Source organism: Paenarthrobacter sp. E2MeOHC11 (assembly GCF_058744955.1).
In genome coordinates this window covers 2,285,069-2,341,838 of record NZ_CP196673.1, presented here as the reverse complement: position 1 = coordinate 2,341,838, position 56,770 = coordinate 2,285,069, and the positions used below count along the sequence as shown (strand labels likewise).

56 protein-coding genes (2 of these 56 cut by a window edge) are annotated in these 56,770 nt (G+C 63.2%); 30 read left to right on the top strand and 26 right to left on the bottom strand.

The window, feature by feature from the left end; translation table 11 throughout:
- A protein-coding gene (locus ACSSVG_RS10935; RefSeq protein ID WP_231342838.1) for an alanine racemase crosses the window boundary here: on the bottom strand, positions 1–151 show its start. The gene continues 1,169 nt to the left of window position 1, outside the view; only the first 151 of its 1,320 coding nucleotides appear in the window; it begins with the start codon at positions 149–151; its stop codon lies beyond the left edge, outside the window.
- Between the two features lie 247 nt (positions 152–398).
- Here ACSSVG_RS10935 and ACSSVG_RS10930 point away from each other — a divergent pair, with 247 nt between their 5' ends.
- Genes ACSSVG_RS10930 through ACSSVG_RS10920 form a run of 3 tightly spaced genes read left to right on the top strand, consistent with a single transcriptional unit; the run spans position 399 to position 2,588 of the window.
- A complete protein-coding gene (locus ACSSVG_RS10930) occupies positions 399–1,421 on the top strand; it encodes a sugar kinase (RefSeq protein ID WP_492418877.1) in 1,023 nt (340 codons plus the stop codon).
- Between the two features lie 4 nt (positions 1,422–1,425).
- Positions 1,426–2,187 (top strand): IclR family transcriptional regulator, encoded by a 762-nt coding sequence (locus ACSSVG_RS10925; RefSeq protein WP_231342841.1) that lies wholly within the window; start codon positions 1,426–1,428, stop codon positions 2,185–2,187.
- Entirely contained in the window at positions 2,184–2,588 is a 405-nt protein-coding gene (locus ACSSVG_RS10920) for a RidA family protein (RefSeq protein ID WP_231342843.1), read from the top strand. Before ACSSVG_RS10925 ends, ACSSVG_RS10920 begins: the two co-directional genes overlap by 4 nt.
- A 277-nt stretch (positions 2,589–2,865) precedes the next feature.
- Here the strand turns inward: ACSSVG_RS10920 and ACSSVG_RS10915 are convergent, their stop codons facing one another.
- From ACSSVG_RS10915 to ACSSVG_RS10900, 4 genes are all read right to left on the bottom strand, one after another.
- Entirely contained in the window at positions 2,866–3,789 is a 924-nt protein-coding gene (locus tag ACSSVG_RS10915) for an AEC family transporter (protein WP_492418875.1), read from the bottom strand.
- 105 nt (positions 3,790–3,894) lie between these two features.
- Entirely contained in the window at positions 3,895–5,265 is a 1,371-nt protein-coding gene (locus ACSSVG_RS10910) for an L-serine ammonia-lyase (protein ID WP_492418873.1), read from the bottom strand.
- Positions 5,266–5,395: 130 nt separating this feature from the next.
- Positions 5,396–6,289, bottom strand: coding sequence for a LysR family transcriptional regulator (locus ACSSVG_RS10905; protein ID WP_492418872.1), 894 nt, complete (start codon positions 6,287–6,289; stop codon positions 5,396–5,398).
- Between the two features lie 22 nt (positions 6,290–6,311).
- On the bottom strand, positions 6,312–7,358 hold the full coding sequence (locus ACSSVG_RS10900) for an Lrp/AsnC family transcriptional regulator (protein ID WP_492418870.1): 1,047 nt from the start codon (positions 7,356–7,358) through the stop codon (positions 6,312–6,314).
- 99 nt (positions 7,359–7,457) lie between these two features.
- Here ACSSVG_RS10900 and ACSSVG_RS10895 point away from each other — a divergent pair, with 99 nt between their 5' ends.
- Both ACSSVG_RS10895 and ACSSVG_RS10890 read left to right on the top strand, forming a co-directional pair.
- Positions 7,458–8,918: an MFS transporter gene (locus ACSSVG_RS10895; protein WP_231342905.1), complete on the top strand. Its 1,461-nt coding sequence runs from the start codon at positions 7,458–7,460 to the stop codon at positions 8,916–8,918.
- A gap of 29 nt (positions 8,919–8,947) precedes the next feature.
- Positions 8,948–10,177, top strand: coding sequence for an amidohydrolase (locus ACSSVG_RS10890; RefSeq protein ID WP_492418869.1), 1,230 nt, complete (start codon positions 8,948–8,950; stop codon positions 10,175–10,177).
- A 111-nt stretch (positions 10,178–10,288) separates the two neighbouring features.
- Here ACSSVG_RS10890 and ACSSVG_RS10885 read toward each other — a convergent pair whose 3' ends face one another.
- Positions 10,289–11,602: an LssY C-terminal domain-containing protein gene (locus tag ACSSVG_RS10885; protein WP_231342909.1), complete on the bottom strand. Its 1,314-nt coding sequence runs from the start codon at positions 11,600–11,602 to the stop codon at positions 10,289–10,291.
- A 148-nt stretch (positions 11,603–11,750) separates the two neighbouring features.
- Between ACSSVG_RS10885 and ACSSVG_RS10880 the strand changes: the two genes are divergently transcribed.
- Entirely contained in the window at positions 11,751–13,148 is a 1,398-nt protein-coding gene (locus ACSSVG_RS10880) for a CotH kinase family protein (RefSeq protein ID WP_492418868.1), read from the top strand.
- A 37-nt stretch (positions 13,149–13,185) separates the two neighbouring features.
- Here the strand turns inward: ACSSVG_RS10880 and ACSSVG_RS10875 are convergent, their stop codons facing one another.
- On the bottom strand, positions 13,186–14,169 hold the full coding sequence (locus ACSSVG_RS10875) for an NAD-dependent epimerase/dehydratase family protein (RefSeq protein WP_492418866.1): 984 nt from the start codon (positions 14,167–14,169) through the stop codon (positions 13,186–13,188).
- A gap of 112 nt (positions 14,170–14,281) precedes the next feature.
- Between ACSSVG_RS10875 and ACSSVG_RS10870 the strand changes: the two genes are divergently transcribed.
- Both ACSSVG_RS10870 and treS read left to right on the top strand, forming a co-directional pair.
- The gene (locus ACSSVG_RS10870; protein WP_492418864.1) at positions 14,282–14,527 is read left to right on the top strand and encodes a hypothetical protein; all 246 of its coding nucleotides are present in this window, start codon (positions 14,282–14,284) and stop codon (positions 14,525–14,527) included.
- Positions 14,528–14,788: 261 nt separating this feature from the next.
- Positions 14,789–17,080: a maltose alpha-D-glucosyltransferase gene (treS, locus tag ACSSVG_RS10865; RefSeq protein ID WP_492418862.1), complete on the top strand. Its 2,292-nt coding sequence runs from the start codon at positions 14,789–14,791 to the stop codon at positions 17,078–17,080.
- 66 nt (positions 17,081–17,146) lie between these two features.
- On the opposite strand, the gene ppk2 is transcribed toward treS, so the two are convergent.
- Entirely contained in the window at positions 17,147–18,082 is a 936-nt protein-coding gene (gene ppk2 / locus ACSSVG_RS10860; protein ID WP_231342919.1) for a polyphosphate kinase 2, read from the bottom strand.
- A gap of 36 nt (positions 18,083–18,118) precedes the next feature.
- Positions 18,119–18,673 (bottom strand): GNAT family N-acetyltransferase, encoded by a 555-nt coding sequence (locus tag ACSSVG_RS10855; RefSeq protein WP_492418860.1) that lies wholly within the window; start codon positions 18,671–18,673, stop codon positions 18,119–18,121.
- A gap of 266 nt (positions 18,674–18,939) precedes the next feature.
- Here ACSSVG_RS10855 and ACSSVG_RS10850 point away from each other — a divergent pair, with 266 nt between their 5' ends.
- From ACSSVG_RS10850 to ACSSVG_RS10835, 4 genes are read left to right on the top strand one after another with little or no spacing between them, the layout of a single operon-like run.
- Positions 18,940–19,977, top strand: coding sequence for a TOMM precursor leader peptide-binding protein (locus ACSSVG_RS10850; RefSeq protein WP_492418858.1), 1,038 nt, complete (start codon positions 18,940–18,942; stop codon positions 19,975–19,977).
- 22 nt (positions 19,978–19,999) lie between these two features.
- On the top strand, positions 20,000–20,443 hold the full coding sequence (locus ACSSVG_RS10845) for a hypothetical protein (protein WP_492418856.1): 444 nt from the start codon (positions 20,000–20,002) through the stop codon (positions 20,441–20,443).
- Positions 20,444–20,477: 34 nt separating this feature from the next.
- A complete protein-coding gene (locus ACSSVG_RS10840) occupies positions 20,478–21,254 on the top strand; it encodes a hypothetical protein (RefSeq protein ID WP_492418854.1) in 777 nt (258 codons plus the stop codon).
- A gap of 1 nt (position 21,255) precedes the next feature.
- On the top strand, positions 21,256–22,479 hold the full coding sequence (locus tag ACSSVG_RS10835) for an MFS transporter (RefSeq protein WP_492418852.1): 1,224 nt from the start codon (positions 21,256–21,258) through the stop codon (positions 22,477–22,479).
- Positions 22,480–22,501: 22 nt separating this feature from the next.
- On the opposite strand, the gene ACSSVG_RS10830 is transcribed toward ACSSVG_RS10835, so the two are convergent.
- Positions 22,502–23,410 carry a MurR/RpiR family transcriptional regulator gene (locus ACSSVG_RS10830; protein ID WP_492418850.1) on the bottom strand — a complete coding sequence of 303 codons (909 nt, stop codon included), beginning with the start codon at positions 23,408–23,410 and terminating at the stop codon, positions 22,502–22,504.
- A 178-nt stretch (positions 23,411–23,588) separates the two neighbouring features.
- On the opposite strand from ACSSVG_RS10830, the gene ACSSVG_RS10825 reads away from it, so the two are divergent.
- Positions 23,589–24,881 carry an exo-beta-N-acetylmuramidase NamZ family protein gene (locus ACSSVG_RS10825; RefSeq protein ID WP_492418848.1) on the top strand — a complete coding sequence of 431 codons (1,293 nt, stop codon included), beginning with the start codon at positions 23,589–23,591 and terminating at the stop codon, positions 24,879–24,881.
- Between the two features lie 61 nt (positions 24,882–24,942).
- Positions 24,943–26,961 (top strand): glycoside hydrolase family 3 protein, encoded by a 2,019-nt coding sequence (locus tag ACSSVG_RS10820; RefSeq protein ID WP_492418846.1) that lies wholly within the window; start codon positions 24,943–24,945, stop codon positions 26,959–26,961.
- A 21-nt stretch (positions 26,962–26,982) separates the two neighbouring features.
- On the opposite strand, the gene ACSSVG_RS10815 is transcribed toward ACSSVG_RS10820, so the two are convergent.
- From ACSSVG_RS10815 to ACSSVG_RS10775, 9 genes are all read right to left on the bottom strand, one after another.
- Positions 26,983–27,993: a YdcF family protein gene (locus ACSSVG_RS10815; protein ID WP_492418844.1), complete on the bottom strand. Its 1,011-nt coding sequence runs from the start codon at positions 27,991–27,993 to the stop codon at positions 26,983–26,985.
- 135 nt (positions 27,994–28,128) lie between these two features.
- The gene (locus tag ACSSVG_RS10810) at positions 28,129–28,488 is read right to left on the bottom strand and encodes an iron chaperone (protein WP_231342200.1); all 360 of its coding nucleotides are present in this window, start codon (positions 28,486–28,488) and stop codon (positions 28,129–28,131) included.
- 44 nt (positions 28,489–28,532) lie between these two features.
- The gene (locus tag ACSSVG_RS10805; RefSeq protein ID WP_492418842.1) at positions 28,533–29,198 is read right to left on the bottom strand and encodes an alpha/beta fold hydrolase; all 666 of its coding nucleotides are present in this window, start codon (positions 29,196–29,198) and stop codon (positions 28,533–28,535) included.
- Positions 29,199–29,211: 13 nt separating this feature from the next.
- Positions 29,212–29,616: a rhodanese-like domain-containing protein gene (locus ACSSVG_RS10800; protein WP_492418840.1), complete on the bottom strand. Its 405-nt coding sequence runs from the start codon at positions 29,614–29,616 to the stop codon at positions 29,212–29,214.
- The gene (locus ACSSVG_RS10795) at positions 29,613–30,428 is read right to left on the bottom strand and encodes an IclR family transcriptional regulator (protein WP_492418838.1); all 816 of its coding nucleotides are present in this window, start codon (positions 30,426–30,428) and stop codon (positions 29,613–29,615) included. Before ACSSVG_RS10795 ends, ACSSVG_RS10800 begins: the two co-directional genes overlap by 4 nt.
- A complete protein-coding gene (locus tag ACSSVG_RS10790) occupies positions 30,429–32,039 on the bottom strand; it encodes a beta-N-acetylhexosaminidase (RefSeq protein WP_492418836.1) in 1,611 nt (536 codons plus the stop codon).
- A complete protein-coding gene (locus ACSSVG_RS10785) occupies positions 32,036–32,947 on the bottom strand; it encodes a carbohydrate ABC transporter permease (RefSeq protein WP_231342208.1) in 912 nt (303 codons plus the stop codon). Before ACSSVG_RS10785 ends, ACSSVG_RS10790 begins: the two co-directional genes overlap by 4 nt.
- The gene (locus ACSSVG_RS10780; protein WP_492418834.1) at positions 32,944–33,936 is read right to left on the bottom strand and encodes a carbohydrate ABC transporter permease; all 993 of its coding nucleotides are present in this window, start codon (positions 33,934–33,936) and stop codon (positions 32,944–32,946) included. Before ACSSVG_RS10780 ends, ACSSVG_RS10785 begins: the two co-directional genes overlap by 4 nt.
- Before the next feature lie 52 nt (positions 33,937–33,988).
- Positions 33,989–35,281 (bottom strand): extracellular solute-binding protein, encoded by a 1,293-nt coding sequence (locus tag ACSSVG_RS10775; RefSeq protein WP_492418832.1) that lies wholly within the window; start codon positions 35,279–35,281, stop codon positions 33,989–33,991.
- Positions 35,282–35,574: 293 nt separating this feature from the next.
- Here ACSSVG_RS10775 and ACSSVG_RS10770 point away from each other — a divergent pair, with 293 nt between their 5' ends.
- From ACSSVG_RS10770 to ACSSVG_RS10755, 4 genes are all read left to right on the top strand, one after another.
- Positions 35,575–37,485: an FG-GAP-like repeat-containing protein gene (locus ACSSVG_RS10770; protein ID WP_492418830.1), complete on the top strand. Its 1,911-nt coding sequence runs from the start codon at positions 35,575–35,577 to the stop codon at positions 37,483–37,485.
- Positions 37,486–37,553: 68 nt separating this feature from the next.
- Positions 37,554–37,919, top strand: coding sequence for a metal-sensitive transcriptional regulator (locus ACSSVG_RS10765; protein ID WP_231342224.1), 366 nt, complete (start codon positions 37,554–37,556; stop codon positions 37,917–37,919).
- Between the two features lie 49 nt (positions 37,920–37,968).
- Entirely contained in the window at positions 37,969–38,202 is a 234-nt protein-coding gene (locus ACSSVG_RS10760) for a heavy-metal-associated domain-containing protein (protein ID WP_231342226.1), read from the top strand.
- A gap of 8 nt (positions 38,203–38,210) precedes the next feature.
- Positions 38,211–40,529, top strand: coding sequence for a heavy metal translocating P-type ATPase (locus ACSSVG_RS10755; protein WP_492418828.1), 2,319 nt, complete (start codon positions 38,211–38,213; stop codon positions 40,527–40,529).
- Positions 40,530–40,555: 26 nt separating this feature from the next.
- Here ACSSVG_RS10755 and ACSSVG_RS10750 read toward each other — a convergent pair whose 3' ends face one another.
- Complete coding sequence (locus ACSSVG_RS10750) at positions 40,556–40,828, bottom strand: DUF2277 domain-containing protein (protein ID WP_231342225.1); 273 nt, start codon at positions 40,826–40,828, stop codon at positions 40,556–40,558.
- Positions 40,829–40,986: 158 nt separating this feature from the next.
- Here ACSSVG_RS10750 and ACSSVG_RS10745 point away from each other — a divergent pair, with 158 nt between their 5' ends.
- A complete protein-coding gene (locus tag ACSSVG_RS10745; RefSeq protein ID WP_011776688.1) occupies positions 40,987–41,250 on the top strand; it encodes a WXG100 family type VII secretion target in 264 nt (87 codons plus the stop codon).
- A 60-nt stretch (positions 41,251–41,310) separates the two neighbouring features.
- On the opposite strand, the gene ACSSVG_RS10740 is transcribed toward ACSSVG_RS10745, so the two are convergent.
- A complete protein-coding gene (locus ACSSVG_RS10740; protein ID WP_492418825.1) occupies positions 41,311–42,330 on the bottom strand; it encodes an EamA family transporter in 1,020 nt (339 codons plus the stop codon).
- Between the two features lie 71 nt (positions 42,331–42,401).
- Between ACSSVG_RS10740 and ACSSVG_RS10735 the strand changes: the two genes are divergently transcribed.
- The 5 genes from ACSSVG_RS10735 to ACSSVG_RS10715 all read left to right on the top strand — a co-directional run bounded on the left by ACSSVG_RS10735 (position 42,402) and on the right by ACSSVG_RS10715 (position 48,978).
- Positions 42,402–42,950, top strand: a complete 549-nt coding sequence (locus ACSSVG_RS10735) for a CGNR zinc finger domain-containing protein (protein WP_492418824.1) — start codon at positions 42,402–42,404, stop codon at positions 42,948–42,950.
- 20 nt (positions 42,951–42,970) lie between these two features.
- Complete coding sequence (locus ACSSVG_RS10730; protein WP_492418822.1) at positions 42,971–43,432, top strand: hypothetical protein; 462 nt, start codon at positions 42,971–42,973, stop codon at positions 43,430–43,432.
- A 171-nt stretch (positions 43,433–43,603) separates the two neighbouring features.
- Positions 43,604–46,339 (top strand): DUF7933 domain-containing protein, encoded by a 2,736-nt coding sequence (locus ACSSVG_RS10725; RefSeq protein WP_492418821.1) that lies wholly within the window; start codon positions 43,604–43,606, stop codon positions 46,337–46,339.
- A gap of 93 nt (positions 46,340–46,432) precedes the next feature.
- Positions 46,433–47,917, top strand: coding sequence for a SpaH/EbpB family LPXTG-anchored major pilin (locus ACSSVG_RS10720; RefSeq protein ID WP_231342563.1), 1,485 nt, complete (start codon positions 46,433–46,435; stop codon positions 47,915–47,917).
- 107 nt (positions 47,918–48,024) lie between these two features.
- Positions 48,025–48,978, top strand: a complete 954-nt coding sequence (locus ACSSVG_RS10715) for a class C sortase (protein ID WP_492418819.1) — start codon at positions 48,025–48,027, stop codon at positions 48,976–48,978.
- Between the two features lie 100 nt (positions 48,979–49,078).
- Here ACSSVG_RS10715 and ACSSVG_RS10710 read toward each other — a convergent pair whose 3' ends face one another.
- The 3 genes from ACSSVG_RS10710 to ACSSVG_RS10700 form a co-directional block, all read right to left on the bottom strand.
- A complete protein-coding gene (locus ACSSVG_RS10710; RefSeq protein WP_231342567.1) occupies positions 49,079–49,429 on the bottom strand; it encodes a hypothetical protein in 351 nt (116 codons plus the stop codon).
- A gap of 68 nt (positions 49,430–49,497) precedes the next feature.
- Complete coding sequence (locus ACSSVG_RS10705; protein WP_492418818.1) at positions 49,498–50,082, bottom strand: DUF308 domain-containing protein; 585 nt, start codon at positions 50,080–50,082, stop codon at positions 49,498–49,500.
- Positions 50,083–50,091: 9 nt separating this feature from the next.
- Positions 50,092–51,432 carry an MATE family efflux transporter gene (locus ACSSVG_RS10700; protein ID WP_492418816.1) on the bottom strand — a complete coding sequence of 447 codons (1,341 nt, stop codon included), beginning with the start codon at positions 51,430–51,432 and terminating at the stop codon, positions 50,092–50,094.
- Between the two features lie 41 nt (positions 51,433–51,473).
- Between ACSSVG_RS10700 and ACSSVG_RS10695 the strand changes: the two genes are divergently transcribed.
- The 3 genes from ACSSVG_RS10695 to ACSSVG_RS10685 all read left to right on the top strand — a co-directional run bounded on the left by ACSSVG_RS10695 (position 51,474) and on the right by ACSSVG_RS10685 (position 52,978).
- Entirely contained in the window at positions 51,474–52,070 is a 597-nt protein-coding gene (locus ACSSVG_RS10695) for a putative antibiotic biosynthesis monooxygenase (RefSeq protein ID WP_231342573.1), read from the top strand.
- 113 nt (positions 52,071–52,183) lie between these two features.
- Positions 52,184–52,477, top strand: a complete 294-nt coding sequence (locus tag ACSSVG_RS10690) for a GNAT family N-acetyltransferase (protein ID WP_492418814.1) — start codon at positions 52,184–52,186, stop codon at positions 52,475–52,477.
- A 66-nt stretch (positions 52,478–52,543) separates the two neighbouring features.
- Entirely contained in the window at positions 52,544–52,978 is a 435-nt protein-coding gene (locus ACSSVG_RS10685) for a DoxX family protein (RefSeq protein ID WP_231342578.1), read from the top strand.
- Between the two features lie 149 nt (positions 52,979–53,127).
- Here ACSSVG_RS10685 and aztD read toward each other — a convergent pair whose 3' ends face one another.
- On the bottom strand, positions 53,128–54,441 hold the full coding sequence (aztD, locus tag ACSSVG_RS10680; protein ID WP_492418813.1) for a zinc metallochaperone AztD: 1,314 nt from the start codon (positions 54,439–54,441) through the stop codon (positions 53,128–53,130).
- Between the two features lie 118 nt (positions 54,442–54,559).
- On the opposite strand from aztD, the gene ACSSVG_RS10675 reads away from it, so the two are divergent.
- From ACSSVG_RS10675 to ACSSVG_RS10665, 3 genes are all read left to right on the top strand, one after another.
- Positions 54,560–54,892 (top strand): PEP-utilizing enzyme, encoded by a 333-nt coding sequence (locus ACSSVG_RS10675; protein ID WP_492418812.1) that lies wholly within the window; start codon positions 54,560–54,562, stop codon positions 54,890–54,892.
- On the top strand, positions 54,889–55,452 hold the full coding sequence (locus ACSSVG_RS10670) for a hypothetical protein (RefSeq protein ID WP_231342587.1): 564 nt from the start codon (positions 54,889–54,891) through the stop codon (positions 55,450–55,452). The genes ACSSVG_RS10675 and ACSSVG_RS10670 overlap by 4 nt, the downstream gene beginning before the upstream one ends.
- A gap of 74 nt (positions 55,453–55,526) precedes the next feature.
- Positions 55,527–56,501, top strand: coding sequence for an acyl-CoA thioesterase (locus ACSSVG_RS10665; RefSeq protein WP_231342589.1), 975 nt, complete (start codon positions 55,527–55,529; stop codon positions 56,499–56,501).
- On the opposite strand, the gene ACSSVG_RS10660 is transcribed toward ACSSVG_RS10665, so the two are convergent.
- A protein-coding gene (locus ACSSVG_RS10660; protein ID WP_492418811.1) for an endonuclease/exonuclease/phosphatase family protein crosses the window boundary here: on the bottom strand, positions 56,498–56,770 show its 3' portion. The gene runs 756 nt beyond the window's last position; 273 of the gene's 1,029 nt are visible here — the last part of the coding sequence; its start codon lies off the right edge, out of view; it ends in the stop codon at positions 56,498–56,500. The two genes, ACSSVG_RS10665 and ACSSVG_RS10660, sit on opposite strands and share 4 nt — an antisense overlap.

The following is a 56,770-nucleotide window of genomic DNA, read 5'->3' as shown; positions in this document are numbered from 1 at the left end:
TCTGGAGGTCGGCCAACGTGTGCTTGGCGGCGAGGAAGTCCGCGTGGGTTGTCCCGTTGTCGGTTGCCGGCACGGCCTTGTGCCGCCAGTCGAGCCTGCGGTCTGCGAGGCCGGCCACGGCGGTCCCCGAAATGGCTTCGGAAGTGTTCACGCGTTCATTCCCTTCGCGGTGCTGCGTTTTTGGAGCTGCGTTGTGGGGTTGTTTGGGGAGGTTTTCCCTTAGCGTTGCGTATTTTGCAACGCTGGTTGCAAACCTGCTGGTGATATGTCTAACATGGTGGCGGATTGAGAGTCAAGGCCGCGGCATACCCGCAGAGCCTCCCAATCTGCCGCGAATCGCCCAGAATTCGTGGCCCACCAAAGGCGCTGGGAAGCGCAACGATGAGTGCGGGAGAACGATGCTTTCAGCTGTATGCGTTGGCGAAACCATGGCCATGCTTACCCCTGTCCATGCCGTTCCCCTGCACCTTGCCACCGAGCTCCACTTCGGAATCGGCGGCGCAGAATCGAACGTCGCCATGGGCCTGGCGGCCATGGGGCTGGACACCCACTGGGTCAGCCGGGTGGGCCGCGATGGCTTCGGCACGCGCATCCTCCACGACCTCCGGGACCACGGCGTCGGCGTGTCCGGCGTCGAGGTTGACGACTCCCTGCCCACGGGCCTTTACGTGAAGGTCCCCGCCCAGGAAGCCGACCCCGACGGCGGCAGTTCAGTTCTGTACTACCGGCAAGGCTCAGCGGCGTCGGCCATGGGACGGGCCACGCTCGCCAATCCGGCCGTTTCCTCTTTGCTGGAGAATGCTGCGCTGATTCATCTGAGCGGGATCACCGCTGCCCTCTCCCCCGAGTGCCTGTCATTGCTGGAGGCCATCCTGACCGCACCGCGGAACGGCCGGACCATCAGCTTCGACGTCAACTGGCGCGAAGCCTTATGGGCAGGCCAGGACCGTTCCGTCCTGCAGCGCCTGGCGAACCTGGCCGACGTCGTGCTCGTTGGAAAAGACGAAGCCGAGCACGCCTTCGGCACCACCGACGAAGCCGAACTCCGCCGGATGATGCCGGATCCCGAGGTCCTGGTCATCAAGAACGAGGCCATCAGCGCCATTGCGCTGACGCGCGGCACGGCTGACTCAAGTGGCACCCGGGAAGAGGTGTCCGCCCTGTCCGTCGCCGTCGTCGAGCCTGTTGGCGCGGGTGACTCGTTCGCCGCCGGTTACCTCAGCGGCATACTGTTCGGCCTCGGCCAGAAAGAAAGCCTCCGCCGCGGACATGTGGCAGCCGCGTGCACCCTCACTGTTCACGGCGACCGCGGCCCGCTGCCCGATGCCGCCGAGCTTGCAGCCATCCTGGATTCTTCGGATGACGCCTGGGCTGCTATTCATGTTGAAGACGGACAATTCAACACCAGAACCGGAGCGTGACACTGTGAGCCAGAGCCTCATGCGGGCCATCGACCTGCTCGGCGAACTCGCCGCCAAACCCGCAACGCTGGACGAGCTCGCGTCCAAGGCCGCGGTGCACAAGACCACCGTGATGCGGCTTCTGCACGCCATGGAGGAGAAGCGTTTTGTGGTGCGCGACGAGGACCAGCGGTTCATGCTCGGCTCAAAGCTGTTCGAACTGTCCTCGCTGGCGCTGGAACAACGGGACATCCGCAAGGTGGCCCACCCGCATTTGGCCGACTTGAACGGCCGCACCGGGCACACTGTGCACCTCGCCGCCTTCGAAGGGAGCGAGGTGGTGTACATCGACAAGTTCGAGTCGCACCACCCCGTCCGCATGTACTCGCGCATCGGCCTGACTGCATCGCTGCACTCGGCCGCTGTGTCCAAGGTCCTCCTCGCCGATATGCCGCGCAGCCGGCAGGAAAAGATCGCGGCGGGGTTGGACTACATCAAAGTTACCGAGAACACCCTGACCTCGCCGGAGGCCCTCCTGGCCGAACTCGAGCAGGTCAAGGAACAGGGCTGGGCCCACGACAACGCCGAGCACGAAGCCTTCGTGCACTGCATCGCGACCCCCATCCGCGACGCCAGCGGCACCGTTGTAGCAGCAGCCTCTTGCTCGGTACCGGTAGTGATGCTCAGCTATGAAGGCTTGCTTGAGCTGCTGCCCGACCTCAAAGCCAGCACCGAGTCCATCTCCAACGACCTCGGCTGGATCAGCCACGAAAGGAACTCAGCATGAGTGAAAAGACCGTAGTACTGACCGAAAACGCCCCCGCCCCGGCGCACGTATTCTCGCAGGGCATCAAGAAGGGTGGCATGTTCCAGGTTTCCGGCCAGGGACCCATGGACCCCGCCACCAACCAGTACATCGGCGACGGCGACGTCCGCGTCCAGACCCGTCGCACGCTGGAAAACGTGAAGGCCATCCTGGAAGCCGGCGGCTCCTCCGTTGAAGACGTCCTCATGTTCCGCGTCTACCTCACCACCCGCGACGACTTCGCCGCCATGAACGAGGTCTACGGCGAGTTCATCCGCGAGAACGTGCCCAGCGGCCAGCTGCCGAGCCGCACCACCGTCTTCGTGGACCTGCCCCACGAGGTCATGCTGGTGGAGATCGACGCCCTGGCAGTCACCGCGTAACCCCCTCCCACCTAACTACAGCTTCCACCGGACGCCCTCTCACCGCCTGAACGGTTTCGGGGAAGGCTCTCTCACCGCCCGCACGGGAGAGCTCGACGGCGGCACTCACCCGAGTGCCGCCGTCGAGCCTTAAGCGGTGGCTGGCTTCCCACTGCGTGCCGCCACCACCCACTTTGGATCTGAAACCACCCCGACACGCCGCGACTGACGGCATGTCGAGCTCCGTCGGGTTTCAAAGTTGGTGGTGGAGGCCCAGCCAGATGGACAGCTGTTGGGCCTAGCCGAACAGCCAGGCCGCACCCAGCAGCAGCGGTATGGCCAAGATGCTGGTGAACACCGCCGTTGACTGGGCAATCCCTTGGCCCACGCCGTAGCGGACAGCATAGAGGACCACGTTCTGGCCGGTGGGAAGAATGGCACACGCCGTGACCACGAATGTGCTGAAGGGGTCCAGGTGGAAGACGAAGGCGGCCAGGATCCATGCGAGCACGGGCTGGACTGCCGACTTAAGAATGACGGCAATAGTGGTGGGGACGAGGTCTCCGATGCCGGGGCGCACTGACAATCCGTGAAGGGACATGCCGAAGATGATCAGCATCAGGGGGACAGCCAACTGGGCAACCAGCGCCAACGGATCCAGAACCAGGCGGGGCAGTTCAATCCCCAAGGCACTCACCACGATCCCAAGAATCGCGGCAACTGTGACCGGGTTGCGGAAGGGGATGGACAGCACGCGCCAGATGGAGACGTGTTTGCCCGCCGGATCCGTGAGGTCCAGGATGGTCAGGGCAATGGGCGTGACGATGGCCAATTGGAACAACATGATGGGCGTGACGTAGGTGGCGCTGCCGAGGATGTAAAGGGACAGAGGAACGCCCAGATTGGTGGAGTTCACGATTCCCACGGACAGCGCGCCAATGGTGGTCCGCCGGACACCCCAGCGGCCAATGAGGCCCGCCACGGTAAACACGAGCATGACCGCCACCGCCGTGACTACGGAAATCAGGCCGGTGGCGCTGAGGACGTCTGAAATGTGGCGCGAGGCAATCGCCGAAAACATCAGGCAGGGCAGCCCCACCATGAACGTCAGCGTGGAGAGGACTTTGCTGCCCTCGGGACCCAACGTCTTGGTTCTGCCAAGGATGTAGCCAATGAGCAGCACAACACCGACCACAAAGAAACCCTGAAGGACTCCCTCCACACCGTTTTCCTCAATCCGTAACTCTGGAATGCCGGCTGGTGACGCAGGCTGACTGGGAACGGATTAACCCTATCGGTCAGGAAACGACCGCCGGGCCAGGTGACGTCAGCACGCTATGACATTGACGGCCAGGCCTCCCCGCGAGGTCTCCTTGTACTTGCTCTTCATGTCCGCGCCGGTCTCGCGCATGGTTTTGATGGCGGCATCCAGCGAGACGTGATGGATACCGTCGCCGCGAAGGCTGATCCGGGCCGCATTGATGGCTTTGTTGCTGGCCATGGCGTTGCGCTCTATGCACGGTATTTGCACCAGGCCACCCACGGGGTCGCATGTCAGCCCGAGGTTGTGTTCGATCCCGATTTCCGCAGCGTTCTCAACCTGCTGGGGCGTGCCGCCGAGGATCTCGCACAACGCCCCGGCCGCCATGGAGCACGCCGATCCCACCTCTCCCTGGCACCCGACTTCGGCACCCGAGATGGAGGCGTTCTCCTTGAAGAGAACACCGATGGCGGCCGCCGTGAGCAGGAACCGCACCACCGAATCCTCCGTCGCCCCGGGCGTGAACATCATGTAGTAGTGCAGGACGGCAGGGATGATGCCCGCAGCTCCGTTGGTGGGCGCCGTGACCACCCTTCCGCCCGTTGCGTTCTCTTCATTGACCGCCAACGCGAAAAGGTTGATCCAGTCCACGGCGCGAAGGGGATCGCTGGTGTCGTCTTTCGCCTGCAGGTCAGCCAACAAACGGGGCGCACGACGGCGGACCTTGAGGCTGCCGGGCAGGTGCTCTTCCGTGCGGCGACAGCCGCGTTCCACGCATTCCTTCATGGTGTCCCAGATGTGGAGCAACTCAGTGCGGGTTTCCTCATCGCTGCGCCAGGCACGCTCGTTGGCCAGCATAATGTCACTGATGGACAGGCCTTCGCGGTCGCAATGGGACAACAACTCCTCGGCGCTGGTGAACGGGAACCGGAGCTGGACGTCGTTCTGCGGCTTGGCCCCCACCGAGCCTTCGTCCACCACGAAACCGCCGCCCACCGAGTAGCACGTCTGCTCGGCGAGCACGTTTCCGTCATGGTCGAAGGCCTGGAACCTCATGCCGTTGGGATGGGCCGGCAGGGATTGGCGCAGGTGGAGCGTGACGTCCTTGCCCCGGCTGAAGGGGATCATCCGGCGTTGACCGATGAGGAGCTTCCTGGATTCTGTGGCCTCCTCGACCCTCTGGTCCGCCGTCACGGTATCCACCGTTTCGGGCGACTCTCCCATGAACCCCAGGATGACAGCTTTGTCCGAGCCGTGGCCTCTTCCAGTAGCCCCCAGTGACCCGAACAGTCCGGCGTGAAGGCGATCAACGGCGTCGAGCATGCCTTCAGCGGCCAGGGTTTCAACGAAGGTGCGGGCAGCCCGCATCGGGCCGACCGTGTGGGACGACGACGGGCCGATTCCGATCGAAAACAGATCAAGGGCGCTCAAGGCCATGGCGTTCCTCCGCGGGGTAAAGGGTTGGGGTCTCTTCCCAGCTTGAGGGCGGATCGGGTCAGCGTCTATCGGGAACTTCTGAACTCGACGTGAAGCGCAGCTTAACGATCCTGTACCGTAGTGCGCTGCATCAGGCAGTGGGGCGTGCTTCCACGGCGATCCTGAGTTCTTCAAGGACGGCAGCCACGGCTGGTGATTCCTTGCTGGCGGTCCGGTTCAAGACGATGATGTTGCGGCCGCAGCTGGGCTCCACCCGGCGGACTACCAAATCCTCCGTTTCCCGCCCGAGGTTCAACTCACTCATCAACGCGACCCCGAGACCGCCACGGACCAACCCCAGTGTGGCCATGAGGTTTCGGCAGTTCGCAACAACGTTCGGCTCGAAGCCCGAGTCGCGGCACGTTTGGCGCACGAACTGCTCGAACACGCTGCCCTGCTGGTCAAGGATCCACCGATCAGCCGCGAAGTCGGACAGGGTCACCGCCTCGGCCGCCAGCCGGCCCCCGGGAAGACAGAGGATGATTTCGTCACGTGCCAGAACGGTCTTCACGAGCCCTTCGTCCTGTATTTCGTGCAGGTCGTCCACTACTGCGACATCAATATGCCCGGCGCGCAATTGGGCCACACTTTCGAACGGCTCAAGGTCGGAGACGGTCAGTTCCAGCCGCGGATAGTTCGCCTGTAAGGACATCACGGCAGCGGGCAGCACCGTGCTGCAGAAGCTGGGGAAGGCGCTGATGGCCAGCCGGCCGCGGACATCAGTGTGGAACTTCTTCAGGTTGGCTTCGGCGGATTCCACCTCGGACGCGATGCGGCCGTAGTGTCCAACCAGCATGATGCCGGCTTCGGTGAGCCGGACCTTCCGCCCGGCGCGGACAAGGAGGGGCAGCCCGGCTTCCCGTTCAAGCACCGCCAGCTGCTGGCTCACGGCCGAGGTAGTCATGTGCAGCTTGGCAGCGGCCGCTGTCATGGTGCCTTCAAGCTCAAGGGTCTTGAGGATGTGCAGCCGACGGATATCAAGCACAGGAACCTCCTACGGTTTAGCTCTACTTAACCCCAGAAGCAGGCCGCGAGCCACGTTCGGGTGACCCATCCGGCGTCGTCCAGGGGTGAATGAAGCCGAGAGTCGCCGCTCCGTCGTCATCAATCAGGCGCCCGAGATGCTTGCTCATCCTGAACACCACGCTTCGATCCACAATCCGCGCACTGGGAACGGCGGCTTCCAGAGCTGCCTCGAAGCGCATCACATCTGTCAGCTCCCTTAGCCATACGGCGACCACCAGGTTGTACTGGCTGGCCACTGCGAGCGCGGTGCGGGCTTCCGGGATCCGGGCCATCAGCCCGCGTATCTGCTGGATGTGCTTGGCGGCTGTGCGCATGAAGTACCAGGCGTAGACGGGCCAACCTGTGACGCTCCGGGCAACATCGGTACGAATGCGGAGCAGCCCGTCGGCCCGCATGCGGGCAAGCCCATCTGCGACCCGCTGCTCGCTTAGGCCGTGTTCTGCGGCGATGTGGCTAACGGGCCGCCTTCCGTCCTCGGTGAGGCAGTGTCGTAGGGCCGCTTCGACGTCGGGGTGGACCGTCCGCGGGGCTCTTGTCCGTGGCGGGCGCGGTTTGGGCACTTTGGCCGCTTCGTGCGGAGTCAGAGCGCGCAATCGCCAGTCGGACGCCTCCATCACCATTTCTGTGACCAGGTGGGTCTGGGTGTTCCGGACGCCCTCGAGCGCACCGATCTGATGCGTGACCGCATCCCAGATGGCCAAGGGGTTGTCGGCGAGCATGGTCGCCAGAAGGTCCCGCCCGCCGGAGGTGTGGTCGAGGGTCAGCACGGAGGGAATCTGCGTAATTTGCCTGGCTACATCACCGATTTGTTGCGGGACGCAGGTGATGTCGATGAGCGCCGAGGCCCCACTGGGGAAGATGCCGGTGACCCAGGCGAGTCCACGTTCCCGCAGCGAGTCCCATCGCCTTGCCAGCGTTACTGGGTCCACGCCGATCACCGGGGCCAGTTCGCTCCACGGGGCGCGGCCTTCAATCTGAAGAGCATGGATGATGCGTTCCTCAAGGGGATCGAGCATGTATTCCTGCATAGGGATAAGGATATTCATGAATAGCTGCGATTTCATCCAACGGAAACACGGCACTTTCATGATGTTGTGATCCCGTTCACTTCACACATCGGAGCGCACATGCGTACAACTGCGCAGACTTCCACCAAGGCCGCAGGAGCCGTCGGCTTCCTGGTGGTCATGGAGCTCGGCAGCGGCATTCTTCAGGGCTGGCTGAATCCTTTGTTCTCGTCCATCGGTGAACACCATGGAGTTTCGGCTGCCTCGCTGAACTGGATCAGCGCCGCGTACTTGCTGGCTACCGTCTTGGTAGTCCCGCTGCTGTCCAAGCTCGGCGACATCCACGGCCACAAGCGAATCCTCATGATCTCCACGGCAATTGTCGCCGCGGCCTCAGTGCTTGTGGCGTTTGCCCCCAACTACGAGTTGTTCCTGCTGGGCCGGGCCATCCAGGCGCCACTGGCAGTGTTCCTCCCCCTGGAATTCGCCATCGTCCACCAGCGCGATTCGGAACGCTCGGGTCGGAGCATCGGCCGGCTGGTCGCCGCGCTGACCCTCGGCGCCACGATCGGCGGATTCCTCGGAGGCCTCGTCCTCGACGCCACGGGGAGCCTGTCCATCACCTTGCTCATGCCCGCAATCTTCATGGCCCTGTGCATCCCGGGCATCGCCATGTTCGTCAAGGAGACCCCGCTGCGGAGCAAAGGGCGGGTGGACTACCTGGGGGCCGCGCTTCTTGGAGCCGGGCTGGTTGCCCTGCTTGGAGGAGCCTCGAACCTGGCGACCTGGCCGCCAACGACGACTGCCCTTGCGATGGCGGCCGGTGTTGCGCTCCTGGCTGCCTGGGTGGTTTCCGCCCGCCGGATCGAACACCCTCTGGTAGACCTCACCATGCTCTTGCGCGGTGGAATTGGGCTGCCGATCGTGGTCGCGTTCCTGTTTGGGGCGCAGCTGTTCGGAGCACAGGCACCCATCTCCGTGTATCTGCGCTCTGATCCCGCCACCTTGGGCTTTGGCTTCGGTGCCGCAGCTTCTGCTGCCGGAACCATGCTCAGCATTATGGCCTTGGCCGCCTTCCTTGGGGCTTCCCTCGGCGACCGCGTTTCCCGCGCCTTGGGCGGCACCCGCACCGTTGCCCTCGGCGGAGCGCTCGGCGCCGTGGCCTATGCCCTCATGATCCTGACGCCGGGCAGCCTGGTGACCTTCTCCACGTGGCTGGTGATTGCCGGCTTCGGTACAGGACTGGTCAGTGGCACCCTGCCAACCTTGGTGGTCCAGCGCGCGGCGGCGGATTCTGTGGGGATCGCGTCCGGCCTGTATAACACCGCCCGTACCGCTGCCGGCGGTGTTGCCGGAGCGCTGTTCGCGCTGCTGATGTCCGCTCTCACAACCCCGACGGCTACGGGAACACGCGCCGCAACCGAGTTCTCCTTCCACGCCGTGTGGTGGATCTGTGCAGGCCTTTGCGTGCTCTTCGCCATCGCCGTCCTGTTCATCCGTCAGGCTGCACCACCAAAGGAAATGGCCGCACCAGCCGTGGCCGCACCCCGGGCAGGCGACGCCCTCGAACCCGTCAACTGACACGACTACAACTACCAGCGAGGAAAACAATGACAATTTCAATCGACATCACCTCACGGCAGACACTGCGCGACACCGTACGGGAGTCCGTGGCCGCCGTCGGGCCTTCCATCCTTGACCTCAGCCACAAGGTCCACGCGCTGGCCGAGGTCTCCTGGGAAGAACACGAATCGGCGGCGGCCGCGGCCGAAGTCCTGCGCGACGGCGGTTTCGACGTCATCGAAGGCGCCTATGGCGTGCCGACGGCGCTTGAGGCCGTCTACGGGAGCGGCGAACTGACCGTCGTGATCTGCGCAGAGTACGACGCCCTCCCGGAAGTGGGCCACGCATGCGGGCACAACATCATCGCCGCAGCAGGCGTCGGCGCAGCGCTGGCCCTCAAGCCCGTAGCGGACGCCGCCGGGCTGCGCATCAAATTGCTCGGCACTCCGGCTGAAGAGCATGGCGGCGGCAAGGTGTCCCTCTTGCAGGCAGGCGCCTGGGAGGACGCCGCGTTCTCGCTCATGGTTCACGGGATGACCGGGACGGAACGGAGCGCATCAGCGTTCAGCATGGCGGCCGTGGAACGCTTCGAGGTCCAGTTCAAGGGCAGCGAAGCCCACGCCGCAGGAGCGCCGGACAAAGCCATCAACGCGGGAGCAGCAGCGAGCCTGGCGCTGATGAACATGGCCGTCCTGCGGCAGCACCTGCCGGAGGACTCCAACACCAACGCCTTCATCTCGCACGGCGGCGGCGCCACCAATGTCATCGCTGGTGACGCCACGGTGCAGGTGGAGGTCCGGGCCGGAGACCTCGACGATTGGCGCGAGCTCAAGCGGCGCGTTCTCGCCTGCTTCGAGGGAGCGGCCATCGCTACCGGCTGCACGTGGACGCACTGCCAGACCGAGCACCCCTACGCCCCCTTGGACACGCACGCCGGACTGGGTAAGGCATGGGACGCCAACATGGAAGCAGTAGGCCGGCCCGTGGATCACACCCCTGTCTTCGGTGGCGGCTCCTCGGACATGGGCAACGTCTCCCAAGTGATCCCGTCTGTCCACGGCATGGTGGTTGTCCGCAACAGCAGCGCGGTGCCCCACCACCCGGACTTCACGGCAGCCGCCATCACGCCCGAAGCCGACGACGCAATCATCGACGGCGCCACCGTCCTGGCGCTCACCATCCTGGATGCCGCTTTGGATCCCCAACTGCGGTCCGGGCTGATGGAGCTTCAGGCCTCGCGACAGCCCGGTGCCACCAGGGTGACGCTGGAGGCATAGGTTACGGCCCACACGGTCGACGGCGGCACTCGATTGGGTGCCGTCGTCGCTCCTTTACCGGGGACGGCTACTGGGGGACGGCGTGTCCCGGTCCCGCAAAGTCAAAGAAGGTCAGGACGGCACACGCCGGTTGACCAGCTCCGGAGGAAGAGCCGGAACGCGTTGGCGCTTCGCGTAGACCCTGGCCCGTTGGCTGGAGAGCGCCAGCAACACGAGGATGTCCGAGGCCAGACCGGAGAGTCCAGCCTCGAAGGTGAGGTTCGCGGTCCCCGTGGAGTAGTCGATTGCCTGAACCAGGATCGAGATGGAACTGAGGGCCATGGCGATCACCCGGGCGCCGTTGCTGCCCAGGAAAATCCGCCATGCCAGGAAGACTTCGCCGAGACCGAAGAGCAGCACAATGACCGCTACGGTGACCAGGGCCGCCGTCGTGGTTTCAGGGTCCGAGGAAGCGTCATCGAAGGTGATGCCATCCAGCTCTCCGCCGGACGTCAGGAGCGTGATCGATAGGACCAACGCCGCGACCGCCCTGGCAACCACCAGTGCCGCGCCCATCATCGTGGGGGCCGGCCGCCTATCGCGGCTGTCAGTCCTGTTGGCCGGTTGCCCGGAGGGGACCGGCACGCGGCGTGCGTCAACAATGGGCAGGTCGCCGTCGGTGGAAATCGAGTCACCGCCGCCGTTGCGTGTGTGATAGCCGGTGGAGAAGTCCTCGATGACCTGCACGGTGACAGCGGGCTCTACGGCAGAAACCGTGGAAACGATGTGGTCGCGTTCCACATCGGTGTTCTGCTCGATCTTGTGCGTGATCTGGAGGGTGAACAGCGAGAAACCGACGCTGCGGTCATAGGTTCCGGCAGCCAGCCAATCCACTTTGTGGCCACCGGGCAGGAGCCATCCCTCCGGGCAACGCCAGAAGCGGACGTGGTGGCGTTTGCCCGGGGTGTTGTCCACTTCCTGTTGGTAGGCAAAGTCCTGTTGCCGGTCGAAGAGGTACAAAGGGCTGACCGGTGCTTCGGTGTAGCTCCGGCGGAAAATGGTGGAGCTGACAATACGGCGGCTGCTGGCAAACGTTACGTCGTCGGCCATCGTCCACCCGGCGGACTGCATGATCGCGTGGATCTGGGGCTCAGCGCCGAGAAGGGCAACATTCACTGGATCTCCGAGAAGGCCATCGCTGGTTCGTGCGCGGCCAATGAAATAGCCGGGAACGTAAATGGTGGTCAGAATCCGGTGCAGCCGTGGCAGCAGCAAATAGGCCAGGAATGCCCAGAACACCACGGAGAACCAGATCTGGCCCCATCCCAGATGGAAGCTTTCCCCCACCAACAGGAACGCCAGCCACACGGCAGCTGCTCCGCCCAGGATGAAGAATCCATGGTCCAAGCGGCTGTCTGTGACTTCTTTCTTCGGCACCTTGTACATTTAGCTCCCCCTTGTGGCCCCTTAAGCTTCGGACTTCGGGTGGCTGTTGTACAGACGCCAATACATACAGCCCGCACTGGTACGGCACAGCAGAGTCACAGGCATCATAGGGAACCTAGGAAGGACCCCTAGCCGAAAGCCAACGTCCATGCATCGCACACCACGCACCGTTATCGCCGTATCCGTCCTTGCCGTGACACTCGCCGTCGCCGGGTGCGGCGCGGGCGCCGGGACCCAAGCGGCCGGCACCAGCGTCTCCACCGGCACCGCAACAAGCACGACGGCGGCCACCACCCTTTTCGACGCCGGCTCCCCACATACGGTCAGCATCCAGTGGGACGAGGCCGCGTACGCGAAAATGATCGCAGCTTATGAGGCCGATGGTTCCAAAGAATGGATCAAAGCCGATATCACCATCGACGGAACAATGATCTCCGCCGTCGGCGTGCGGCTTAAAGGGAACTCCACGCTTCGTAGCCTCAGTGGAAATGGAAGCGGCCCCGGCGGAAATGCTACGTCCTCAGGCATCTCCTCAGATGTCCCGGAGTCGCTGCCGCTGCTGATCGATTTCGGGAAATACGTGGATAACCAGACGTACCAGGGGCTGACCCAACTCTCGCTTCGCCCGGGTTCGCCTGTCCTGAACGAGGCCCTGGCCCTGGCTATGACCCAAGCCAGCGGGCAGGCCACACAACGCTATGCCTACACCACGTATTCCGTAAACGGCGGCCCAACCCAAACCAGGCTGTTGGTGGAAAACCCTGGCGAGACATACGCCGATGCCCTCTTCGACACCCCGGGTGTCCTGTTCAAGGCAGATGCCGAATCCAGCTTCACCTATCAAGGCGATGACCTGGCCACTTACGAGGAACAATTCAAACAGCTGAACGCCAAAGAGACCGCTGACTTCCAGCCGGTGGTGGCGTTCCTCAAGTGGCTCTCCGAGGCCAGCGACGAAGAGTTCGATGCGGGGCTGGCAGAGCGGGTGGACGTGGAGTCGTTCGCGCGTTATGCCGCCACCATGAACCTGCTGGTCAACGGGGACGACATGGCCGGGCCCGGACAAAACTACTACCTCTGGTACAACGTCGACACCAAGAAGATCTCCATCATTTCCTGGGACTTGAACCTGGCCCTGGCAGGGGACGCCACAGCCACCCCGGACCAGGAGGTGTCCATCGGGGGTGGCGGTGAGGGTGCCGGAGGCGGGATGCAGCCGCCATCCGGATTCACCCCACCATCCGGGGACCCCGCGGGCTCCGACGCGTTCCCTGGGATGGGCGGAGCTGCTGGCGGAGGGCGGGGCGGGAACGAGCTCAAGGAACGGTTCCTGGCGTCGGCCGACTTCAAAACCTTGTACGACGACGCCTACAAGGACCTCTACCAGCAGCTCTACGCCAGTGGAAAGGCCGCGAGCCTCCTCGACCAGATCGCCGCCTCCGTGCCCACCAGCGACAACCTTTCAGCGTCCGACGTGGCCAAGCAAACGGACACGCTAAAGGCCTTCATCACCGAACGCACGGAGGCACTGAAGGACAAGGTTTAGTGTCCTTCGGCACTGAGGCGAGTCCCGGCGTCGAGCGTTACGCCGTGGAATCAAGGGAAGCCTGAACCTGAAGCTTGTTGTTCCCAATAAGCCACTGCAGCGCCTCACGAACGGCCTGTTCCGGCTCGTAGCGGGGGGCGTAGCCCAGGAGGGACCTGGCTTTTTCGATGGTGAGGCAGTGGTTGCGGGAGAGATGGGCCCAGCTGGTGTCGGCATGTTCAGGCGTGGTGGTTTGGCGGAAGTCCTCCCAGCTGATCATCTCCGAGTGCGGTTCCCGCCCAAACCACGACGCCGCGATTTCCACGTAGCCGCGAACCGTTAAAGCTGTGGGTGCAACGATGTTGAAGTCCTCGCCGGCTGCCGCGTCGCGATTCAGGATGGCTCCCTCGAAGGCCTGCGCGAGGTCGTCCGCATGGACGTGGTGCATCATCTCGGTGCCACTGCCCGGAATCTGCAGTGGCTGTCCGGCCGCGATCTTTTGCCACACGGAGGGATCGAAATTTCCGAGCGGCCCCACGGGAAGCCATCCGGGACCGACAATGTGGCCGGGGTGCAGGGACGTGGTGATGAGCCCTCCGGAGGCCGTCTCATCCTTCAGCATCCGGGCAATATCGCGTTTCTGGATGCCGTATTCATCCAGCGGCTCCGCGGTGGAGTCCGCCCCCTCTGAGATGGGCAGCTTCCGGCTGGCACCATAACGCCAGATCGACCCGCAATGCAGCAGGTGCCCCGCCTCGCCGCGCAGCCGGTTCACCAGCGCCGTGGCGGAGTCGAGCGTGAAGCACACCAAGTCAACTACGACGTCGGCTCCCAGGTCGGCGACCCTGTCACCGAAGATGCCCTCCCGGTCCTCGAGGCGGCGGTCCGCGACGACCTGCCGGACCTGCTGCCACTCGGGCGCATCAACGTATGCCGTGCTGGTCCCGCGGCTGATATTGATGACCTCGTGGCCGCTGCGGACGAGCCTGGGAATGAGGAAGGAGCCAATATGGCCGCTTCCGCCGATAACAACAATTTTCATGTGTCCTCCGATCTTCACCAGCCACGGTAATGGCTGTTCGGCGCCGGCCATAGGGCCGGAGGGGCTTTCGCGGACCGTTGACTGCCTCGGGCCGGATGCTTACTCTATCGAAATGACTAACCTGAAGAAGAAGATTGCGTCCATATTCGCGGCAACCTCCATCCTGGCGGGCGGTGGACTTGCTTTGGCTGCCCCGGCCGAGGCGGCCAGCACCTACGTCTATTGGTTTCACACGAAGGCGACGTGCGAGTCGAACCTGGACGCCGCCCGGCCCGGATTCGGTTCCTACGTGCGCCTTGTCGAGGGGTGTGTCCGGAACGGCAACGGCTACGCCTACACGGTGGTGTGGCGGTACTGACAGCCCCACACCCGGCCCGCACGATTCCGAGCCCGACGTCGGCACCCACCTGAGTGCCGACGTCGGGCTTTATCGTGGCCACCGCAGCGCGACCGACGTCAACCCGACACATAATAACGAGACTTACTTGTTCCCTGGTTAGACAAACGGCAGGCTCCCCCGACTAGCATGATTAAGCCGGGCATGCCCGGGTACGTGACCTCTTGAACGACCCCCTCGGACGGTCGGCGTTGACGCGGCGACCACGTAAAGGAGAAAACTGTGCGGGAGCCTGCAGTCAACGAGAGCGTGTCAGAAATCAGCGGAACCCCTGAAGGAAATTCGGAGGAGACGCCCCAGGAAACGCCCGATGAAACAGCAAGCGAACCAGCGGAGATCACGTTCGACGAACAGTTCTATCCGGCCCGGCCGAAGGCCCTCAGGCCGATTGCCCGGCGGCGGCAGTTCTTCGCAGCGCGCCCCTCACTGGAGTTTGACGGCCTGAACAAGACGTACGTGGACTGGCTGCGGAATCAGTCCATGCTGGGCGACGCCAACACCATGGCCCGCCAATTGTCCGGCCAGGCCAGCATGTGGCAGAACTCCTATGCCAGGCCGAATCCCAGGGCGGCCGTGGAGCGGGCACCTGTCTGGTTCACCGCCTACCCCCTTTCCTTCATCACCAAGGATGGCCAGTCGTTCCTTTCGGCCCTTGGTGATCCCGAGCTCTGGGATGCCTTCAGCAAGATTGGCATCCGTGGGCTGCACACCGGGCCGGTCAAGCTGGCGGGCGGCATCCGCGGCTGGTCGCAGACGCCCAGCGTTGATGGCCACTTTGACCGCATCAGCATGGCGATCGACCCCGCTTTCGGCACCGAGGAAGAGTTCCGCCAGATGTGCGAGGTTGCCAACGATCATGGGGGCACCGTCATTGACGACATCGTTCCCGGGCATACCGGCAAGGGCGCGGACTTCCGGCTGGCTGAGATGAACTTCCGCGACTACCCCGGCATCTATCACATGGTGGACATCCCGGAGGAGGACTGGCACCTGTTGCCCGATGTCCCCGAGGGCGAGGACTCCGTGAACATCAGCCCCGATGCGGAGCAGGCCCTGCAGCAGGCGGGCTACATCATCGGCCGGCTGCAGCGGGTCATTTTCTATGAGCCTGGCGTCAAGGAAACCAACTGGAGCGCCACCAAGCCGATCGTCGACACCACCGGCAAGACCCGCCGCTGGGTCTACCTCCATTACTTCAAGTCCGGCCAGCCCTCCATCAACTGGCTCGACCCAACATTCGCCGGGATGCGCCTGGTAGTTGGCGACGCCCTGCATTCCCTGCTGGACCTTGGCACTGGCGCACTGAGGCTGGATGCCAACGGCTTCCTCGGCGTCGAAAAGAGCGCGGAGGAAGAGCCCGGCTGGTCCGAGGGCCACCCACTGTCCGAGGCAGCCAACCAACTGATCGGTTCCATGATCCGCAAGGTGGGCGGGTTCTCCTTCCAGGAACTCAACCTCACCATCGATGACATCAAGATCCAGTCCGAGTCCGGCCCGGACCTCTCCTACGACTTCATCACCAGGCCCGCTTACCACTACGCCCTGGTCATCGGGGATACCGAGTTCCTGCGGCTGACGCTCAGGCTTTCCATGGAAATTGGCGTGGACCAGGCTTCCTTGGTCCACGCCCTCCAGAACCACGATGAACTGACCTATGAACTGCTCCACTTTGCTGCAGGGCACAGGGACGACGTCTTCGAACTTGGCGGTGAGGAACTGACCGGCGCCGAGGTTGCCGAGAAGGTCCAGAACACCATGCGGGAACGACTCACCGGCGAGAACGGACCGTACAACGCGGTCTTCACCACCAACGGCATCGCCTGCACCACGGTCAGCTTCATCATGGCGGCCCTGGGCATCAAGGATCCGGACGCCATCACCAAGGAGCAGGAGGTCCAGGTCCTGGACGCCCACGTCCTGCTCTCCATGTACAACGCACTGCAGCCTGGCGTCTTCGCACTCTCCGGCTGGGACCTCACGGGCATCACAGCCATTGACCGCGAGACGGTCCGCGAGCTCACTTCGCAGGGCGACACCCGCTGGATCAACCGCGGAGCCCACGACCTGATGGGCACCAGCCCCGACGCGAAGACCTCCTTGGCCGGCATGCCCCGCGCACGGAGCCTCTATGGTCCGTTGCCCGAACAGCTCAAGGATTCAACCTCCTACGCGCGGCGTCTGCAGCAGATCCTCACAGTGCGGGAAGAGTCGGGGATCGCCACCAGCACCCTCCTGGACGTGCCGGACGTGTCCAACCGTGGACTGCTGGTCATGGTCAACCAGCTCGCCGACGGGGCTCTCCAGGTGACCGTCCTGAACTTCTCCGACCAGGACATTGCCGGCAGCATCCAGTCACCGCACCTGGTCCCGGGCGCCACCGTGCACGACCTCTTCAGCAGCGAAAATGTCGGCCAAGTGGACGACCTCCACAGCTTCTTCCTCGAACTGCCCGCCTTCCAGGGCACTGCGCTGCTGTTGAAGGACCCGGTCATTGAGGACGAGGTCACCGAATAGGGAGCACGACGTCGGCACTCACGGTGAGTGCCGACGTCGTGGTGTGGCGTTTGGTCGCCTGCAGCGTTAGTCGCCTACAGCGTCCCGGCCGCGGCGGAGGATGAGCGGATCGGCGTCGTAGACAACCGAAGTGTCCTTATCCTCGTAGTCGAATTGGTTCAGGAAATAGCGCATGGCGTTGATGCGGGCGCGCTTCTTGTCATTGGACTTGATGGTGATCCACGGCGCGTGGTCCGAGTCCGTATGCAGGAACGTTTGCTCCTTGGCGTCGGTGTATTCTTCCCAACGGTCCAAGGACGCGAGGTCCATGGGCGAGAGCTTCCAGCGGCGGACGGGGTCGATCTGGCGGATGGCGAAGCGCGTGCGCTGCTCCTGCCGGGTCACGGAGAACCAGAACTTGGTCACATGGATGCCGGCGTCCACCAGCATCTTCTCGAAGACCGGCGCCTGCCCCATGAAGGTGTCGTATTCGTCCTCGGTGCAGAAGCCCATGACGCGTTCGACGTTGGCGCGGTTGTACCAGGACCTGTCGAACATGACGATTTCACCGGCTGTGGGAAGGTGCTGGATGTAGCGCTGGAAGTACCACTGGCCCTGTTCGCGGTCCGAAGGTTTGGCGAGAGCAACTGTCCGGGCGGAGCGTGGGTCCAGGTGCTCCGTGAAGCGCTTGATGGTGCCGCCCTTGCCGGCGGCGTCCCTGCCCTCGAAGACAATCACGTGCTTGAGTCCGCGGTCCTGGCCCCAATACTGGAACTTCAGCAACTCGATTTGCAGGCGGTACTTCTCGATTTCGTATTCGTCGCGGGTCATCCGCTCCTGGTACGGATAATCCTCGTTCCAGGTTTCAACGGCGGATCCACCGGGATCGATCAGGTCCGGGTCCTCGCCTTGCCCGCCGCTGATGGTGTAGCCCAGCTCCACCAAGTGGTCGATGGTCTCACGCAGGTTGTCCCTGACCCACCAATTATCCAGTGATGCGGATAGTGGATTTGCCTCCGTCATGCGGTCCTCCTGGTCAGCCGTGTAGTGCGCGGCAGCCTAACAACCGTTGGTGACGGGAACATGAACAGGCGACAGATCGATCCAGTAGCGCCGAAACAGGCGTCCATCCGCATCCGTCCGGGTGTCCTCGAGCTCCCCACCTCGGCGCTCGATGGTCTTGGCGGAGGCGGCGTTCGTATCGTCGCAGGTCAGCAGAACCCGCTCTGGCCTCCCCTGCGCAGCCAAGCGGGAACACAACTCCCGCAGGGCCCATGACGCCGCCCCCCGGCCGCGATCCGAGGGCCGGACACCATATCCAATGTGCCCGCCGGAGTTCAGGAGTGCGGGGGTGAGGTAGTGCCGGAATGCAATGGCACCCACGTACCGTGAGCCTTCGGTAATCCAGAGGTAGGTGCAGGGAACAATGCCGTCCTTCTCCGCCGCTTGCGCGGCGTCCTCCAGTTGCCGAATCCACGCCGAGAACCCTTCGGGGGTGATGACATCGTCCGCCATGAATACCCCGGCGCCGTCCTGATGGGCCCCGTCCCACTCGCGGTGGGACTCAAGGAAGGACTGGTGGAAAGAGACATCCGGAGCGACGAGCTTAAACATGAAGTCGACCCTATACCTCGCCACGGCAGCGGCGGCGACACGGACGCGACACGCGGATAAATAATCGACAAACTTGTCATACGCACAACAAGCGTCGTATATTCGTTCCGTCCAGCGAGTTTATAAAACAAAGGAGTGAATCAAATGCTTAAGCTGAAGCGACTGGCAAAGCGCCGTTCCAAGCTGAACTTCGTGTTCAACTGAACCAAGCAGAAATAGTGGGGACCACGCAATGCGTGGTCCCCACTCATCATTGGAGGCAAGAATTGGCAGCCACTACCTACTCGCTCAAACAGTCCCTCCCGGTTGTGACAACGGAGACGGCCGTACAAATCGGACTGGCACCGCCCAACGCAATTGAAATTGAGGACGCCCCGCCTGGGCTCGCCGAATTACTCGGCTTTGCATCGCACCCACGGACGCTGGATGACTTGGGCGCCAAGGCACAGGACCTGCTCGGTGGCGACTCCGGGCAGATCGTTGAGGAGCTCATCGAGGCTGACATTCTGGTCCCGTACAGGTTCGACCTCACCGGCCGGTACAGCCGCCACGATCTCTACTTCGAACTTGCCCACGGCACAGGACCGGGCGCCAGCGATCTGCTGCGCGGCCGGAAAGTCGCGCTCATCGGCGTTGGAGGCATCGGCACGAATGTGGCCATGCAGCTCGCAACAGCGGGGGTGGGGGTCATCATGCTGGTCGACGGCGACACAGTGGAAGAAAGCAACCTCACCCGGCAATACCTCTTTACGGCACAAGACGTTGGCGCTTCGAAGATCGAAGCCGCCGCACGGAACCTTCAGCTTCGGGCTCCGGCCACCAACACGGTTGAAGTCGCGGCCATGATCTCCGGCGTTGAAGATCTTCTGCCGATCTTTCAGGACGCAGACTTCGTAGTGGTATCCGCAGACACGCCCCAGGAAGTGCTTGAGTGGTCCAACGAGGCCTCCATCGCCACCGGCACGCCCTTCACCTGTGCCGGATACCAGGACACGCGCGGCGTGGTGGGACCAGTTGTCAGGCCCGGCACAACCCCTTGCCTGCAATGCGCAGCAACTGACAACGACGTACGCACCAACTCCAGGGCGTCGCTCACCACGGCAAACCTCAATACTGCATACCAAGCCCCAAGCTTTGGCCCCCTGAACGCCATCGTGGCCTCCATTGCCGCTATGGAGGTGTTCCGTTACCTGCTCACTGGATCCACCAACCTGGACGGCAGAAGGCTGGTGTTCGACTCCCTGGAGTTGTCGTCCGAGTTCGAAGATTTCGCCAGGAACAAGCGCTGTGCTGCGTGTTCCTGACTGCGATCCAGGGAAGGTGCTGGTGACCCTGACTGGCGCCTACGTGGTTGCATCCCTCGGTGCCACCATCGCCAACAGGAACTTCTGGCCCATCGCATCCAACAACATGTTCAACGCAAAGTTCGGGGACCGGGTGTCACGCTTCGCGATCGAATTTCACCTGTCGGACGGAACCGTTGTCACGTGCGGTCCCGCCAACTGCCTGCCAACCCAGTTCTTCCGGGCCGGGGCAATGTTCGCCAACATTTTCATGGCTGCTGACGAGCAACCAAAGCGCGTCCTTTGCCAGAGAATTGAAAACCGTCTTCGTCGAAACAGGTGGAAACCTTTCGATGAGGTCCGGGCACCCGCCCATCTGCCCAACATTCCACTGGGCAGGATGGACATTCTTGTGGAGACCACCGTTCGGGGAATGCCTGAGGAAAAGGAAGTCGTGTACACCTATGTTCCGTCGATTTCGCGCTAGATCAGTCACGTCCCGGCAGGTTCGTGCTGCTGGAGTGTGGATCGTCGCCGCCTTGGCGGTAACGCTTCGCCCAGGTCCGGCGGCAGCGCAGGACTACAGGGCCGCAGTTGCTTCGACGGACGTGGATGCGGATCCAGTTTCTGATGCCCGCAAGCAGTGGGTTGCCCGACGCGCGGCAACTGCCCTCCTGTTGGCGGCCGCGGCGACGAGCGAGGTGTACAGCGGGCCTGGCGCAAGGCACGCGCCGTGGCTTCGGCGGGCAGCTCTGGGAGTGTTCCTGGGGACTCGCGCCGCGGATGCCCGGTCACTTCCAGGGCGTTGGCCTTACGACACGTTTATCGAGGCCGTACTTCTCACAAGTCAGCTGTCCACGCCGGCGAACAGGCAGCCGGCCAGCCTGCCGCTCTCCGTCTCGCGCGTGGCCCTGTACCTGCCCTACACCCAGGCAGGCTTATCCAAGCTCATCCACGGTTTCGACGCCTGGGTCCATCGTGGCGACGCCAACCATATTTACCACCGGCATTTGAAGGCATCGGCCGGCCACCCATTTGCGCAGGAGCGATTTGACCTGCCTGTTCGGGCAATGACCCGACTCATTCCATTTCTTGAATTTCTCGCACTCCCACTGGCATTGGTCCTCCCCGGCAGGTTCCGGATCCTGGTTCCATGCTGCACCACCATATTCCATATGATTATTGCCCGCACGTGGAATATTAGCTTTTGGCAGGCCCCACTCATGCAATGGTTGATGTTGTCGACGGAAAAGCAGCCCGATCTCGCAATCATTCTACGCGCATCCCGAGGTGATTAAATTGTCGCTGGCAAAGACATGGCAGAGACGTCTCCACCTGACCGGAATGTGGGTGAATTCGCTGGGTGGCGGCGCGTACAACATCGCACTCCCCCTCATAGTCCTCCAAACGAGCGGCAGCCTCGCCCAGATGTCCATCGTGGCCGTGGCATCACAGCTGCCCAAGGCCTTCCCTGGAGTACTCATCGGCGGACTCGCTGACCGCATGTCGCCCCGCACCATGACCCACATTGGCTATTGGGGCCAGGCACTGGTTGCTGCCGCGATGGCGCTGCTTATCGGCCCGTGGCACACACCCTTCTGGGTTCTGGTGCTCGGCGCGTTCCTGCGTGGCAGCCTCGACATGTTCGCCAGGACAGCCACCTTCGTGGCCATTCCGAAAATGTACGGCGACGGCACAGCCAAGTTCAACGCATCAGTGTCCACTGCGTGGACTTCCGCTTCCATTGTGGGACCGGCCATCGGCGGCGCCCTGAGTGCCGTTTGGGGCCCCTGGTGGTTGCTGGCCGTGGACGCGGTGTCCTTTACCGTCATCGCAATGATCATGAATTTTCTGCCGTGGCCGGACCGCCCAACCAGGCAACCTGACCGCCCCGGCTTCTTCAAGGATCTTTCAGCCGGGTACCGAAGACTCTCCCAAGTCAATGGTTGGTGGCGCTTTGCCGGAACCGTTGTCCTCATCGGCTTCCTGTCCGCCCCGCTGTCCACGCTCGCGATCTTCCAGACGTCAGTTGGCCTTGGAGGCTCTACTACGGAAGTGGGAATCGTCGGCGCGGCTGCGGCTGCGGGACTGTTCTGCGGGTCAATATTGTCCGGCCTGGTCTCCGCTTGGCAACCGAACCTGTTGATGCAACGTTCCTCGTGGCTTATGGCAGGAGGAGCTTTGCTCTTCTTCATCCCGTCGTGGATTGCCGTTGCGAGTGCGCTGTTCGTTGTCTGCACGGGCGGCATTGCGTGGACGATTGGGCGAACTTCCCTCATTCACCAACAGATCCCCGCGTCCGATCTTGGCAAGACCATGACCGCCGTCCAATTCTTGGAAACAGTGTCGAGCCCCCTCAGTCTTGCCGTCGCCACCTTCCTCATGGGCGTGTCCTCATTCATGGCCTTTGCCTCGATACTCCTGGCAGCACTTCTTTCAGGGGTACTTGCCATCAAGTCGGGATCGATGCTGAAGCCGGGTGAACTGCAAGCCGAGGACAAGGAAAGCGAGCCCGTCCACTAGCAGTAGCCCGCGGCGTCGGGACCTAATCGGTTGAACTGGCCCGCGGCAGTTTCCGGCCCTGGACAGCGGCGTGCGTTTTTTGAAGTGCCGTGACCGATGATTCGTAGGAGCGCTGGGCAACTCCCACGAAGAGACAGTCCACAACCATCATCTGGGCGATCCGGCTGCCCATCGCACCGGACCTGAAAGGCGTCTCGCGCGCGGCGGTGGCCAGCACAATATCGGCCGCCCGCCCCAAGGTCGAGTTGGCGTGGTTGGTGATGGCAATGGTGGTGGCTCCTGCCGCTTTTGCTGCCAGCAGGAAGTCGACCGTATCCACGGTGGTCCCCGAATGCGAGATGGCGACAGCAACGCCGTCGTCGTCCAGGAGCGCTGCAGAGGCCAAGGCGCCATGGGGGTCTGACCAGCTGAAGGACGTCAGGCCGATTCTGTGCAGCTTCTGCTGCAAGTCCTGGCCAACCAGGCCTCCGGCGCCAACTCCAAAGATGTCGGCCTTCCGCGAGCGGGAGATCGCGTCAACTGCCTCAGCGAGCTTGCCGACGTCCAGCACCTGCGCTGTATCTGCGATGGACATGGTCTCGTTAAAGGCAATCTTGGAAACGATGTCGCGCAGCGAGTCGGACGTGTTGATGTCTTCGTAGACCTCTGCCGACACGTTGTGGGCCAGGCTCTCGCGGGCGGTCTCCCGGGCAAGGTCGAGGCGCAGGTCCGAGTAGCCGCGGTAGCCCACCTTCTTGTAGAAACGGACCACTGACGTGGTGGACGTTCCACCCTGCTCGGCAAGGTCACCAATGGACATCATGGCCGCCCGGGAAGGATCCGCCAGGACCAACTCGGCGACAGCCCGCTCGGAGGGGCGCAGCGCTGGCAAGGCGGAACGGATCCGCACCAGCACAGTCCGTGACAACTGCGCGCTTTCTGCGTGTTCCATGGTGTTTCCTTCCTGGCGTCCCGGGCCGACACGCAGCCGCAGGCAGCGCATGTAAATAAGTTACACAACAGCTCGCACAAAGGTAAACGATTGACGCAATCCCAGTGAGCGAATACGGTCGATGTAATCCAAGTCACAAAAGTTGTCATGCACTTCTGCTCATCAGGAAAGGCTCCCCATGACACTCAACCGCCGAAAACTCATCCATGCCTCGGGGCTGGCCGCCGCTGCCGCCGTCGTCGCACCTTTCGCGCCAAGCGCCGCCGCCGCCCCTCAGGCCAACCGCCCCGGAAAGCCGGGCGCCACAGTCAATGGCGCCGACATTGCCGCCGCCGACAACTGGAGCATCTTCGTCGGCCGCCGGGTGGGAGTCATCACCAATCCCACCGGAGTCCTGGAGAACTTCCGCTCGATCGTTGACGATATGGCGGACAAGGACGTGGAGGTGGCCGCGGTCTTCGGCCCGGAACACGGCTTCCGCGGCACTGCCCAGGATGGCGCCAGCGAAGGGACCTCCGTTGATCCCCGCACCGGGATCACGGTCTATGACTCTTATGGCGCCGAGGTGGCCGACTACGTGGGCTTCTACGAAAAGTCCGGCGTGGATACCATCTGCTTCGACATCCAGGACGTCGGGGCGCGGTTCTACACCTACATCTGGACGATGTGGGGTGCCATGCAGGCGGCATCCCGGACGGGTGCCAGGTTCGTCGTCCTGGACCGTCCCAATCCGGTTGGGGGCCAGGCACGGGGCCCCGTCCTGCAACCCGGGTTCGAGTCCGGAGTGGGAAAGCTGGGGATCGCACTCCAGCACGGCATGACCGTCGGCGAACTCGCCAAATATTTCAACGCCGTGCACTTGCCGGCCGCCGGCCTCAGGCCTCTCCAGGACCTTCACGTCGTCGAGGTCCAGGGTTGGCGGCGTGAGATGACCGGCCCGGACAGCCGTGCGTCATGGATACTGCCGAGCCCCAACATGCCCACTCCGGAAACGGCTGTCTTGTACCCGGGAACTGCGCTCTTCGAGGCCACCAACATGTCCGAAGGCCGCGGGACGACCCGGCCGTTCGAGCTCATCGGCGCACCCTATGTGGACTACCGCTGGGCGGAGGCGCTGAACAGCAAGGGCCTTGCCGGCGTCACTTTCCGCGAGGCCTACTTCCAGCCGACGCTTTCGAAGAACCAGGGCCTCGTCTGTGGAGGGGTACAGGTGCACATCACGGATGCTTCGCGGGTTGAAGCGCTGGAAATCGGCACGCACATGCTGGTCGAAGCCAAGCGCCTCTATCCAGGTTTCGCCTGGCGTGGCGACGGAGGGCGCTGGATGGGACTGCTCAGCGGGTCCGCGCGCTTTGCCGAACAGCTCGACGCCGGCGCTGACGCCCGGACCATCACGGAAAGCTGGCGGGCGGAACTGGGTCAGTTCGTCCGCGATACCCGCCAATATCTCCTCTACAACGGGCCACGCTAGGCCAACCGGAATACTCACGATTGGAATTGGGATTCGCATGCACAGAAAAGGAACAACCTTGATGACGGCCGCCGCCACGGCACTGCTCATGACGGGCACGGGGGTAATGACTGGCGCGGGCGCCGCAGTGGCCGCCGTGCCCACCACCGCGCGTACGACGACGGTCGCCGCCTCACCTGACATCGAGGCGATGATTTCAGGCATGTCGCTGGACGAAAAGATCGGCCAGATGACGTGGACCCATGTGTACGGCTCATCGGCAGATGACACCTCCATGGCGGCAAGCAACCAAGAGCGGTACGGCGTCAATACGCCAGCCGAGGTGGTGGAAAAGTACAACCTTGGCGGCGTCCTCTACTTTGCATGGTCTGGAAACACCAACAACCCCCAGCAGGTGGCCGGGCTGTCCAACGGCCTGCAACAGACTGCGCTGCGCCAGGACGGGACGGGGATTCCCCTGGCGGTCACCATCGACCAGGAAGGCGGCCTGGTTGCCCGTATCGGATCACCGGCCACGGTCCTCCCGGGCAACATGGCACTCGGAGCCACGGCAGATGCGGACCTGGCGAGGGCACAGGGCGAAATCCTGGGCTCGGAGATGCGTGCCATGGGCATCAACGTTGACTTCGCGCCCGTGCTGGACCTCAACTCCAACCCGGACAACCCGGTCATCGGCATCCGGTCCATGGGAGAAGACCCTGCCTTGGTCAGCGCACTCGGGGTTGCCCAGATCGATGGCCTGCAGGAGCACAACGTTGGCGCGGCAGCCAAGCATTTCCCCGGCCACGGTGACACCTCAGTGGATTCCCATTACGGGCTGCCCACCGTCACCTACGACCGGGAAACCCTGAACCAGCACCTGAAGCCGTTCAAAGCCGCCATTGACGGCGGGGTGGACATGGTCATGACGGCACACATCATTGTGGAAGCCATCGACCCCGAGATGCCCGGCACCCTGTCCCATAAGGTGCTCACCGGCTTGCTCCGTGATGAGCTGGGGTTCAAGGGCCTGGTCACCACGGACGCCCTGGACATGGCCGCGATGGCTGCCGAATGGCCCCAGGAAGAAATCGCCGTCAAGGCAATCCAAGCGGGCTCCGACATCCTCCTCAACTCCCCCGACGTGGACGCGTCGTTCGCTGGGGTTCGTGCCGCCGTCGAGTCCGGTGAGATCACCGAATCACGCCTCGACGAGTCCGTTCGACGAATCCTCGAGTGGAAGGTCAAGCGGGGCGTCTTCGAGCAGCCGCTGGCAGACCCCGCCACCGTGGATCAGCTCGTTGGCACGGCCAGCAACCTGGCCACCGCCAACCTGATTTCCGACCGCGCCGTGACTTTGCTCCGCAACCAGGAACAGGTCTTGCCGCTGGCTTCCGGCAGCTCTGTCCTCATGGTGGGCGCCGGTTCGGGACGCCCCGAAATTGCGGGTCCCATGCTCAAAGAGCAGGGCTTCACGGTCACAGAGGACTACGAAAACGGAAGCTCACCCTCCGCCGCCTACCGTGCCCGGGCCGTTGCCGCCGCGGGCAACGTGGACGCCGTCGTCTTCACCTCTTACAACGCCAGCGCCAACGCAGCACAACAGCAAATGGTGGCAGAACTGGCGGCAACTGGAACACCTGTGATCGTCGTCGCCACACGCAATCCCTACGACATCAGCGTCTTCCCCGGCGCCGACGCCGTGCTCAACAGCTATGGAGTCAACAAGGTCAACTTCCACGGAGTGGTCCATGCCATCTCCGGTGCAATCAACCCCGGCGGCAAGCTTCCGGTCAACATCCCTGAAGCCGACGGCGACGGCGTCCTCCTGCCATTGGGCTTCGGCCTCCGGTATGACACCACGACGCCGGCAGCGGTCACCTTCACGGACCGGCCCGGCAAGGGTCAGGACTCGTACCTTGTTCCGTCGGTCGAGGGCGTGGCCTACCTGGTGGACGGCCAGGAAATCGCCGGCGGGACGTACAGGAAACCCGCTGGAACGGTGACCGTTGCCGCCGCGCCCATGAAGGGGTACGTCTTCACTGCAGGCGCCACCACTGAATGGAGCCACACCTTCACTACGGGACTCCCCAAACCCTGAACTCTAAACCTTAGGTAAGAGTCACACCACCGGGGAGTTCATCAGTGCGACCGTGATGAGCAGGGCAATCCCGAACATCGGCAGGCAAAGGACGATGTTGGTCAGCCGGTTGTCCCTCATCACGGCCACGAACTCCCGCAGGAAGGCGCTGGGCACGAAATACCTGGCCGTCGGAGCACCCACCACCTCCGCACTGATCTTCTGGCGTCGGGACAGGAGGGCCGCGCGGAGCACGTGGTAGTTGTTGGTGCATACCAGCAGCGGCCCTTGGATGCCCCTCTCGGCCAGAAGGGCCACAGAGAATGCGAGGTTCTCCCGGGTGGTGGTGGCTCTGTCCTCCTCCACCACGTCGCTGCCAGCTGCACCCTTGGCCACCAAGTACTCCTTCATGGCCGTCGACTCGGGCCGGGGTTCATCCGCGCCCTGGCCTCCGGAAGGTACCAAAACAGGTTTGACCGGTGCGCCGCCGTCGTAAATTTCCAAAGCCTTGTTCAGGCGTGCGGCGAGCAGAGGCGGGACCTTGCCGTCGATCAAGCCGGAGCCCAGGACGATCACCGCTGCCGGGTTCGGAGTGAAGCGCATCCTGGAATAGACCAAGGCATACCCCAGGAACACCACGAACGCGCATCCAAGATAGGCGCAAAGGAAGAACGCCAACGCGGCCAGGCCGGCCAACACAGGCTGCCCGCTCAGCACGAAAAGGAAGGCGACAACCGGCGCGAGGAACACCGCCATTCCCACAGCCATCGGCAGGAAACTGCTGATGCCGGGGCCTTCCCTGCGGACCATGGTGATCCCGTTGGCGATCAAGAAACCGGCAAAGACGAAGATGCTCACCACGGGCACCACCAAAACCACCAGGTTCAGCCACTCGAACCAAGGGTTCAGGTCAATCAGGAAGTCCAGGAGGGCCTGCAGCAGGAACCACGCCGCTACCAGCAGGAGCACGCCATTCCGGAGCCGGCGCCGATCCGACTGAAACGAGGCAAGGAAGAGGCCCGCGAAGAGAAGTCCAAGGACCAGGGTCAGCATGGTCCAAGCCTATGCGGTGCCGCTAACGCCGCGGGGTGCCTCGTACGATTCGGGCATGAGGCCTTCGCCGGTGGCCACATGGAAGCGGTCCTTCTATAGGTGACGCAGCCTATTGGTGACGCATCGGCGAGTAACTCAAGCCCCGCCGGAAGGCAGCTGCTGAAGTCGCCACGCGATGATGTCGCGGATCAGCTCGGTGGGGAGCGGGGTTTTATGGGGCAGCTTAATGGCGTGCCCGGTGGTTCCATAGTCGGCCAGCTCCACCGAAAAATGCGCGATTGCGTCCGGGGTCGGGTAGAACCCGATGTGCTGCTTTGTTCCGGTGAAGAAGAACAGCGGCTCGGTGCCGAGCTTGAAGGTGGGCATGCGCCAACTGATCGATTCCACCGCGTCGTCCGGCACGGCCGAGCGGATCATGTCGTACACGGCCAACAACCGCTGCCGCACGTCGCCGTCGTACTGGTCGATGTACTCGCTGATCGAGGTGGCTGTCATGGAGGTCCTCCTTGTGCGATGCTGCACCCCCGATCATATTCGAGCTAGTTCTCGCGCACCTTGCTTCCAGCGATCTGCTGGGCAAAGTCGTTCAGGGCCGCGGCCACGGCGGCCGGATGGCTCAGTGTGGCGTAGTGACCGCCAGGGATCTCTACCGGCTCGGTTCCCAGCCGGTCGCGAATTTGGCGCGTCATGAACGACGGTGGAAAGAACAGATCGTCACGGCACAGAATCCCCAAGGTCGGCACGTCCGGATGGTTGCCAGGCCAAGGTCCTGACATCCAGGCACCTTGCTGGTCGCGCTCCCTGTCAGTGGCCTGCAGTGCTAAATCTGCAGGGACGAGATTGAAATATGGCTCTTCGGGGATGGTCTCGCGGTCATGTCTTGTGTTGGTCCACCAGTCGCCGAAGGTCTCGCCCGGCATCGGAATCATTGCCGAGAGGTACACCAAACCGTCGGAGTGGAGCTCTTCGCAGGCCAAGGGTGCCGTGAAGCCACCCAGCGAGTGCCCCACCACGATGGTGTGCCGGGCATCACCAACTGCTTCCGCCACTGCGCGGGTGTAGTCCTCGAGTCCGGCATCAACATCTTCGATGGGCAAGTCGACGGCCACCACACCATGTCCGGACGCTTCAAGCAGTGGGCTGACCAGATGCCAGTCCCACGCGGTGGAACCACCGCCGTGTATCAGTACGAAAACCGCCATCATGCCCCGCTTCAACTCAGGCCGTGTGTGCTGTCACCAGCGCATCCGGCGTACTTTGGACGACACCCGCTGCTGTTTCCACAGGCAGTCCGTTCCGGATCCAATATTCGATGCCGCCGATCATTTCCTTGACGGCGTACCCGAGTTCAGCGAAGGCCAGCGCGGCAAACGTGCTGCCGTTGCACCCCGGGCCCCAGGAATACACCACCACCTGTGAATCAACCGGGACGAGATCAGGGGCCAGCACAGGAATCCGGGCCGTTGGAATATGTACCGATCCGGGAATATGTCCGTGGTCCCACGAAGACCGACGGCGGGTGTCCACCACAACCAATGAACCAGGCTCGGACTCAGCCACTTCCATGACGTCGATTTCGCACCGTAGCTTGGCGCGGAAGTATTCAGATGCAGTAATACTCATGCGAGCTTCGCCAGCTTGGCAGATGCCCGGCGCGAACCGAGCTTGGCGGAAATCCGGAGGCTTGTCTCCGCAGCCATCGGCCCGACCTCGCGGACACGCTTAGCGGTCATACGCGACGACAACGAAGATACGGACAGGGCTGCCACTACGTGATCGTCGTGGCCAAAGATCGGGGCGGCGACACAGCGCACCTCCGGCTCGTTCTCCCGATCATCAATGGAATAGCCCCGCCGCCGGATGGCTTCGAAATCAGCCCGCAACAGCGCCGGATCCGTGATGGTCTTCTCTGTGAGCGGGTGGAGCTCGGAGGCGAGGATCGGCCCCACCACTTCCTCGGGACTGAAGGCGAGCATGGCCTTGCCAACAGCAGTGCAGTAGGCCGGCATGGTTGCGCCCACCCGCGACGCCATGCGCACCGTGGCCTCGTCCTCCACCTTGTCCAGGTAAACCACGTCGTGCCCGGAAAGCACCACCAAGTGGCAGGTGCTTTCCGTGGCACGCATGAGGCTCCGAAGCTCACCGTTGGCGACACTGCGCAGATCCACACGGTCAAGATAAGACTGGCCCAGGCGCAAACAGCCATGGCCCAGGCGGAACTTGCCCGTCTCGTGATCCCGTTCCAGCAGGTTCTCCTCCAGCAGTGGTGCGGCCAGGCGCAACAACGTGCTCTTGTTCAAGCCGGAGAGTCGGGCGAGCTCCACGAGCGCCAGCCCATCACCGTTGCCGGGCTCCTCTGCCACGACGGACAGCAGAGCCAACGCTTTGCGGAGTGATGCCGAGGAGTTCCGGGCATCCTTGCCTTCAATAGTCACTCAGTTCCTTACAAGCTGCTCGGCGTCGTAATCGCGCTTCCAACCCTCAACACCCGGGCGCTGCTGCCACGGCATCGGACCGGACAACGGCCGGTATTCCACGCCCATGGCATCGAGCCGTGCCACGTGGGAGCCTGTGAGTCGGGTTAGGAATTCATCGTAGTCCCGGCCTTCCGGGTTGGACCAGAACACTTCGGCGATCGCACTGAGTCGCGGGAACGCTGCGAACTGCACGCGGCGCGGTGAGTCCAGGTGCTCGGTCCAGATGTTGGCCTGGGCACCGAGCAGGCGGCCCGGGAAGTCCGTGCCTTCAAGACCAGGCAGCGGCTCGAACTCGTAGACGGCCTGAAGCGTGGTCACGAATCCAACCGGCACGGGTTCGTCGTCGCCATCCGCTTGGCGATGATCGAGGTAAAGCTTGTGCTCGGGGCACATCACCACGTCGTAGCCCTTGCGGAGGGCGTCAATGCCGCCCTCGTATCCACGCCAGGACGCGACGAGCGCACCGTCCGGAAGGCCGCCGTCGCCGATTTCATCCCAGACGGACGTGGCGCGGCCGTGGCCCTTCACATGCAACGCCAACTGCCCCACGAACCAGTTGTGCAGACCGGAAACGTCATCCAAGCCCAGTTCTGCGGCCTTCGCCTGGGCCTTGGCGCTGGCCTGCCACTGCGTCAGGGGCACTTCGTCGCCGCCGAGGCTTATCCACGGGGAGGGGAAGATCTCCACTACTTCGTCCAGCACATTCCGGTAGAACTCGAGCGAGGTTTCGGAAATTTCCAGAACGGTCTCGTTGATGCCCCAGCGTGTCCACACCTCCACAGGCCCGTCACCCGCGCCAAGCTCCGGGTAGGCCGCGATGGCCGCCTGGCTGTGGCCTGGAACGTCGACCTCGGGGATGACGGTGATGTGCCGTTCAGCGGCGAAGCCCACAATCTCGCGAAGGTCTTCCTGCGTGTAGAAACCACCGTGCGGGCGGCCGTCGAAAACGCCTGCACGCCAGGAGCCAAGCGACGATTCACGTCGCCAAGCGCCCGTTTCAGTCAGCTTGGGATAGCGGTTGATCTGGATCCGCCAGCCCTGATCGTCCGTGAGGTGAAGGTGCAGCACGTTCAGCTTGTGCATCGCCATCACCTCAATGAACCGCAGCACGTTGTCCTTGGGCATGAAGTGCCGCGCGACGTCCAGCATGGTTCCGCGGTAGCCGAATCTCGGCTTGTCCTCCACAGAAACCCGCGGAACCGGCCACCCCTCAACAGACCCAACTGGAGCCTGCCGCAGCGCAGCCGCCCCCATCAACTGCAGAAGCGTCTGCGCACCGTAGAACGCACCCGCGGCACCGCCAGCAGAAATCACGACGGCGTCACTCACCTCCAAGCGGTACGCCTCGGCGTCGAGCGCTGGGTCAAGCAGGAGGCGGATGTCCGCCCCGCGGGTCGGCGCGGGAGCGAGGTCCCAACCGGTGGCTGCCCCCAAAGCCCGGGCCAACCAGCGGCGGGTACCGGCGAACGCAGGATCCGCACCCAAGGTTGCGCCGGCGTCGAGCTCCAATTCGCCGGTCCCCGCGGAGAAGGCCCACGGCGCCGGGACCAGCTGGTGAAGCGCGCTCATCCCTTGACCGCCCCAGCCAGTCCGGATACAAGCTTGCGCTGGACTGATACGAAGAAGATCAGCACGGGAATGGTCATGATGACCGAGCCGGCCATGATGGCGCCCCAATCGTTTTGGTCGGGCTTGAAGAATGTCAGCAATGCCATGGGCAGCGTCTGGTTCTCCTGGGCGGAAATGATGAAGGTCTTAGCGAACAGGAAGTCGTTCCACGTGGAAATGAACGAGAACACCGAACATGCCACCACCCCCGGCGCCACCAGGGGGAACAGGATGGAGCGGACAAACCGGAAGCTGCTGGCACCGTCCAAACGGGCGGCCTCCTCAACTTCCAGAGGAACCGCCGCCACAAATCCACGAAGCATCCAGATGGCGAACGGAATGCTGAAACCAACATGCACCAGGACCAGCGATCCCAGTTGGTTCAGGCCCACCAACGGGATGGCCTCGCCGGCGTTCCGGAGGAGGAAGAACAGCGGAATGGTCAGGGCTTCAACTGGAACCATCTGCGAGACCAGGATGATGATCAGCAGCTTGGTCCGCATTTTGAAGTTGTAACGGGTCAACGCGACGGCCGCGAGGAACGCGAGGATGGTGGACAGCACCACAACCACCAACGCCACGATCACGCTGTTCAGGAAGTACTGGCCGAAGTTGTTCACACCCAGGACGCGCCCGAACGAGTCCAGCGACGGTTCAAGCGTGTACGGCGCCGCGTCACCGGCGTCGAGCGCTGTTTTCGGTTTCAGCGCGGACAGCACCATCCAGAACAGCGGGAAGGCAACGATCAGCGCGATGACAATTGCCGCGGCATCCGCGCCAAAACGGCGCTTGCCCTGCTTGCGCAGCTTCTGCGGGGCCTCAGCCTTGGCGGTTCGGCGCGGGACTGATGAAACGTCGACGGCGGTCATAGGGCTTCGCCTGTTCTCTTGAGGATCCGGAGGTAGACCAGCGTGATGACCATGAGCAGCGCCGTCATGATCACGCCCAGCGCGGAACCGAGGCCATAAAGGCTCGCTGCGAAGGCCTGCTGGTAGCCATAGACGTTGAGCACCAGGTTCTGGCCGGCAATGCCACCGCCGTTGGTCATGATGTAGATCTGCGAGAAGATCTTGAAGTTCCAAATGATCGACTGGATGGTCACCACGATCACGATGGGCCGGAGCATTGGAAGCATGATGCTGCGGGCAATCCGGGGCATGGAGGCGCCATCAATCCTCGCGGCTTCAATGACCTCGGTGGGTATCGCCTGGATGCCTGCGTACACCGTGACCAGGACGAACGGGAACGAGCACCACACCACTTCACTGGCGACGAGCCCGAATGCCGACCACTTGTCGTAGGTCCAGGAGTATCCCTCGAACTGCGTCAGCCCGATGGCCACCAGCGTCTTGTTGACCAAGCCCAAGGTGGGCTCGAACAGGAACAGCCACACAGCACTGCCCGTGACTGCCGGGGTGGCCCACGCGCCGAGCGAGACCACGAACAGCATCGAGCGGACCCACGGGCGCAGCCTGGTTGCCAGCACCGCCAGCGAGCTGCCCACCAGCAAGGTGAACACCACGCAGGCGGTGGCGAAGACCACCGTGTTGCCAAGGACAGTCCAGAACTGCGGATCGGCGAACAGCTTCTGGTAGTTCCCCAAACCGACGAAGTTCAGGGGCGCCTTGCCGCTGACCTGCGCCTGGCGGTAGTCGTACAGCGAGACGTTGATCAGCTGGAAGATCGGGTAGCCGAGCAGGGCGATCAGGACGATGAAAGCCGGGGCAAGGTAGAGCCAGGGCTCCAGTCCGCGCTTCCCGTTGGAGAAGCGCCGGGACTTGCGCGCCGCCGTCGTCGGCCCCTTAACTGGTGTGCCGCCTTGGGGCGCCTCGGGCAGAACCGGGGTGAGCGCTGTCATGATGCGCCTTCAGTTGGTGAGGGGGTGCAGCTTGGTGAGGGGGTGCAGCGCATTACTTGGACCCGAATGCCGTGTTCATGGCCGTTGCGGCCTCGGCGGTGGCGGCGTCGACGTCGGCCTTGCCCGTAACCACCTTCTGGTACATGCCCGTGAAGACACCCTGGGCGTCAATGGTGGACCAGTTTTCCGTGACCGGGACAAACTTGGTTCCGGCACCGAGGGTGTTGATGAACGGTTCAACCTGTTTGTTGTTCTCTGCCACAGACTTCTGGACATCGCTGAACGTGGGGAGGTTGCCCATGGAGTCGAACATCTTCTGCTGGTACTTCTTGCTGGCCAGGAGCTTCACGAAGTCAGCAGCCAGGGTGCGACGTTCGCTGCTGTTGAAGACGCCAAGGTTGTTGCCGCCGGCGAAGGCGGGAGCGATGGAACCAGCGGTCTTGCCGGGAACCGGAACGACGGCGAACTTGTCCTTGATGGCGCTGGCGGCAACGGCCTTGTAGTTGAAGTCACCGCCGATGGTCATGGCCGACTTGCCGGCGATGAACTGCTGGACGCTGGCATTTCCGCCGAACTCCGCGCAGGTCTGGGCGGGGCAAATATCGTCCTTGAGCAGCCGCGTGTACGCCGCAACGCCTTCGCGTGACTCGGTGGAGTCCAAACCGGAAACGAACGTGTCACCTTCCTTCGTGGCGATCTCGCCGCCGTTGGCCCACAGGTACGGCATGGCGGAGAACTGCGCAGCACCACCAACGGAGATACCCAGCAGGTCCGGGTTTGCGGCCCGGACAGCGCGGGCGACGGTTTCTACTTGGTCCAGTGTCTTGGGAACCTCAAGGCCCAGCTGCTGCAGGAGGTCCGTGCGGTAGTAGAGGGCACGAACGCCGACGAACCACGGAACTCCGTAGTTCTTGCCGTCGATTTCGGTGGTATCCAGGATCTTCCCGTCCAGGTCCTTTGCTTCGTCCCAGGACTTGATGTCCTCGGTGACGTCGGCCAGGCCACCGGATGCCACGTAGCTGGCCAGGTCGGTGTTGCCGAACTCAGCCACATCCGGTGCGCTGGAAGGATCGTTGAACGCGGCCTTGAATCGTTCGGCACGGCTGTCTACCGGAATGTACTGAACGTCGATCTTGGCACCACTGTGTGCCGCTTCGAATTCAGTAACGGCTTCCCTGACCACTGCGGACTTGGGATCCTGGTTGACCTCGGAAAAGAGCCAGACGCGGACCGTGCCGGTCTGCTCGTTCGAACTGGAGGCTGCGTTGTTCGAGGTGGGCGGAGCGCAGGCGGTCAATGCGAGCGCTGCGATGGCTATTGCCGCGGCGGAGCGTGCGAGTTTCAAGTGTCCTCCATGGAGAAAAGTTGGGTTCCGCGGGACTTCCCCCTCCGCGGCTATGAAACCAAACACTATGAACGGGCAGGTGTGGGCGGAAGCACATTTGCCAAAAGGTTTGCATTGCAAAACAAGAATCCAGTTTTTGGGCATTTTGGTCTATACCAAGACGCATTCTCCTGCGTGCGGACGGGCATGTTTGCGGATGATGACTGCGGCAAACTCTCGCCCTTTTCGAGGCCCGGCGGTAGAGTGCGGCCTATGGCGCGGGGGAGCGTCCTGGCATTTTTGGGGGGATTTCAGTGGGAACTGTTGTCAGTGATTCAGGGCTGCCTGCGTTCAGCTTGATCGGCCGGGTGTGGTCCCGGCGGGGCACCATGGTTGCAGCCGCCGGAGTAGCGGCGCTCCTGCTTGCCGGGATCCCGGCTGTTCCTGCCGAGGCGGATGTCATCACGGACACCCTTGGGGTGGGGCCAAATGGTCATGACGTGGCAGTTAACGCCCTCACGAACACTGTGTACGTGGCCACGGAGGACGGGCTGACCATCGTGAACGGCACAACGCATGCCATCACCAAGGTAAATACAGGCGGAACAGCGGACGCCGTGGCAGTCAACGAAGCCACGAACAAGATCTACGTTGGCAACAGGGTAACCAGTCCGGGCGGAAGTGTGGCTGTGGTTGATGGCACCACGCTTGCCGTGACCATGGTCCCGGCCGGGGCGCAAACCGAAGCCATCGTAGTCAATCAAAAGACGAACAAAATCTACGTTGGTACTCGCTCCGGGCTGTACGTGATCAACGGAACGAACAACCAAACCACACAAATCACTACGAGTCCGTCGAGTGACCTCTCCATCAACCAGGCAACCAACAAGATTTACGCGTTGAGCGGCGGGGTGATGGTCATCGACGGACCCACGAACGCCGTCAGCCGCCTCGATGCCGGCCACGACGTTGCCGCGCCTGTCCACCTGGCCATCAATGCGGCCACCAACCAGGTCTATGTAGCCCTCAAGGTAAGAAACTACATGGAGCTCAATGTCATTGACGGGGCTACCCACGATGTTGGAGGGCTGTTCTCCAGCTACGACACCAGCCCCACCGAACTCACCGTCGACGAAACGCGAAACAAGGTCTATCTGGGCCGTTCGCTCGGGGGCGGACTCGGACCCGCAACGGGAATAGTGTCCATCTTCAACGGCGGAAGTGGGGGACGCGTCGATATCAGGACGGGCCTGCTTCCTTCCGAAATCGCCGTCAACCGAACCACCAACAAGCTGTATGTTTCCACGGAAAACGGCGGCACCACCGTCATCGATGCTGCCAGTTTCGCCGCGACCACCTTGAACACCGGGGGCGCGGCGGATGTGGCCATCAACGAGTCGACGAACAAGATCTACATCACGGAACCACCCGGCTCACTGAACGTCATCGACGGCAACAGCCCGACGCCTCTGAAGAATGACTTCAGCGGCGACAGGAAGACTGACCTCCTCGCCCGCGACGGGTCAGGCGTGTTGTGGCTGTACCCCGGAAACGGCACTGGCGGCTGGCTCCCCCGCGCTCAGGTGGGATCCGCCTGGAACTCCATGACCGCCGTCGTCAGCCCGGGCGACTTCAACGGTGACAAGAAACCGGACATTCTTGCCCGGGATGGTGCGGGGCATTTGTGGATGTATCCGGGGAACGGTGCGGGGAATTGGCTGCCACGGGTACACGTGGGTTCAGGCTGGGGCATCATCTCCGCAATCGTCACTCCCGGCGATTTCAATGGCGACGGAACAGCCGACATCCTCGCCCGTGATACCTCAGGGACCCTTTGGCTGTACCCCGGCAACGGGCGCGGGGACTGGCTGCCACGAACCAACCTCGGGGCCGGCTGGAATTCGCTGACGGCAATAGTCGGTTCGGGCGATTTCAACAGTGACGGCACTCCCGATGTCCTCGCCCGTGACGGCTCCGGAGTCCTCTGGCTTTATGGCGGGAACGGCTCCGGAGGCTGGCGGTGGGACCGCCAGCAAGTCGGCGAGGGATGGAACAGCATGACGGCCATCCTCGCCCCGGGGGACTTCAATGGTGACGGGCGGCCGGACATAGTTGCCCGCGACAGCACCGGCGCCCTTTTCCTCTACCCGGGTGCGAGTGGAAGCGGCTGGCTGCCCACAGTCCGGATCGGAACAGGCTGGAACGCCATGTCCGCCATCCTCTGACGCCATCGCCTGAAGATACCCCTAGGGGGTACTTGTATTCATACCCCCTTGGGGTATATGTTGGGTTCATGAGCAAGGTAGACCTGAATCACCCGAGCGCGGACGTCCCCGTCATCGAAGTGGACCTGGATGATGCCCCACAGCATGGGTACACCAGCAATAAGGACGCGTACCTGAAGCGGTTGAAACGCATTGAGGGCCAAGTCCGCGGCATTGCGCGCATGGTGGACGAGGACAAATACTGCATCGACATCCTGACCCAGGTCGCCGCTGCCACCAAGGCCTTGCATGCGGTCAGCCTTGGGCTTGTTGAGGAGCACATCGGCCACTGCGTCGTGGGTGCAGCATCCGAGCCCGATCCGGAAGCCCGCGCCCAGCAGATCGATGCCAAAGTCAAGGAGGCCACCGATGCCATCGGGCGCCTGCTGCGGTAATCCCGCCACCAACCACCACACCATCCAACCCACCACCAGGGAGCACGCCATGAGCCAGACCATCCAGACCAATGTCAACGTTTCCGGCATGACCTGCGGCCACTGCGTCTCCAGCGTCAGCGAAGAACTCGAAGCGCTCAGCGGCGTCCAGGACGTCGCTGTGGACCTCAACCCCGGCGGCCTGTCCACCGTGACCATCACATCAACCAAAGAGCTCTCGCCCTCGGAAATTGGCGAAGCCGTGGCAGAAGCCGGCTACCTGGTGGTAGCCAACCAAGCGTAGGAGTCCCTGTGAGTAGCCAGGACACTTTCAACCAGCCCGCACACCGGGTTATCGAACTCGACATCGAGGGCATGACCTGCGCCTCGTGCGTCAATCGAGTGGAACGTAAACTGGGCAAGCTCGACGGCGTAGAGGCAAGCGTGAACCTGCCCCTTGAATCAGCCCACGTGACGGTCCCTGCCACAGTGACGGACCAGCAAATCGTGGACACCGTCAACGCGACGGGCTACAAAGCGACAGTCCGCCACGCCCCGGCGCCGCACGCCCGGGAACACACTGAGCACGCGCACCACGGCAACGAGGCTCCGGAAGCAGGGCACTCTGCCCACGTTAATCACATGGATCATGGCCCCTCCGCCTCGACACTCAGGCCCCGGCTGATGACCGCAGCGCTGTTGACCGTGCCGGTGTTCGCGATCTCGATGATTCCCGCGTTCCAGTTTGCCAACTGGGGATGGGTCGTCGGCGCCTTGGCCCTTCCCGTGGTGAGCTGGGCAGCTTGGCCGTTCCACAGGGCCGCGGCCATCAACGCGAGGCACTTCGCCTCCACTATGGACACACTCGTCTCCATCGGCGTCATCGCCGCCTACCTCTACTCGGCCTGGCAGTTGTTCGCGGATCCCCGCATGACCGAACACCCCGGCATGGAAAGCATGTCCGGAGGGGGTCTGTACTTCGAGGTCGCGGCGGTGGTCACCACCTTCCTGCTCCTTGGGCGCTACCTCGAGGCGAATGCAAAGGCCAAGGCAGGCAATGCGCTCAAGGCGCTGCTGAACCTGGGAGCCAAGGACGCAACGATTTTGGTGGACGGCGCGGAGCAGAAGATCCCCGCGGATCAGCTCCTGGTGGACGACCTCATCGTGGTTCGCCCGGGCGAGAAAATCGCAACCGATGGCGTGGTCACTGACGGTGCATCCGCCGTCGATGCCTCGCTGGTTACGGGCGAGTCAGTGCCGGTCGAGGTCGGACCGGGCAGCTTGGTAACAGGCGCTACGATCAACACGTCCGGACGCCTGCTGGTGCGTGCAACACGCGTCGGCTCCGACACGACCCTCGCCCAGATGGGTCGCTTGGTCAGTCAAGCCCAGACCGGCAAGGCCCCGATCGCCCGGCTCGCGGACAGGATCAGTTCTGTCTTCGTACCGATCGTGCTGGTTATCGCTGTGGTCACCTTCGTTCTGTGGCTGTTCTTCTCGGGCGACCTCAACGCAGCCTTCACGGCAGCAGTCGCTGTCCTGGTGATCGCGTGCCCCTGCGCTTTGGGCCTGGCCACTCCTGTCGGGCTGCTGACCGGAACGGGCCGGGGAGCCCAGCTGGGCATTCTGATCAAAGGCCCCCAGGTTCTTGAGGACACCCGCCATGTGGACACCATCCTGCTGGACAAGACAGGCACCGTGACCAGCGGCAAGCTCGCCGTGGACCACACTGTGGCACTGAACGGCCATTCTTCCGCCACCGTCCTGACATTGGCGGGTGCGGTTGAGTCCGCCTCGGAGCACCCGATCGCCCACGCGATTGCCGCTGCCGCGAAGGACGCAATGCACGACGCCGGCAGCCTGCCTCACGTTGAAGGTTTCAGTTCCGCCCCGGGCGGCGGAGTGCTCGGAACCGTGACGATGGACGGCTCCCCTAGAAGTGTGGTGGTTGGCCGTTCCGGCTGGCTCGAAGAGAACGGAATTTCCCTCGGGTCCGACCACCGGGATGCCTTGGCGGCAGAGGAAAACGGCGGCGCCACAGCGATCTGGGTTGCAGTCGACGGCCAGCCTGCCGGCATTGTGAGCCTCAGCGACACCATCAAGCCCGGCTCGGCAGCCGCAATTCAGAAGCTGAAGGACCTGGGCATCCGCCCGATCCTCTTGACCGGCGACAACGCTGCCGTGGCCGCCCAAGTGGCTGCCGCCGTCGGGATCCCACCGGAAGACGTGTTCGCCGGAGTACTCCCGGAAGGCAAAGTTGAAGCCGTCCGGAAGCTGCAGGCGTCCGGCGCCACGGTGGCCATGGCCGGTGATGGCGTCAACGACGCCGCGGCCTTGGCGCAGTCGGATCTTGGTATCGCGATGGGTTCGGGCACGGATGTTGCCATCGAGGCATCCGACCTGACGGTGATGGGCAGCGACCTTGGTCAGCTGGTGCAGGCGATCGAGCTGTCCCGCAAGACCCTGTCCACCATCAAGACCAACCTGTTCTGGGCGTTCTTCTACAACGCGATCGGTATCCCGGTGGCAGCACTCGGATTCCTGAACCCGATGATCGCCGGCGCAGCAATGGCAGCGAGCTCGGTGCTGGTAGTCGCGAACTCGTTGAGGCTTCGGTCCTTCGGAAAGTAGGCCCGGAAAGCGAACAGGGGCCCGGGCTAGGCCGTCCCGAAACGGACGGCCGACCGGGCCTTTGCCTTGGCCGCTTCCTCGTCACGGTTCTTCGCCGGAGCGTGGCTCACCAGGGAGTCCAGGAGATGCTGCGTAATGTGGGCGATCTCGTGGACTGCCTCGGCAAAGGCTTCCTCGTTGGCTTTGGAAGGCTTGGTGGAACCGCTGATTTTGCGCACGTATTGCAGTGCTGCGGCCTCCACTTCGGCGTTCGTGGCATGCGGTTCGAAGTTATGCAGGGTCCTGATATTGCGGCACATAAACCCATGCTAACCATGGGCAGTGCTGCATGGGGAGGGGTGCCCATCGACGGGTTTGCGATTCCCGGGATAGGTTTTAGCTATTGGATCTTCCGGATGAGCCGGAGGCCGCTGGGGATGCCGAAGAGCTCGGGTCCGAACAAATGAAGGAGAATCTCATGGCTATTTGGGGTGCAGATGTTGATCAGCTTCGTCAGCTCGGTAACAAGCTGAAGGCAGGTGCCGAGAACATCGAGCAGCAGCGTTCACAGCTCAAGGGCGCACTTGACGGCACCGACTGGAAGGGTCCGGACGCTGACAAGTTCCGCGGCGAGTGGGACAGCCAGCACGCTTCCAACCTGAAGAAGGTTGCCGACGCCCTTCGCGAAGCCGGCGATCGCGCTCAGAAGAACGCTGAGCAGCAGCAGCAGGCTTCCAACTAAGACAGTTGGGAAAGGCCCCGGACGCAACAGCGTCCGGGGCCTTTCGCTTTTAACTTCCGCCTAGTTCCGTGACGCCTTGGTGACGGAGCCCGTGGGGACGGGTTCGACGTAGTTGACGTGATCCAACGCCCGGGCAGTCCGGCGGCCTCCGCGCAATTCGTCGATGCGCACCAGGACCACACCGCCAACAATCAGAAGACCACCCAACAACTGGATCGGCCCAGGGAGTTCACCCAAGAGCAGCCACGCCCAGACGACGGCGAAGAGCACTTCAGTCAGGGAGACGAACGACGCCACCTTGGAACCCAGGCTGCGGGCGGCCATGATTCCGGAGACGTAAGCCAGGACGGTGGCCAGGACGATGAGCCCCACGGCGGACACCCACCAAGGAGTGGTCCATGGCCCGAGGGTCGTGTCCGCGGTGCTGAACGTCATGGGCAGCAAGCCCAGCAGGCCGACCAGCCACATCACCAGCGCACCCACCAGGAGTCCGCCCGACGCGAGCACCAGCGGCGGAAGAGTGTCATTCTCCTTGGCGGTGATGAAGAAGTAGATCACCAGGCAGACGGCGGCGGCCATGCCCCAGAGGACTCCGATGAAGTCCACTTTCACGGCACCGGTCAGGTCGAGAACCAGCACCAGGCCGCCCAATGAAAGCAGGGCGCCCGCAGAGGTAAGGGCTCGCGGCCTGCGTCGACTGGCAATCCACAGCCACAGCACGATCATCACCGGAGCCAGGTACTCCAGCAACAGCGCGACGCCCACGGACAAACGCGCAACGGCATTGAAGTAGAAGAGCTGGCACCCTGCGACGCCAATAAGGCCGAACAGCAGGATGGTCAGCCAGTTGTCCTTGAGTTGGTGCCAACGGCCGCGGAGAACCACGACGGCGGGAATCACCAGGATCAGCGCGGCACCTGTGAGGCGCACGGCGACTGCGGCCCCGGGTGACCAGCCGGTTTCCAGCATTGACTTGGCGAACGAGCCGGACGTGCCAAAGACAGCAGAAGAAAAGAGTGCGATGCCGAGTCCTGATGCCAGGAAACCTTTTGCATCAGCCTTCGTCGTTGGAGCTGACACAGCAGCCTCCTGTCAGGAGTAAAGTGGGCTTATGGTCATGACAGTACTCCCGAAACATGTAAGGAGTCAAAGTGCTTTTTGCGCCTGACACCGAGGTTGCACTCCGCAGCGTCGTCAATTTGATCAACACGGCTGCCAACGGGGAGGAATCACTCGCCACAGCGAAGGACCTCGACGCCTTCCTGGACGCTGAAGAGTTCACGGGCTCGCGGGTCAACTCCCCTGCCGAACTGAGCAGCATCAAGCGTCTTCGCAGCGAACTGGCAGCACTCTGGAGCGCCGACGAGGACACGGCGGCCAAGTCCGTCAACAAGTTGCTCGCCGACGCCAAAGCCCTTCCCCAACTCGTGAAGCATGACCATTGGGACTGGCACCTCCACGCCACCACCCCGGAAGCGCCCCTGGCTGACCGGATGGGCACCGAAGCTGCAATGGCCATCATCGACGTCATCCGCAGCAAGGAAATGGAGCGCATGCGCGTGTGCGCGGCAGATGACTGCGACGCCGTCGTGCTGGACCTCAGCCGCAACCGATCCAAGCTCTACTGCGACACCGGAAACTGCGCCAACCGAGCCCACGTCGCCGCATACCGTGCAAGGAAGGCCGCAGAAGGCGAGTAAGGCCGGGCATAATGGCGGCCATGGGGGAAACCAACCCGGCGGCACACGTCGGCCATGCCACAGCGAAGCTTGGCGTCGCATCGATGGCACAACTGGCCATCACCTATCCTTTTGTGGGCGCGGCGTGGATTGCGGCCATGCTGGCATCACCCATGATTGGCACAGCCTCAGGCGTCCTGCTCGCCATGATCCATCTTCCAATCTTTGCCATCGCCCTGGGTGTACTACTGGGCTTACCCCTGCGGCTCCATGCCCGGACCGCCCAATGGTGGATGGGAAACGGCCGCCTCTATGTCATGATCGCAGCCGCCGCGGCCGGCCTCATGATTTCCGGCTACACCCGGCGGGTCCGCCTGACAGGGGTGATTGAAGGGGTGCCCTTCGACGAACTCACCCCTGACATAGGCCTGGTCCTCTGCGGCTGCTTCGTCCTCACCTTCCTACTCGTCAACGCCTCGCTCCCGCTCCGCTGGTCTAAATAAGCAGACGGCGTCGCCCTCCACCACTCTTGACATCTCGAATTGTTGGTGATGCAGATCACTTTCGTTTTGCGTCACGATCCCTGAAATGCCCCTACCTACACCTCAGGAAAGAAAAAAGCGGCAGCCCTCAGGAAGGTCTGATCCGCCCGGGTATCAGGGAAAAGGAACCTCATGCGGAAGCAGTTGGGGCACATGCGTGCTCATGTTCGAGGCAGGTTGGGTGAGAGGGCAGGGCATTCGGTGTTCGCCCTCATGGCCTCCGTGCTTCTGGTCCTGGTCGGAATGACGGCCTACGGAGTAGTCGGATCGCCAGCTACCGTATCCGCAGCCCCGGGTTCACCCGGCGTCACGCAACCGGGCATCCAAATCTACAGCGAAGACTTCTCGAACCAGAGCGCTGCCACGGCCCCGGTCCCTCTTGGCATCTACACGGGCGGTGCTGCGGCGCAGACTGAGCGCTACACCGCTGGCGCTGCCTGGTCTCCAGGTTCAGGGGCCTGCAACGGCTGGATCCTCAGGCAAGGGACTCCGGTGCCCGCTAACGGCGGTGGCATCTCCAACAACGATCAATGCCTGCGAAACGGGGCGTTTACCCATCTCGGCAACATGGCCTTCGCCATGGGCAAATACCAGGGCATGACCGACGCGCAGGCCCGGCAAAACCAGATCCTTAGCGAATACACCAACGACCCCAGCTCAAACCAAGCCGCCGGCCTGCAGCTCCAGACCACCAAGAACAGCATCCCGACCATCGCCGGCCACTACTACGCCGTCTCGGGCATCTTCGGTGAGGCGAACTGCTTCTCCAACCATGCGAGCCAGGAATTCGCCATCCTGGTCAACGGAGTAGCCAACGTTGTTGGCACCAGCCTGGACCCTTGCGCGGACGCCAGCCGCCAAGTCATCGTGGTTGACAACACCAACTTCAGCGTGGCCAAGCTCCAGTCCGCAGCCATCCAGGTCCCACTGACCGGAACGACGCCCACGCTCGGCATCCGCGTCCGTAACCTGACTGCGACCGGCACCGGCAACGACGTCGGTTTCGACCTTCCCCAGCTGGTGGACGTCACGCCCCAGTTGGACAAGGCGTTCTCCCCCGCTTCGATCTTCCAGGGCCAGAACACAACGCTCACCTACACGGTCACCAACACTTCTGACCTGATGGCCAAGAACGGGTGGCACTTTGTCGACAATCTCCCCGCCGGCCTGACCGCCAGTGGCCCCCTCGGTGGAACCTGCGTTCGCACAGCGGGTACCGTATCGGCCGGGACCCTTGATGTCACCGGAAACCTCGCTCAAGGCAGCGCTTCCTGCACCATCACAGTGACAGTCACCAGCAACACCCCCGGCGTCTACAACAACTCCGGATGTGTGGCCAATACCGGCGCAGCAATCCCGGATTGCGTCAACAACTTCCCCACCATCACCGGCTTGTACTCTCCCGGCACGGCACCGTTGACCGTTCGCCCGCTTGTGGACCTGTCCATCACCAAGGACGACAACCTGGACTCGTACACCCCGGGCCAATCCATCACCTACACGGTGGTTGTCCACAACGACGGACCAAGCGATGCCGTCAACGCGACGTTCACTGACCCCCTGCCCGCTTCCATCCAGGGCGCTACGTGGACGTGTGCCGTCACGGCACCGGGAACAGCAACGCTGTCCCCTGCCGGCCCCACAGCGTGCAACGCGCCCAGCGGCTCAGGCAGCGTCTCCGGCACAGTCCGGATCAACACCGGTGGAACGCTTACATACACCATCACTGGAACCGTCGCTCCGAATACCTCCGGAACGATCTCCAACACAGCCACCATCGTGCCTGCAGCTGAGACCGCCGTGCCCAACATGCCTGGCGGCGGACCGATCCCGGTTCCAGGATCAACCACCATGGTTCCCACCGTGGACCCTGCCTGCCCGCCGGCCCCCGGCATCGGTTGTTCCGCAACTGTCACCACACCCGATGTTCCAGGGTGGACCATCACCAAGACCGCCACAGTGGATGGGGTTGCCTCCAACGGCCAGACCGTCAAGCCGGGCGACACCATCACCTACACCGTGACGGCCTCCAGCAACCGCGGCCAGATCGACGGCATCGTCCTGACTGATGACCTGTCCGACGTCTTGGATCAGGCAGCGTTCGTCCCCGGCTCCGCCGTCCTGACAATCGGTACCGCTACCCCCATCCCGGTGGCCGGGCCTGTGGCACCGTCAACCACGCTGACAACCCCTGCCTTTAGCCTCAGCACCGGCCAGACGGCCACGCTCAGCTACGAGGTCACCGTCAATGAGGGTGCCTGGAGTGCCCAGCTGGTCAACGTCGTCACCGGCGAAGGCAGCGTCGCACCCCTGCGCTGCGCAGCCAACACCACCCCACTGGCGCCAGAGTGCTCAACCACGCACCTGACACCAGCCAAGATCCTCATCGAAAAGGTTGGCGAATCGTCCGACTCCACGTGGGTTCCCATGGCTGGCTCCACCTGGGCCATCCACAACGATGCCAACGGCGCACCGGGGGCTGTTATCAGCAGCTACACGGTCTCCCCCGTCACGTCGCAAACCGGCCAGTTCCAGCTCGAAGGCATCGATCCGGGCGTTTACTGGCTCGAAGAAACCACTGCTCCGGAAGGCTTCAACCTGCTGGCTGAGGCCGTGCAGTTCACCATCGCACCCAATGGCGCTGTGACACTCGGCCAGGGAAGCGGCGCAGGCGTCGTCACCGCCAGCGACGACGATGCCAACGGAATCTTCCTGGTAACGGTTCGCGACGTCCCGGCACTGAAACTTCCGGAATCCGGCGGCGTCGGCTGGTGGCCGTTCACCGCGGGCGGAGCAGCACTGCTTCTGACCGCGCTGATCCTGGCCCGTAGCACCATGCGCAGCACACGAAACCACCTGCCTGCCTAACCCATTAGCCCCGGTCCCGCCGACCCCGGCAGGACCGTATCTCCAAAGTGTTCGTTCCCGAGCATCGCAACACCACCAAGAAAGAGGAAAATAGTGAGTAATCACAGCTCCCGGCGTGTTTGGAAGACCGCCGCCGCCACCATTGCCGGGGCGGTGCTGGCAATGTCCTTCTCCGTAGCTCCGGCGTCGGCCGCACCATTGGTTGATGGCGACCAAACCGGCTCCATCACCGTTCACAAGTTCGAGCGCCCGGCTACTCCGACCGGCCTGCCCAACAACGGCACCGCCGTCGACACCACGGGCCTTACGCCCCTGGCGGGCATCGAGTTCACCGTCCAGCAGGTCAACGATCTCGACTTGTCCACCAACGCAGGGTGGGACGCCGCGCACAACCTGAGCAGCGTCTTCTCCCCCGCCGATCCCAGTGGCTCCATCACGGGCGCCGGGTTCACCCTCGGTGCCGGACAGGCACAGACCACCGACGCCGCAGGCACCGCAACGTTCGGCAGCCTTCCCGTCGGCCTGTACCTGGTAACGGAAACCAACTACCCCTCCGGCGTGACTCCGGCGGCTCCGTTCCTGGTATCCGTACCGTTGACGGACCCGGACAACAAGGACAACTGGATCTACGACGTCCACGTCTACCCCAAGAACTCCATCACGGGTGCAGAAAAGACCGTCACGGATGCTCCTGACGTCAAGCTCGGCGACCAGATCGACTTCACCATCACCGGCGACATCCCGAACGAAGAAGTCATTGATGGCTACAAGATCGTGGACGCCCTGGATGACAAGCTGACCTACGTTGGCGCCTCGGCTACCCTGACCAACGGCACCGCAATCGCCGAAGGTACGGACTACACCGTGGAATTCGATGCCGCCAACAACACGGCTTCCATCGTCTTCACCCCCGCTGGCCTCCTGCTGCTGGCCGCTAACAACGACGCCCGCGTTCAGGTTGTTGTGAACACCACCGTCAACACGATCGGTGAGATCGAGAACGAAGCACTGGTATACCCGAACCTGGGTAGCTTCACCGCCGTTCCGGGCGAGCCCGGCGGCCCCATCGTTACTCCCCCGGTTGTTACCAAGTGGGGCGAAATGACCCTTGAAAAGGTCAACGAGAACGGCGAAGCCCTTGCAGGCGCTTCCTTCTCCGTCTACGCCACCCAGGCCGACGCACAGGCCGGAACCAACCCGATCGTCCTCAACGGCCAGAGCACCTTCACGGTTGCTGCAGACGGAACCCTGACCATCTCCGGTCTGCGTTACTCGGATTGGGCCAACGGCGCTGCAGTTGCACCCGGTTCCGCCGACTACCGCACGTACTACCTGGTTGAAACCACCGCACCGGCGGGCTACGAGCTGCTTGCCGAGCCGATCTCCTTCCTGATCAACTCAGCATCCACTGCGGTTGGAATCGACCTTGAGGTCAAGAACATCCCGTCCAACAGCGGCTTCGAACTGCCGCTGACCGGTGGCGCGGGAACCGGCGTTCTCTACGCAGCCGGCGCACTGCTGGTTGCCGGTGCCGGACTCCTGCTGGTCCGTTCACGCCGGAGCACCACCAACAGCTAGTACCTGAGGACCCACCAGGGTTCCCAGCATGAACACCGGAGTGGGGAAGAACGCCAACACGCGCTCTTCCCCACTTTGCTTCCCAAAAGCACACCCCCAGGATTCTGATGACACAGCCCCAAACGCCCTTGCGGCAAGCCCACCGAAAATTCCGCGACGCGTGGAGCCTCCAACGTATCTTCATCGTTGTGGCCGCAATCCTTGGCGTCGGAGTGTTGCTCTACCCCACCGCGGCAGCCTGGTTCTCGGACCGCATCCACGCGACCGAGATCAGCGGCTACGTCAATACTGTTGAGAGCCTCTCCCCCTCCGCGCAGAAGGCGCTACTGGACGAGGCCCGGCAGTTCAACCAGGAACTGCCCTCCGGCCCGCTGCGGGACCCCTATTCGCTGAACGAAAAGGGCGAGCAAACAGTGGTCGGCGCCGGCTCTGAGACCTACAAAAAGATGCTCGACGTCGGCCCGGGCGGCATGATGGGACGCATCAGCATCCCCTCCATCAAGTCGGATCTGCCCATCTTCCACGGCACGGACGAGGAGACGCTGTCCAAAGGAGCAGGGCATCTCTTCGGCTCCGGTCTCCCGGTAGGCGGCGTAGGAACCCATAGCGTCATCACGGCACACTCAGGCTTCGTCAACGCAAAACTCTTCGACGATCTGGACCAAGTGGCTGAAGGTGACGTCTTCTCAGTCACGGTGCTCGGTGAAACCATCTACTACAAGGTGGACCAGATCAAAACTGTTCTTCCTGAAGAAACCGATGATCTCCGCAAAGTCCAGGACAAGGACTACCTCACACTCGTGACATGCACTCCCACCGGCGTCAACTCCCACCGGTTGCTGGTCCGCGGCGAACGCACGGATCCCCCCTCTGGCGATGCCGCACAGACACTCCCCAGCCAAGCACTGGATCCCGGGTTCCCCTGGTGGGCCGTGGGCTTCATTGGCACCGCCGTCATCATTGTGGTGGTCACCCGTCCGCGCAAGTCCGCACCGGCGGAGACCCCGGATGAACCTGGCGAAGAGCCAGCCGACGACCTCGCCGACACTTTGTTGGGTTAGGACTTGGTGGGCTGGGCCGAACCACACGGCTCAGCCACGCATCAACCAAGCCCGGCCATAAAAAAGCGCTCCCCCACCGACGTGAGGGAGCGCTGGTGGGTTAACGGCCGGCGTCGGGGGTTTCAGTCTCTTCGTCGGCATCCGGTGCGGCAGAACCGCCGTGGCCGGGACGCTTGGAGCTGAGGTTGATGCCGGAGCCCTGGCCGAGGTGGTCGGCGTTTTCCTTGTGGCTCATGGAAAGCATGGCGGCCACCACGAGGCTGACGATGAACGCGATGCCGGCGCCCGTGAAGGCGAGGTCGAACCGCGGGGCGCGTGCGCTGCCGCCGGAGGCAAAGATGAGCACGGCAACGAAAGCCAGCACTGCAAAGAACGCGGAGAACATGAGGGGTCCCTTGACCGAGGTCCGCATCTTGCGCGGTTCTCCTGGGGTCTGGTCTGCCACGGTCATTCCTCCAATGATGGCGGTTCTTGTCCGCCGGTCAGCAAAAGTTCTACAACGAGTAGAACGTCCAGCTACTAGTTTACGGCCTCGGGCGAAGCGCCGGGCGCAGCGGTCTGGGCGGCTCCGTCGGAACCTGCGCGGGCGTCGTGCCGCAGCGTCAGCCCGGACAGGATCCACAGCACGCCGGAAATGATGGCGCCACCACCGGCAACACCCAACAGCGCGTGGGCTCCGAGGGAAGTGAAGAAGGGCAGCATGACGGCCGCGCCCACGGAAACGATGCCGGAAACAAGCCAGTCGCGGGCCAGGGAGTCCCGCTTTCGGAGGCCATGGACGAACTCCAGGAGGCCCAGCACCAGCAAGGCCAACATCGCGGAGAGAGCCACGCCAGCGTCAGATTGGGTGATAAGAGCGCCGATGCCTCCGAGCGCAACAACCACGGGCACTGCAACCGGCAATGCTCGGGACATCCACACCGCCCCGGCAGTTGCGAGCAGATACAGGCCAACAGCCCAGGCCAGAACATGGACCGACGGCGAAGCCCAGAAGATGGTGATCGCACCGAACAGCAATGCGACCGTCGCGCGGATCAGCACGGGTTTCCAGAGTCCGGCGGCTGAAGCAGTAGGAGTCTGGGCAGGAGTCGCTGGAAGAGTCACCCGTCCAGTTTAGTGGGAACCCAGCACCATCCACCGATCGGTCCGTGCGCGTAGCCCCAAAGTCACGCCACGGGCCAGCATGTAGCCCAGCGCGAACGCGGCCCACAACCAGAAGAGCCCGGCCTCGCCGTCGGGCCTGATCTGGTGGATAGCCACCAACAGCGGCAAATAGACCACCAGGTTTACGACGCCGGCGATCGCCAGATACCGTGCGTCACCGGCGCCAATGAGGACTCCGTCGAGGACGAAGACATAGCCGGCCAGAGGTTGTCCCACGGCGAGGACCCAGAGGGCGATGGTAAGGGCTGATCGGACGCCCTCGTCGGAGGTGAACAGGTACCCGGCCCACGGTGCCGCCACGGCCAGGAGCACGCCGGTGATCACGCCGAATCCGAGGCCCCAGCGGACCATGGTGCGGGTCAGCTCGCGGACACGCTGGGCATTTCCGGCGCCGAGTTCCTTGCCGACCAGGGCTTGCGCCGCGATCGCCAGGGCATCCAGCGCAAACGCGAGGAACGAGAAGATGGTCATGGCCAACTGGTGCGCCGCCAGGTTCACGGCGCCCTGGGCAGTGACCACCAGGACGGTCGCGAGGATGGCCAAGCGCAGGCTCAGCGTGCGCAGCATGAGCCACGAACCCACCTTGGTCATCGCGCGGATGCCATGCCAGTCGGGCCTCAGGGACACCCCGTGCTGCCTCGCGTTCCGGCTGACCATCACCAGGTAGACGGCGGCCATGGCCCACTGCGCGAGGCTGGTACCAATCGCCGAGCCAGCCACCGAAAGATCCAGCCCGTAGACCAGGAACCAGTTGAGCGCGATGTTCAACGCAAACCCGGCCGTTGCCACGAGCAAAGGCGTCCGAGTGTCCTGGAGCCCGCGGAGAACGCCGGTGCCCGCGAAAATGAGGAGCATTGCGGCCAGGCCAGGCATGGACCACCGCAGGTAATCGACGGCAAATTCGCGGACGTCCCCGGTTGCGCCCATGAAGCCAACCAACGGCTCGGCCGCCACGAAACCGACCACAGCGAGCGCCAGCCCCAGCAGCAGCGCCAGCCACACGCCGTCGCGCCCTGCCGCCAAAGCCTTCCCCAACTTACCGTCGCCGATTGCACGGGCCACTGCCGGCGTCGTCGAATATGCCAGGAAGACCATGAGCCCCACGGCGGTGTGCAGAATGGTGGAAGCGAGCCCGACACCGGCGAGCTGGTCAACGCCCAGATGCCCCACAATGGCGGAGTCCGCCAGGAGGAACAGCGGTTCTGCGATCAGCGCGCCGAAGGCGGGAACGGCCAGGCGCAGGATCTCGCGGGCGTTTGAGCGGGGTGTGGTGGTTGTGGTTTGAGGCACTAAACAAGCCTAGTCCGGCGCGGGCCGGGTACATTTGGCCCGTGTCACATGAGCATCCCGTCACCGTTTCCGTCGCCCGCACCATCCTGCCCGGCTATACCCGCCAGGCCAACGCCTGGGCCCATGCCGGCCAGGAGCTCGCCCGCGAATGGCCTGGTTACCTTGGATCGGGATGGGTGCGCAATGGGGTCGATTCAGCTGAATGGCACATGTTGTACCGATTCGCTGACGCCGACTCGCTGCAGGAGTGGGAAGACTCCGAGGAGCGGCGCTGGTGGATCGATAGCGCCAGGGACATGATGGAAACCACCCGCGTGGAGCGCCACACCGGTATTGAGGGATGGTTCTCCCGGCCTGGCGACGTCTCAGTGGTCGTCCCCGAAACCGTGGTGCCGCCCCGCTGGAAGCAGGCCATCAGCATCTTCCTCCCGTTCTTCCCGCTCAGCCTGCTGGCCAACTTCCTGCTGCATCCCCTGACTCAGGACTGGCCATTGGTGTTCTCGGTACTCCTCAACATCGTCATCCTGACGCCGTTGATGACGTACATCTTCCTGCCGATCACCACCAGGCTCCTGCAGCCGTGGCTTCAGAAGCCGGCCAGGAAGCGCCGGATGCAGGCGAAAGGGGCCAAACCATGACTTACATCCTCTCCACGGACAAGAACCGCGTGGACCGCGATTGGCTCTGAACCGAGCTCTCCACCAACGTTTACTGGGCAAAATGGCGCACGCGGGCCGACGTCGAAGCGCAGTTGGAGAACGCTTGGCGGATTGTTGGCGCTTACGACGCCCGGACCGGCGCCATGGTGGGTTACGCGCGGGCGTTTTCCGACGGCGTTGCCCTCGCCTACCTGGCCGATGTGTACGTGCACGAATCCACGCGGGGCCAGTCGCTGGGCAAGGCGATAGTGCGCGAAATGATCGACGCCGGGCCAGGAGCCGGGTTCCGGTGGATGCTTCACACCGGTGATGCCCATGGGCTGTATAGGCAGTTCGGCTTCACTGAGCCTGACGCGCGCTACTTGGAGCGAGCCGAAGTCCGCTAGCCGTGTTTTGGTCATAAAAGGCCATCATTAGTTGACACTTCAACTTATCTTCGGGAGGGTTGACTTATGAACAAGTCCAGCTTGACCACCACAGCCCTGACCATCCTGCGCGTTATCGCAGGATTTCTCTTCGCCGCGCACGGTTGGCAGAAGTTCAACGAATTCACCATCGCCGGCACGCAGGCGTCCTTCACGCAGATGGGCGTCCCCGGCGCTTCCGCAGTCGCCCCGATCGTCGCAACGCTCGAGCTCGTAGGCGGCATCGCGCTGATCATCGGATTCCTGACCCGTGTATTCGCAGCCCTCCTGGCCGTCAACATGCTCGGCGCACTGTTCCTGGTGCACGCCCCGGCAGGCATCTTCGTTGGCAATGGCGGGTACGAACTGGTGCTGCTGTTTGCTGGCGCCGCTTTGGCCCTGGCATTGGCTGGCGCCGGCAAGATCTCCGCGGACGCCGCCCTGTTCGGCCGCTCCGGCTCGAAGCTCCGCGTCCTCGCGTAAGCGGCCACCACCCCGGACGCTCTCTCACCTAACGGCCCCTAACTGCCGGCGCTCTCTCACTTCCTTCAGAAGAGTGAGAGAGCGCCGGCGTTTAAATGGCCGGAGGTGAGAGAGCGCCGGTGTTTAAGCGGCGTGTCGTGAGAGAGCGTCTAGCCCGTCACGCCGGTGAGTTCGTTCGGGACGTGCTCAAGCTGCGCCGACTTCGCTACCTTGCCGGTCACCAAGTCCACCGCATGGATGGTGCGCGTCGCAGGTTCTGTGACGAACGCCGTCGAGCCTTGGACAAAGAGCGTGGGGCGCGGATCCTGCCACGTGGCGGACTCTTCCCACCCAGCAACTACCGGGATCGTGGATGTAACAGCGCCGGTGAGTGGGTCGATCACACGCAGGCCCCCGTCAGTCCCAAGCACCAGCGCTTCACCTGCAGGCCCGCGGCCCAATGAACGGAATGAGTAGCTGGTGCCGATGTCCACGAGTTGCATGGTGGCGGTCTGGGTGTTGACGAGCGAGATCCGCGTGGGTCGCTCCGGCTTGGCCGCTTTGTCCACCTTGTAGTCGCCGAGGATGACAGGCGATTTTTCCGAACCTGCCTGGTTGCCCAGCCGGCCGTACGCATCGGGGCTGGCCACCTTGGTGATGGCACCGTCCTTGTAGACCAGCATGCCGTTCTCGCATCCAACCACCACGGCTTCACCTGCGGCAACGGCCTCGCCATGCACCCCTGGGCAGTCCTCATTGCGCAGGATTTCCTTGCGGTCCTGCCCCTTTCCCGCCGAGAGCACGGCAATTCCGGTTCGGCTTTCCTCGTTGCCGAGGGTCACCAGCAACTTGCCGTCTTCAAGCTCGACGGCCACTCCGTGATGGGCTTCAGGCGTCGTATACACGTCAGTGGCGGGCAGCTTTCCATCCTCCACAGCAGCGGCCAGGGCAGACGTTTCGAAGCTCTGCACCTTGCCCGATCCGTCGTTGAACAGCACCGTCTTGTCCGCGTGAAGCACCACATGGCCAGCCTTGTCTGCCTCAAACGCCAATTCAGTCAGCTTGGGGTCGGCTACGTAGTGGTGGCTGTGGTCACCGTGCGGCTCGGTCCAGGCGCCTGCGTCGAACAGGCGGAAGGCATCCCCGGTGGACACGAATACATGCCGCCCGTCGCCGGCTGGATTCAGGCGGTTGAATCCGGACATTTCCGCAGTTCCCACCTGCTCAAGCGACGCAGCATCCAAAACCGACATGCCGGCGTCGTGAGTGTAGACAAGCCGCGGCGTGGCCGCCCCGGCCTCCTTGGCAGTGGGTGCCGATGTAGCTGAAGGTGACGAATCAACTGCGCTTCCCGCGGAACCGCCGGGGTCGGCGCAAGCGGTCAGCAGCAGGGCAGAGAGCCCGACGGCGGCAATCGGCAGGGCGTGAAGGCGTCGTCTGAGCGTGGTCGGGGCAGGGGTCATGGGGGTGAGGTGATGAGACATGGGTTAAATGATATTGATTCTCATTTAGACTGCAAATCGACCTGCTCAGGCACCCCTCCACTGCTACTCTCAACAAGATGCCCACAAATACTTTTTCGCTGCGAACCGGAAGCTTGCGATGACCACCATCCTCACCGGCGTCGGCGCCAGTACCGGGATTGTCCAGGGACCGGCCCGGCTCATTCACGGACCCGACGAATTCGGCTTCTTCCAGTCCGGAGATGTGCTGGTTTGCCGCACCACCGATCCCGCGTGGACGCCCCTCTTCGGAATGGCATCAGCTGTGGTCACGCAAACCGGCGGCATGCTGTCCCACGCCGCGATTGTGGCCCGGGAGTACGGGATTCCCGCCGTGCTCGGAGTCCGTGACGCACTGGAAATGCTCGTCGACGGAAGCAGGCTGACGGTAGATGGTGCGCAGGGAACCGTCACGGCGGCGGACAACAAATGACGCTTCTCACCCTGCACGCCGTACGCCTTCTCGGGTTCGCGGACACAGGGGCTGTAGCGGCGCGCTTCGCCCGGTCCCGCACGGTGGTGGAGTCCGAACTCATCGACGCCGGCGTGGATGGCTTCGTTTCGTACAGCACCTTCGCCGGGACCAGTGGTTGGTCGCTGTCGAGTCTCGGGCGGGCCGAAAATGAACGATTGCTTGCCCTGGAACTCGACCATGCGGAGGCGCGTGGGACAGTTGCGGCCGTGCACGAGGAATTCGCGGAATACAACACCGGCGTTGTCGGCGCCTGCAGCGCTATCCAGTTGCAGTCTCCCGCTACGGAAGATGCCATGGATGTCTTGATCGGCGCCTTGGCAGCGTGGCGTCCCATGGAAGGGCAGCTGACCGGTTTACTGCCCCGGTTCGACGGCTACGCCGAGCGCCTGCTGGGGGCACTGAGGCATGCTCCGGAGGGCACGGCCTGGCTCACGGCCACGGACCGCGATTCCTTTCATCGGATCTGGTTCGAGCTGCACGAGGATCTCATCGCGACCCTCGGGATACCACGCGCCTGACGCATCTGGTCGCTGCGACAGCCAGCACTGACTTAGTCACGTAACAGAAACCTGCCGACAGTAAACTTCGAAACATGAGCGATGATGCCGCCAATTCAGTGACCCTCCGCTTCCTTGCGGCCCCCATGGACATCGGACACAGCGGGTCAGTCGACGCCGGCACTGTCCTTGAGTGGGTGGACAAGGCGGCGTATGCGGCAGCGGTGGGGTGGGCCAAGTCGTATTGCGTCACTGCCTATGTGGGCAACATCCACTTCACGGATCCGGTGAACAGCGGCGACATGGTGGAGGTAACGTCCACCATCGTCTATACCGGCCGCTCCTCCATGCACATCCACACAGTGGTCAGCTCCCGCGATCCCAAGGGTGGTCCGGAGACGATGCACAGCCAGTGCATGGTGATCTTCGTAGCGGTGGGGCCGGACGGTAAACCTATCCCCGTCCCCCAGTTTGAGCCGTCCACGCCTGAAGAGATCGAGCAGCGCGACCACGCGCTGGCACGCATTGAGGTCCGCGAACAGATCGTCAACGCGATGAACGCGCAGGAATATACCGACGCCGGGACCGCCGAGCGCGTCGTCCTGCGGTTCATGGCGTCCCCCACTGATGTGAACTGGGGCGGCAAGGTCCACGGCGGCATCGTGATGAAGTGGATTGATGAGGCCGCGTACGTTTGCGCTTCCCGGTACTGCGGCAAGGACACCGTGGCAGTGTTCTCGGGCGGCGTGCGCTTCTACCGGCCGTTGCTTATCGGCCACGTCGTAGAAGTGGAAGCACGCCTCGTCTACACCGGCGCCAAGGGCATGCACATCGCTGTCCACGTCCGCTCCGGCGATCCGAAGACCCGCGAAATGAACCTGACCACGTACTGCCTCACGGTCATGGTGGCGCGCGACGAAACGGGGACCTCGGTGCCCATTCCTGCTTGGGAACCGGTGTCTGACGAGGACAAGAAGCTGCACGCCCACGCCCGCGAACTGTTGGAAATCCGTGGCCGGGCACCGGGAAACCGCCTGCCGGATCATCTGCTGAACGCGGCTGGCCACTAAAGGGAACTGGCGTTAAGACTCACCGTCGGTCGGACTGCCCCCGGCTGCAGCCATGCCATCGCTGCGAGATGGTCGGTGCCCGGCGTTGTGATGACGGACGCTCCGGACATTGTGAACCCGCGGAACAGAATGTGGTCCGGCCGGGTGGCGGGCAGGCTGGCCGGCCAGGTGAAACCGAAGCCGGTCCGGGCGTCGTCGAGCGTTGCCAGGAGTGGGGCGAAGGCGCGGTCGGTATTGGCCGCATTAAAGTCTCCCACCACCAGTATCCG

Excerpts from the sequence above, each read along its gene's own strand:
- ACSSVG_RS10920 (WP_231342843.1), top strand. The coding sequence starts at position 2,184 with ATGAGTGAAAAGACCGTAGTACTGACCGAAAACGCCCCCGCCCCGGCG.
- ACSSVG_RS10800 (WP_492418840.1), bottom strand. The coding sequence starts at position 29,616 with ATGAGTATTACTGCATCTGAATACTTCCGCGCCAAGCTACGGTGCGAA.
- ACSSVG_RS10670 (WP_231342587.1), top strand. The coding sequence starts at position 54,889 with ATGACGCTTCTCACCCTGCACGCCGTACGCCTTCTCGGGTTCGCGGAC.
- ACSSVG_RS10910 (WP_492418873.1), bottom strand. The coding sequence starts at position 5,265 with ATGGCCTTGAGCGCCCTTGATCTGTTTTCGATCGGAATCGGCCCGTCG.
- ACSSVG_RS10900 (WP_492418870.1), bottom strand. The coding sequence starts at position 7,358 with ATGCAGGAATACATGCTCGATCCCCTTGAGGAACGCATCATCCATGCT.
- ACSSVG_RS10710 (WP_231342567.1), bottom strand. The coding sequence starts at position 49,429 with ATGACCGTGGCAGACCAGACCCCAGGAGAACCGCGCAAGATGCGGACC.
- ACSSVG_RS10760 (WP_231342226.1), top strand. The coding sequence starts at position 37,969 with ATGAGCCAGACCATCCAGACCAATGTCAACGTTTCCGGCATGACCTGC.
- ACSSVG_RS10785 (WP_231342208.1), bottom strand. The coding sequence starts at position 32,947 with ATGACCGCCGTCGACGTTTCATCAGTCCCGCGCCGAACCGCCAAGGCT.
- ppk2 (WP_231342919.1), bottom strand. The coding sequence starts at position 18,082 with ATGACGGAGGCAAATCCACTATCCGCATCACTGGATAATTGGTGGGTC.
- ACSSVG_RS10765 (WP_231342224.1), top strand. The coding sequence starts at position 37,554 with ATGAGCAAGGTAGACCTGAATCACCCGAGCGCGGACGTCCCCGTCATC.
- ACSSVG_RS10895 (WP_231342905.1), top strand. The coding sequence starts at position 7,458 with ATGCGTACAACTGCGCAGACTTCCACCAAGGCCGCAGGAGCCGTCGGC.
- ACSSVG_RS10750 (WP_231342225.1), bottom strand. The coding sequence starts at position 40,828 with ATGTGCCGCAATATCAGGACCCTGCATAACTTCGAACCGCATGCCACG.
- ACSSVG_RS10810 (WP_231342200.1), bottom strand. The coding sequence starts at position 28,488 with ATGACAGCCACCTCGATCAGCGAGTACATCGACCAGTACGACGGCGAC.
- ACSSVG_RS10880 (WP_492418868.1), top strand. The coding sequence starts at position 11,751 with ATGCATCGCACACCACGCACCGTTATCGCCGTATCCGTCCTTGCCGTG.
- ACSSVG_RS10870 (WP_492418864.1), top strand. The coding sequence starts at position 14,282 with ATGACTAACCTGAAGAAGAAGATTGCGTCCATATTCGCGGCAACCTCC.
- ACSSVG_RS10715 (WP_492418819.1), top strand. The coding sequence starts at position 48,025 with ATGACACAGCCCCAAACGCCCTTGCGGCAAGCCCACCGAAAATTCCGC.
- ACSSVG_RS10820 (WP_492418846.1), top strand. The coding sequence starts at position 24,943 with ATGACGGCCGCCGCCACGGCACTGCTCATGACGGGCACGGGGGTAATG.
- ACSSVG_RS10825 (WP_492418848.1), top strand. The coding sequence starts at position 23,589 with ATGACACTCAACCGCCGAAAACTCATCCATGCCTCGGGGCTGGCCGCC.
- ACSSVG_RS10665 (WP_231342589.1), top strand. The coding sequence starts at position 55,527 with ATGAGCGATGATGCCGCCAATTCAGTGACCCTCCGCTTCCTTGCGGCC.
- ACSSVG_RS10675 (WP_492418812.1), top strand. The coding sequence starts at position 54,560 with ATGACCACCATCCTCACCGGCGTCGGCGCCAGTACCGGGATTGTCCAG.
- ACSSVG_RS10685 (WP_231342578.1), top strand. The coding sequence starts at position 52,544 with ATGAACAAGTCCAGCTTGACCACCACAGCCCTGACCATCCTGCGCGTT.
- ACSSVG_RS10780 (WP_492418834.1), bottom strand. The coding sequence starts at position 33,936 with ATGACAGCGCTCACCCCGGTTCTGCCCGAGGCGCCCCAAGGCGGCACA.
- ACSSVG_RS10885 (WP_231342909.1), bottom strand. The coding sequence starts at position 11,602 with ATGTACAAGGTGCCGAAGAAAGAAGTCACAGACAGCCGCTTGGACCAT.
- ACSSVG_RS10890 (WP_492418869.1), top strand. The coding sequence starts at position 8,948 with ATGACAATTTCAATCGACATCACCTCACGGCAGACACTGCGCGACACC.
- ACSSVG_RS10790 (WP_492418836.1), bottom strand. The coding sequence starts at position 32,039 with ATGAGCGCGCTTCACCAGCTGGTCCCGGCGCCGTGGGCCTTCTCCGCG.
- ACSSVG_RS10855 (WP_492418860.1), bottom strand. The coding sequence starts at position 18,673 with ATGTTTAAGCTCGTCGCTCCGGATGTCTCTTTCCACCAGTCCTTCCTT.
- ACSSVG_RS10725 (WP_492418821.1), top strand. The coding sequence starts at position 43,604 with ATGCGGAAGCAGTTGGGGCACATGCGTGCTCATGTTCGAGGCAGGTTG.
- aztD (WP_492418813.1), bottom strand. The coding sequence starts at position 54,441 with ATGTCTCATCACCTCACCCCCATGACCCCTGCCCCGACCACGCTCAGA.
- ACSSVG_RS10875 (WP_492418866.1), bottom strand. The coding sequence starts at position 14,169 with ATGAAAATTGTTGTTATCGGCGGAAGCGGCCATATTGGCTCCTTCCTC.
- ACSSVG_RS10830 (WP_492418850.1), bottom strand. The coding sequence starts at position 23,410 with ATGGAACACGCAGAAAGCGCGCAGTTGTCACGGACTGTGCTGGTGCGG.
- ACSSVG_RS10745 (WP_011776688.1), top strand. The coding sequence starts at position 40,987 with ATGGCTATTTGGGGTGCAGATGTTGATCAGCTTCGTCAGCTCGGTAAC.
- ACSSVG_RS10930 (WP_492418877.1), top strand. The coding sequence starts at position 399 with ATGCTTTCAGCTGTATGCGTTGGCGAAACCATGGCCATGCTTACCCCT.
- ACSSVG_RS10730 (WP_492418822.1), top strand. The coding sequence starts at position 42,971 with ATGGGGGAAACCAACCCGGCGGCACACGTCGGCCATGCCACAGCGAAG.
- ACSSVG_RS10815 (WP_492418844.1), bottom strand. The coding sequence starts at position 27,993 with ATGCTGACCCTGGTCCTTGGACTTCTCTTCGCGGGCCTCTTCCTTGCC.
- ACSSVG_RS10805 (WP_492418842.1), bottom strand. The coding sequence starts at position 29,198 with ATGATGGCGGTTTTCGTACTGATACACGGCGGTGGTTCCACCGCGTGG.